Below are 55,877 nucleotides of genomic sequence, written 5' to 3'. Positions count from 1 at the left end.
CCCGTCATCAGGTCGACCTTGTCGCTCTGGATCATCTTCTCGGCGATCTGCACGGCAAGTTCCGGCTTCTGCGCGTCGTCTTCCACGACGAGCTCGATCTCGCTGTTGCCGGACTGCTTGATCGCCAGCTGGAAGGCGTCGCGCATGTCGACACCGAGGCCTGCGCCGCCGCCCGACAGCGTTGTGATGACGCCGATCTTCACCGGTTCCGCCTGGGCGATGCCCGCCGTCACGAGCACGAGAGCGGCCACGCCGCCCGCCAGAAACTTCCGCATGCTGTTCTCCCTCTGTCCTTCGGCCCGTTTTCGGGGCGTTTTTCGAGAAGAGAACCTTTCAGAGTTCCGCGATCAGCGCAACCGTGTGTTTTCGTTTCGCAATCGGAGAATTTTAGGAAGATCGGCGGCGGCCCGCAGGTTCGGGCCGTCCGCACGATCAGCGCCGCGGAGGAGGACGGCGGCTATCCTCCAGCCGGCAAGCCGGCCCATCCACCCGGTCAGCAGAGCGCCGACCGGTTCATCAGCATGATGTCGCTCGATGTCAGCGTCATGCGCGACGGTTCGTCGATCTGTTCCAGCACCGCGCGCAGCGCCTTGTCCAGGCAGAACTCGGCGATCTCGGCATCCAGCGACTTGGCGGATTCCAGTGCGAACGCGACGAGCCGCGCCAGCGCCATCAGTTCCGCTCCTCGGTCTTCTGTTTCAACGCTTTCGATTTTCATGTCCTGTGCCCCCCTGAGCAACGCTCACTTTCAGCCCCTGCGGCGAAGTATAGGCGTGACTCCGGGGCTATGCGCGTGACTCCAGCGTGACACACGCGGAATGGGAAACTGCACGTTTTCTCAGGCTATGGGTTGATCGGCAACGGAACGCCACAGGGATGTCGCCCGAAACGTCCAGTTTCCTCGTTTTACGGGGGTTTTTGCATCAAAATCGGTAAGGAGGTGCAGCAGGGCGAGGGCATCCGCGCGCTTCTGGTCCACGGCGGCTGCGTGGAGAAGTTGCAGAAGTCCCTTCCGGTTTGCCGCCGCGCCGGCTGATTTTATGACCGAGGACCAGGTCCGCTCCTTGTAGAAGAGCCTCCTTGCAGCGGTCCGAAGTGTTAATATGTCATACTTTTCAAGGGTTTCTTCCGCCTCCAGCCGATCGAGCGTCGCCTCGACATTGACGAGTGGAAGCGAGAGGGCGGGATAGCCGAGTTCGGCGGGACCGTGGAGCATGGCGACATCGGCGTCGTCGATGCGTCGGCCGCTGGCATAGTCCTCATAGATGCGGCCGATACCGACCATGCCGAACGTATCGCACTCGGCAGCGCGCAGCGCACCCATGCTGGCGGCGCCGAGGACGGTGACGCCTTGGTCCAGCGCATGGAGGATTTCCTTGTGCCAGACGGGTGCCACATGCTCGAAATTGCCGTCGACGACGCCGATGGCGGTGGCGCCCGCGCGCACGGCGGCCAAGACGTCGCCGTGGGCCGCCGGTGGGCGGACCTCGACGGCGTCGCCAGAAAGAGCGGCGGCATCGGGCAGGCTCGGGCCGGCAAAGAGGATCTTCATGTGGTTCCGAACAGCATGCGGGAGAGGGCGCGGGGGCCGACGGCATGCCGGCGTGCGCCTTCCGGGTTTTCAAGCGCCGGCACGACCATCTTGACGACGCGAACCGGCAGCGAGGCATCCCCGAGCGGCACGGCGACGATGGGCGTGATGCCGGATGCGCCGAGCCGTTCCACGCAATGGGAGAGCAGCGCGGCAGCGTCGCCCACGGGTGCGGGATAGGTTTTCGCCGCGCCCGGCCAAGCCTCGAAGAGGGCGAGGGTTTCCGGCGCCAGCGGCCGGGTGAAGGTCTCGGCGAAGAGATCGTCGCGCGCGCCGCTGATATAGGTGAGGCGCGATTGCGCGACTTCGGTGAGCGCGCGGATCACGGCGCGCGCGGCCACAGGATGGGTGCCGTAGCCGATGGTCGCATCGTGGAAGAGCGGCCGCTTCCTTGCGGCAAGGCCGGCATCGCCGAGCACGGCGGCGTAGGTGGGGATGGCAAGGTCGCTGGTGATGTCGAAGAGGCGCAGATCGAGCCCGGCCGTACGGAAACGGCCGGCCAGCGCCTCTATGAGCGGATCGGCGAAGCCGGCGGGATCGACGGCGGTCGCCTGGCGCTTCTCGCGTGGCAGCAGGCGCCACAGTCGGTCGGCGTCGCGCTCGATGCGTTCCAGGAGGCCGTGCAGGATCGCCTCGCTCTCCGAATTGCCGGAGGCAAGGCCGTCGGAGGATTGCCAGAAGCGTGGTGCCGCATCGGTCCTGTCGAGGCAGACGGCTTCGCGCGGAACCCAGATGGTCTCTCCCGTCACGATGTTGCGCCCGGCGAGCCAGTCGAAGGGCTCGTCTTCGGCAAGGAAGGCCTGTCCGCTCGCAACGAAGATGTCGAGCGGCAGGCAGGCTTCGCCGGCCGCCGCGAAATCGTGCCGTGCGGCCCGCCGCGCCGGCACAAGGGGCTCACCGGCAATCGAGCGCTCCAGCGCCTCCATGGCAGCGGAGACCTTCGCGTCGATATCGGTGATGCCCTTGCCCTGGTTGATGACGATCGAACGGGCATTGGGGCTGACGGCGTTCCAGACCGGGATGCCGACGTTGTCGAGCCCGGTCAGGCGGGACAGCCGCGTGATGCCGAACCGGGGCAGCAAGGCCTCGATCCGGCTCCACGTCTCATCGGGACTGCAGATGCGGTCCGAATAGGCGGTCACGCTGTGAGCCGGGCCGAGGCTCACTTGTCCATGAAGCCGCCGGAGGGGTCCATGAAACCGCCGGACGCATCCATGAAGCCGCCGGACACGGCATCTGCCGAAGTTGCGAGCGCGGCGAGGTTGACACCCTTGATCACCGATGCGCCGGCCTTGCGCAGATCATCGGCGGCCTTCAGCGCCCCCGTCGTGGGGGCGGCGATCTGCGTCACCGTGCCGGCATCGAGATCGGCGACCCAGAGGCCGTCGTCCCCCTGAATGCCCAGAACAACCAGTCTTGCCATGTCCACTTCCTCTCTCTTTGTGCCGGTCGCTAGAAGCCGGCTTTCTTCAATCCGTCGTAATAGTGCCTGCGCTGCCACTCTTCCTTGAAGGGCACGATCGCCATCCAGGAGTCGAGATCGAAATTCGGGTGGACGTCATAGGTGCGGCGGATGAATTGCCGCGCCTTCTTCATGTCGCCGAGCATGCTCCAGCTTGCCGCGGCGAGGCGGTCGGCCGGAGTGCGGTCCTTCATGCGGGCGATATAGTCGAGTGCCTGCTGGTAGAGGCCGAGCGAATAGCTGGCGCCGGCGGCGGTCCAGAAGTATTCGTCGGGCGGCAGCGGATTGAGGTCGATCGCCTGCTCGATCTTCTTGAGACCGACATCCGGCCGGGAGGCCTGCACCAGCGTATCGGCATAACTCGCGATGACATTGGCGTAGTGCGGGCTGAGTGCCTCGGCGCGGTTGAGATACGCGACGCTCTCGTCGAACTGGCGTGCATAGAGCTTGACGACGCCGAGCTCGCGGTAGCCGGAGGGCAGGCGGTCGTCGGCGCGGATGGTCTCTTCGGCGTGGCGCTCGGCCTGGCGCAGCAGGTCCTCGTCGCCGCGCGCCGTCACCAGCCATTCGAGGAAGTAGCTGCGGGCAAGGCCCCCGATCGCCGGGGCGAAGGCGCCATTGGCCTGCAGGGCCTCGCGAAAGCTCTTGCGGGCGCGGCGGATGTCTCGCAGGTCGAGGTTCTTCAGCTGGACCTGGCCGACAAGGAAACTGCGATAGGCGGCCGCGTCACGCTCGTAGTCGCCGCGCACCAGTTCGTTGCGCTCGATCTCGGTGGCGATCGCCCCGGCGATCTGGTGCGAAATCATCTGTCGCGAGCGGGCAAGGCCCTCGGCGGAGAGCGGGAAGCGCTCGGCCCAGATCACCTCGTCGCTGCCGAAGAAGATGAGCTGGGCGAAGAGCGTGTGATGGTCGCCCTCGTCGCGCAGCCGCGTTTCCAGGATGTAGCTGATCTTGTGGCGCTCGTAGGTGTCGGCCCTATCGGCCTGGAGCGAGATTTGCGCCGCGGTGTGCGGGGCGATGATCGAAATGGAGCGCAACGCACAGAGCCCGATCGTCACGTCCTCGATCAGCGCTTCGCTGAAGCGGGCGGCTGTACGGGCGGCGAGCGTGGTGACCGGCGGCAGCAACACGACACGCGGCGGGTTCTGCCGGGGGAGCGCTATGTCCGCCTCCTGCGGCGTCAGCACGCGGGCGGGCGGCTGGAGGGTCATGAGACTGGCGGGCACCGCCGTCCGGCCCGTCAGCACGGCACGCACCTCCTCGTCGTCCGGATTGCTTTCGAGCAGGCGCAGCGCGGCGGCGGCGCGGGCCTGGCGCGTACCGGCGCCGTCCGGCGCGTCCCCGTCGAGCAGGGCACTGCGCAGAAGGGCCATGTGCGCGGCCCGCTGCAGTACGATCCAGCTTGAAAGCGCCTGGTTGCCGGGCCTGACATATTTGAGGAAATCGTCGGTCAGGAGGCCGGCGAGCACGGAAAGCCCCGTACCGTCGCGCACCTTGTCGATATCGCTTTCGATGGCTTCCGGCCCGAGCGCGATCGTGGTGTCCGTGAAGGTGAGATAGGTCCGGTCCAGTTCCCGCTGGCGTTTCTGGGTCCGTGAAACGGTCTGCCGCAGGTTGGCGAAGGCGGCGGCGCTGTTGGCATCATCCCAGAAGAGATTTGCGGCATCCGCCCGCGGCATGCTGCTCACGCCGCGCGCCAGGAGATAACAAAGGATCAGAAGCGCCTTTTCGGGAAAGACGATATCGTTACCGCCCTCATCGAGCAGGCGCAGATGACCGAGCGTCTGCAGCCGCGCCGGCATGTGGGGTCAGATCCGCAGTTCCGGTGCGTTGTCCGCGCGTTCGCCCGCCTCGGTGGTAGCGCTTGCCTTGGAAAGTGCGGTTGCCAGCGCGATGATCGACTTGCGCACGCCCGCATCCTCGATCTTCAGGAAGGCGCGGTTGAGGTCGAGGCCTTCCTTGGAGGAGACGAAGGTGGAGACGTCGCCCGTCTCGTGCATGACGCCGGAGGTCGGCACGGCGCTATCTTCGTCCTGGAAGAAGAAGCTCGGCGGAACGCGGAACACGTCGGAGATCGCCTGGAGGCGGCTGGCGCTGATGCGGTTGGTGCCTTTCTCGTACTTCTGCACCTGCTGGAAGGTGACGCCGAGCCGGTCGGCAAGCGCTTCCTGACTCATGCCCACCATCAGCCTGCGCAGGCGGACGCGGGAACCGACGAAGACGTCGATCGGATTTGGTGTTTTCTTGATCATGAGACTTTCTCCCCTGAAAGACATGCCGGGGCATGGCGAGATACGCATATTCCGTCACTCTGCTTGAATCGCCTGTCCGATGCAACTGCTGCGAACCGGATTTCCTTGCTACCGTAACGTGAGGTAGCGTGCACTTCAGATATCGTAGCTTTGCGGCGCGCTGAGGGAGGCGATGAACTTTTTCGTGCGCTCGCGCTCCGGCGTGGAGAAGATGGCGCGCGGCGGCCCCTCCTCGACGACGACGCCGCCATCGAGGAAGACGACCGTGTCGGCAACGCGCGAGGCGAGGCGCAGGTCGTGCGTCGCCATGACCATCGTCGTGCCCTCGCGCGCAAGCCGGCTCAGCACTTCGACCACCTCTTCCGCAAGCTCGGGGTCGAGCGCGGAGGTCGGCTCGTCGCAGAGCAGGACGCGCGGCGAAGGGGCGAGCGCGCGGGCGATGGCGACGCGCTGCTGCTGGCCGCCCGACAAGGTCGCCGGCCAGGCATCGGCCTTGTGTGCCATGCCGACCTTCTCGAGCAGTTCCATCGCGCGGGCGCGCGCCTTGTCGGCCGGCCATTTCAGGACCGTGACGAGGCCTTCCATCACGTTGGCGATGGCGGTCTGGTGCGGGAAGAGCTGGAAGTTCTGGAAGACCATGCCGGTCTGGCGACGTAGTTTCTGCACGGCGTCCCAGCCCACCTTTCGGCCGGGGGCGAAATCGATCGTCTCGCTGCCGAGCTTGATGGAGCCCGAGGTCGGCGTCTCGAGCAGGTTGATGCATCGCAGCAGCGTGCTCTTGCCGCCGCCCGAAGGGCCCACCAGCGCCGTCACCGTGCCCTCCGGCAGGACGAGGCTGATGTCGCGCAGCACATGGTTGTCGCCGAAGCGTTTTTCGATGTGGCTGAGTTCGATCATGTACGGGCCTCCAGGAAGCCGCCATAGCGGGCGAAGCGCCTTTCCAGCCGAACCTGCAGGGCCGACAGCACGGAACTGAGCGCGAGATAGATCAGCGCCGCCTCGATGTAGAGGATCAGTGGCTCGTAGGTCGTGGCGACGATGCGCTGCGCCGTCTGGAAGAGTTCCGGCACGGTGACGGCGGCGGCGAGCGAGGTGTCCTTCACCAGCGAGATGAAGGTGTTCGACAGCGGCGGCACGGCGACGCGCGTCGCCTGCGGCAGGATGGTGCGGCGCATGGCCTGCGACCAGCTCATGCCGATCGAATAGGCCGCTTCCCACTGGCCGCGCGGCACGGAGGCGATGACGGCGCGGATGATCTCCGACGTATAGGCCCCGACATTCAGCGTGAAGCCGATGAGGGCGGCCGGGAAGGCATCGAGCAGGATACCGACGCTCGGCAGGCCGTAGAAGATGACGAAGAGCTGCACGAGAAGCGGCGTGCCGCGGATCACCCAGACATAGAAGCGGGCGACGGCGACGAGCGGGCGCGGCCCGAACAGCCGCGCGATGGCCGTGACGAGGCCGAGCGTCAGCCCGAGCACGAAGGAGAGCAAGGTGAGCGGAATGGTGAAGACGAGCGCGGCCCACAGCAGGGGGACAAGCGAATCCAGCATCAGTTGAAGCCACGGCGGCACGGGAAAAACCTCCGGAAATGCGGCTGGCCGGGGTGATCCCCGGCCAGGTCGTGGTTTTATCTATAGTCGAGGAGCGGGCCGCCGCGAAGCGGTCCCCGGGCAGGATTTACTTCGAGACGTCCTGGCCGAAATACTTGTCCGAGATCGCCTGGTACGTGCCGTCGGCCTTGATGTCGGCAAGCGCCTTGTTGATCGCGTCCAGCAGCTCCGGCTCGCCCTTGCGGATGATCACGCCGGAATAGTCGGCGTTTTCCTGTTCGGCGGCGATCTTCACATTGGCATCGGGCTTGTGCTTCTTGAAGTCGAGGAAGGACAGGCTGTCGTTGATCGTCGCGTCGGCGCGGCCGGTCAGGACGAGCTGGATCGACTGGTCGAAGCCGTCGGTGCCGACGAGCTCGGCGCCGGCGCCTTCAGCGATCCTGCCGAAATTGGAGGTCAGCGACTGGGCGGATTTCTTGCCCTTGAGGTCGGCGAATCCCTTGATGCTGTCGTCGTCGGCACGCACGATCAGCACGGCCTTGGAGGCGATGTAGGGCTCGGAGAAGTCGTATTTCTGCTTGCGCGCCTCGGTGATGCCGACCTGGTTGATCACGGCGTCGTAGCGGTTTGCATCGAGGCCGGCGATGAGGCCGTCCCACTTGCCTTCCAGGAACTCGGCCTTGACGCCGAGCTTCTTGGCGATGGCCTCGCCGATCTCGACGTCGAAGCCGACCAGCTTGCCGTCGGTGTCGTGGTAGGTGAAGGGCGCATAGGTGCCTTCGGTGCCGATCTTCAGCGCGCCGGCGGCCTGCACGGCCGCGAGGTTTTCCCCCGCATGGGCCGGGGCGAGAATGGCGGCTTGGAGCGCCGCAGCGGCGGCGAGGGTCTTCAACCAGTTCATCTTGGAACTCCGTTTCTGGCTCAAGTGTTCGATGGGGCGATAGATCGCAGAAATCGGTGCAAAACGATGGGCAGAAAACTGCGAATAAAAACGGCAAATGCGAATATTTTTCTCATTTTCCGCTGCCTTCAGGCGGAGAAGGGCGCGTTTCGCTTTAAAAATCCGGCCCGCTGCGCGGGCTGCGGCCTTTGTGCATTTCGTGTTTTTAGGGGCTTGCCAAGCGGGAAAACAGGGACAATTGATGTGGCACCCAAAATAACAACCGGGGAAGGAAAACAAAATGGCAAACAGACTCATTGGCTTTCGTGCGGCTCTTCTTGCGGGCGCAATCCTGCTGGGCGCCGGTCCGGCTCTTGCAGAAGCGGTGCTTCACCGCGGCAATGCCGGCGAACCGCAGACCCTCGACCAGGCGCACACTTCCATCAACATCGAGGAGTTCATCCTCAAGGACCTCTACGAGGGCCTGACGATCTATGACGCGTCCGGCAAGATCGTTCCCGGCGCCGCGGAAAGCTGGACCGTCTCCGACGACGGCACGGTCTATACGTTCAAGCTGCGCGAGAACGCGAAGTGGTCGGACGGTTCCCCGGTGACGGCGGAAGACTTCGTCTTCTCCTTCACCCGCGTGGAAGACCCGAAGACCGCGGCGGGCTATGCCAATATCCTCTATCCGATCAAGAACGCGGAAAAGGTCAACAAGGGTGAGCTCGGCCTCGACCAGCTCGGCCTCAAGGCCGTCGATGCCACGACGCTGGAAGTGACGCTGGAGCGGCCGACGCCCTTCTTCCTCGAGCTGCTTGCGCACCAGACGGCGCTTCCGGTCTCCAAGGCCAGCGTCGAGAAGAACGGCGCCGACTTCGTCAAGCCCGGCACGATGGTGTCGAACGGCGCCTTCAAGCTGGTCAGCCATGTCCCGAACGACAACCTGGTCGTCGAGAAGAACGAGAACTATTGGGATGTCGCGAACGTCAAGCTCGACAAGGTGATCTTCTACCCGATCGACGACCAGGCCGCTTCGGTCCGGCGCTTCGAGGCGAAGGAAATGGACCTCGTCTACAACTTCTCCGCCGACCAGATCGAGCGGCTGAAGGCGAGCTATGGCGAGCAGGTCCATGTCTCGCCGACGCTGGCGACCTACTACTACGCCTTCGACACCCGACAGGAGCCCTACAGCGACGTCAACGTGCGCCGCGCGCTCTCCATGGCTGTCGACCGCGACTTCCTGGCCAAGGAAATCTATTCGGGCTCGCAGCTCCCGGCCTATTCCATGGTGCCCCCCGGCATGGAAGGCTATGAGCCGGCGACCGCCGATTTCGGCGCGCTTTCGCAGCTCGACCGCGAGGATGAGGCGCTCAAGCTGATGAAGGAGGCCGGCTACGGCGAGGGCGGCAAGCCGTTGAAGATCGAGATCCGCTACAACACCAACCCGAACCACGAGCGCGTGGCGACGGCCGTTGCCGACATGTGGAAGAACACCTTCGGCGCGGACGTCTCGATGGTGAACCTCGACGTCTCCTCGCACTACGCCTACCTGCAGGAAGGTGGCGCGTTCAACGTGGCGCGTGCCGGCTGGGTCGCCGACTACGCGGATGCGGAGAACTTCCTGGCGCTCAGCGTCAGCACCAACAAGACCTTCAACTATGGCAAGTTCAACAATGTCGAGTATGACGCGCTCATGAAGCAGTCGTACGAGGAGCGGGACCCGGCAATGCGCGCCAAGGTGCTGCACGAGGCGGAAGCCCTTCTCATGAAGGAACAGCCGATCGCCCCGCTCCTGACACAGGCCGATCTGTGGCTCGTCTCCAGCAAGGTTCAGGGTTGGCAGGACAATGCCGCCAACCAGCACCTGAGCCGCTTCCTCAGCGTTTCGGAATGATCCGGCGTCAGTGCGCGGCCTCCTGAGGCCGCGCGCTTTCGTATCTGGGGAGACCTGGCCATGCTTGCCTTCGTTCTGCGGCGCCTCGCAAGCGCCGTGCCGACGCTATTCATCGTCGTCACCATTTCGTTCTTTCTCATGCGCTTTGCGCCCGGCGGTCCGTTCAACCTCGAACGTCCCCTGCCGCCCGCCACGATGGAAAACCTGATGCGGGCCTACCAGCTCGATCAGCCGCTCTGGCGACAATACCTCACCTATATGGGCAACGCCGTCACCGGCGATTTCGGACCGAGCTACATCTACAAGGATAATTCCGTCGCCGAGCTGATCGGCAAGGGACTGCCCTATTCGGTCGAGCTCGGCTTCTACGCATTGTTGCTCGCGCTCGTCGGCGGCGTCATCGTCGGCACGATCGCGGCGCTGCGCCAGAACAGCGCGCTCGATTTCGCCGTCATGTCGGTGGCAACGATCGGCGTCACGGTGCCGAACTTCGTCGTCGGGCCGGTGCTGACGCTGATCTTCGCCATCATGCTCGCCTGGCTGCCGGCCGGCGGCTGGGGCGACGGGTCGCTGCGCTTCCTCATCCTGCCGATGATCGCGCTCGCCCTGCCGCAGCTCGCGGTCTTCGCGCGGCTCACCCGCGGCTCGATGATCGAGGCCCTGCGCACCGACCATATCCGCACCGCGCGGGCCTATGGCCTGCCGGCGAAATCGGTGGTCGTGGTGCATGCCATGCGCGGCGCCATGCTGCCGATCGTCTCCTATCTCGCGCCCTGCGCGGCCGCTCTCCTGACCGGCTCGGCGGTTGTCGAGACCATCTTCACCATTCCCGGCGTCGGGCGCTACTTCGTGCTCGGGGCGATCAACCGCGACTATACGCTCGTCATGGGCACGGTCGTCCTGATCGCCATCTTCGTCATCGTCTTCAATCTGCTGGTCGACATTCTCTATGGCCTGCTCGATCCGAGGGTTCGCCATGACTGACGCCGTCGTTTCCCCCGTGCCCGAGAGCGAGGTGAAGGGGCGCAGCCTCTTCCAGCTCGCCGTCATGCGCTTCCGTCGCAATCGCCCGGCCATGGCCGGCTCCGTGATGCTGGTGCTGATCGCCTGCTTCTCGTTCTTCGGTCCCTTCTTCATCAGCCACAGCTACGATCAGGTCTTCTCTTCCTATGTCACCATCCCGCCGAGCCTCGAGCCGCGGCCGGGCGAGGACACGCTGGAGGAAGCGATGAAGGGTGTCGCGGCACGCGCCCGCGTCGAGCTTCAGTCCTTCTCCGTCGAGGGCGAGACCTTCACCGCGGTCGTCACCGCCGAGAATCCGATCGATCCGCGCACGACGCGCTACTTCGACCGCGCCAACGAGTTCGACAAGACGGAAGTTCTCTCGACCGAGGACGAGGGCCGCAAGCTGACGCTTTCTGGCGTCGTCGACCGGGAATATTTCCTGTTCGGCACCGATACCAACGGGCGCGACCTCATGGCGCGCGTCATGCTCGGCGGGCAGATATCCATCGCCGTCGGTCTCCTCGCCAGCCTCGTCTCGCTCGGCATCGGCGTCGTCTACGGCGCGATTTCGGGTTACATGGGCGGGCGCGTCGACAATGTGATGATGCGTTTCGTCGAGATCCTCTATTCGCTGCCCTTCGTCTTCCTCGTCGTGGTGCTCGTCGTCTTCTTCGGGCGCAGCTTCGTGCTGATCTTCATCGTCATCGGCGCGGTGGAATGGCTCGACATGGCCCGCATCGTGCGCGGCCAGACGCTTTCCTTGAAACGCCGGGAGTTCATCGGCGCGGCGGAGGCTCTGGGGCTGACCGACTGGCAGATCATCCGCCGGCACGTCATCCCCAACACGATCGGCCCGGTCGTCATCTTCGTCACGGTGATCGTGCCCAAGGTGATCCTGCTCGAAAGCTTCCTTTCCTTCCTCGGCCTCGGCGTGCAGGCGCCGCTAACGAGCTGGGGCTCGCTGATCGCCGAAGGCGCGAACAACATCCAGTCGGCGCCCTGGCTGCTCGTCTTCCCCGCCATCTTCTTCGTCGTTACGCTCTTCTCGCTGAACTTCGTCGGTGATGGCCTGCGTGACGCATTCGACCCGAAGGATCGCTGACATGGCAGAGACACAGAAGACCATGGAGCCGATCCTCGCCGTGCGCGACCTGAAGGTCTCCTTCACGACGCCGGACGGCGATGTCGATGCTGTCAAGGGCATCAGCCTCGATGTCCGCCCCGGCGAGACCCTGGCGGTGGTCGGCGAATCCGGCTCCGGCAAGAGCCAGACCATGATGGGCATCATGGGCCTGCTGGCCGCGAACGGACGGGTTTCGGGCTCCGCGAAATATCGCGGGCAGGAGATGGTCGGCCTTCCGCCGAAGGCGCTCAACGAGATCCGCGGCGCGAAGATCACCATGATCTTCCAGGAGCCGATGACCTCGCTCGATCCGCTCTATCCCGTCGGCAAGCAGATCGCCGAGGTGATCGTGCACCACCGCGGCGGTACGCGGAAGGAGGCCCGGCCGCGTGTGCTGGAACTCCTGAAACTCGTCGGCATTCCGGAGCCTGAGCGCCGTATCGACAGCTATCCGCACGAGATGTCCGGCGGCCAGCGCCAGCGCGTGATGATCGCCATGGCGCTCGCCAACGAGCCGGACATCCTGATCGCCGACGAACCGACGACGGCGCTCGACGTGACGATCCAGGCGCAGATCCTCAAGCTCTTGCGCGACCTGCAGAAACGCTTCGACATGGCGATCGTGCTCATCACGCACGATCTCGGCATCGTCCGGCATTTCGCCGAGCGGGTCGTCGTCATGCGGCGCGGCGAGATCGTCGAGCAGGGCGGCACGGCCGGCATCTTCGAGAACCCCCAAGCTGACTACACCCGCATGCTGATCGAGGCCGAGCCGCATGGCCGCAAGGCCGCGCCGCCGGATGACGCGCCGATCATCCTGGAGGGCCGCAATGTCGTCGTCGACTACAAGATCGACGGCGGCTTCCTGAAGCAGCGCGCCAGCACGTTCCGCGCCGTCGACAATGTCAGCATCAGCCTGCGCGAAGGCCAGACGATCGGCGTGGTGGGCGAATCCGGCTCGGGCAAGTCGACGCTCGGGCGGGCGCTGCTCAGGCTGATCGCCAGCAAGGGCGCCTACCGTTTCGGCAGGACGGATATTTCCGGCCTCGACCGCACCGGCATGCGGCCGCTCCGTCGCAGCATGCAGCTCGTCTTCCAGGATCCCTACGGATCGCTCTCGCCGCGCCAGACGGTCGGCGAGATCATCACCGAGGGTCTCTACGTGCACGAGCCGCAACTATCGCGGGCCGATCGCGACAAGCGGGCGATCGCGGCGCTGAAGGAGGTCGGGCTCGATCCGGCGGCGCGCAACCGCTATCCGCACGAGTTTTCCGGTGGCCAGCGGCAGCGCATCGCGATTGCGCGGGCGATGATCCTCAAACCCCAGGCCGTCATTCTCGACGAGCCGACCTCGGCACTCGACCGTTCCGTGCAGGGCCAGGTGATCGAGCTCCTGCGCGATCTCCAGTCCCGCTACGGCCTGTCCTATGTCTTCATCAGCCATGATCTTTCGGTGGTGCGCGCCATGAGCGACTATGTGGTGGTGATGAAGGACGGCAAGATTGTCGAGGAGGGACCCACGGACGCCATTTTCAGCGCGCCGCGGGAGGATTATACCAAGACCCTCATCGGCGCGGCCTATAATATCGGGCCGTAATCCGGAGCGCAGACAAGAGGAGACCGGATGGCCGAAGGCCGTTTGCCGCATATCGTGCTCTTTTCGGGCGGCACCGCGTGCCGCACGACCAATCTGGCGCTGCTCTCCGGGCCGGCGCGGCTGACGCGCATCGTGCCGGCCTGGGACAGCGGGGGCAGCTCCAAGACCATCCGCGAAAGCCTCGGCGTGCTCGCCGTCGGCGATATCCGCCAGGCGCTGATGACCATGGCCCATGGCGAAGGCCAGGTGGGCGATGTCGTCAAGGTCTGCAATGCGCGCATGACCAGCGGGACGGAGGATGACGCCCGCACGGAATTCGCCCTCTATGCCGAAGGCCGCCATCCGCTCTTGGAGCGCATGGAGCCGGGTCTGCGCGGTGCGATCCTCAACTACCTGCGCACCTTTCGCGCGGCGATCGGCGCGGATTTCGATTTCCGCAACGGCAGCATCGGCAATTTCATCCTGACGGGTGCGCATCTCGCCCACAACAGCGACATCAACACCGCCATCTTCGTTTTCCGCAAGCTCTGCGACATTACCGGCCATGTCTGGCCGTCCACGGCGGCCGACGGCGTCGAACTTTCCGCCGTGCTGAACGACGGAACCCGGATCGAAGGGCAGCACAGGATGACGGCGCTCGATGATACGGCCAGCGGCATCGGCATCCGCGACATCGCCCTTTCCGGCCGGAACGGCGCGCCCGTGCCGGCCAATGAGGCGGTGCTCGAAAGTCTGGAAAGCGCCGATGCCATCGTCTTCGGCCCGGGCAGCTTCTTCACCAGCGTCCTGCCGCATCTTCTCGTAGAGGGAATCGTGCCGGCCATTGCGCGCAATGTGCATGCCCGCCGCATCTTCATCGGCAACATGCTGCAATGCCGGGAGACCCGCGGGCTGGACGTAGCACGCATGCTGGAGATCGCCGCGGCGCTCTGGCGGCGGCAGGAGGGGGCGGATGCGCGACCCTTCACCCATGTCCTGGCGAACCACCAGCTGCTGCCCTTCGAAAAGACCGTCGGCCCTTTCGCTTATCTCGGCAACGGCGCGCTGGAAGATGTGGGTGCGCGGCTCGGCATCGAGCGGGTGATCGGCGACTTCGAGGACCCCTGGCAGCGCGGCCAGCATGATGGCCGGGCCGTCGCGGATGCGCTCAACTCGCTCTTGCCGTCGTGAGCCCGGTCTTTACCGCCGGCATCCAGCCCCGCGCCTTGGCGAAGGCGAGGAAATCGTCCGCTGCCATCGGCCGGGCGAAGGCATAGCCCTGCAGGACATGGCAGCCGAGGCTGCGCAGCAGCTCGGCATGCGCCAGCGTCTCGACGCCTTCCGCGACCGTTTCGATGCCGCGCACCTTGCCGATGTCGATGATCGAGCGGACGAGGCTCTGCTGCGCGGTGGATTCGAGCAGGGGCAGCACCAGCCGGCGATCGATCTTCAGCCGCTTGGGCGATAGTTCCAGGAGGCTGACGATGGACGCATGGCCGGTGCCGAAATCGTCGATCTCGATATCGATGCCGAGGGTCTTGATATCGTCGATCGCCTGTTTCAACCCATCGTCGGCCGTGTCGAAGGAAATCGATTCCAGGAGTTCGAAGGTCAGCGAGCCGGGACGGATGTTTATGGCGCGCAGCTTTCCGAGGAGATCGTCGTCGCGCAGGCGCTGGCAGGAGACATTGACGGAGACGCGGGCAATGCCGAGCCCCTGTCCCTCCCAGCGCATGGACTGGAACAGCGCCTGGTCGAGGATGGCCTCGTCGATCTGGGCGACGACGTTGAGGCTTTCGGCAACCGGCAGGAAGACGTCCGGCGTAATGATGCCACGCGTCGGGTGCTGCCAGCGCGCCAACGCCTCGACGCCAACGATCTCCAGCGTCTCGGCATCGAACTGAGGCTGGAAGAAGGGGTGGAATTCGCCGCGTTCGAGGCCGCGCAGGATGTCGTCGCCGAGCCGCTTGACCTCCACGGTGCGCAGGCGCAGCTCGTCGTTGAAGGCTTCCACGCGGTTGCGGCCGCGGCGCTTGGCCTCGTAGAGCGCGATGTCGGCATTGACGAGCAGCTGTTCGGCGGATTCTTCCGCATCGTTGCGCGTCGCGATGCCGATGCTCGCGCCGATGCGACAGTCGTGGCCCTCGATCGCCATCGGCTCGCTTATCGCCTCGATGAGGCGGGCCGAAAGGGCGCTGAAATCGGCCTTTGCCGGGTCGCGGCGTGACAGCAGCACGAATTCGTCGCCGCCGATGCGGGCGATGAAGTCCTCCGCCGGAATATGGGCGCGCAGCACGCCCGCGGCCTGTTTCAGCACCTCGTCGCCCGCGGCATGGCCGAGCGTGTCGTTGATGTCCTTGAAACGGTCGAGGTCGATATGCAGCAGGGTGAGGGGGCGCGCATCCTCGCCCATGCCGGCTAGCGCGAGCTGCTGATCGAGGAAGCGCCGGTTGGGAAGGCGGGTGAGGGCGTCGTGCAGCGAATTGTGCTCCAGCACGAGATGGGCATCCTCCAGCGCCCTGTTCTGCGCCTCGGCCGTCAGCTTGGCCTCGAGCAGTTCGGCCTGCAGGCGATTGTCCTCCGTCACGTCCCAATTGGCGCCGACGATGCGCTTTGCGCCGGAGGACGCGCGGTAGGTCATGCCGTGGGCGCGGATGTGGCGGATATCACCGTCGGCGGTCAGCACACGAAACCCGGTGAGATAGGGCTTTTCGGTTTCGATGGCGTTGGTGAAGACGCGCTCGGCCTCCTTCAGGTCGTCGGGGTGGAGCGCGGCGCGCCAGTCCTCGTAGCGGCAGATCGGCTGGCCTGGCGGCACGTTGTAGAGCGCGCGCATACGGGCATCCCAGGTGAGGGTCGACGTTTCGGGATCATATTCCCAAACGCCCACGCGCGAGGCGTCGAGTGCGAGCTGCAGGCGCTGCGAGACGGTTTCGAGCTGGTCCTCCCGGTCCTGCAGCGCAAGAATATGCCGGTGGCGATCCTTCATGAGGTAGCCGACCCAGAACATGGGTGCGATGATGATGACGGCGAGGAGCGCAAGCCCGGCGCGAAAGAAGGCGAGATCGGCAGAGGGCTGGCGCCAGCCTTCCAGCGGTGCGGCCGACATGGTCCAGACCTCATGGCCGATATCGATGGTCATCACCACCGGATCGGCATCGACGGCCGCGGCCGTCGTGAAGAAGGTCCTCGCTTCGCCGCCGACATGCGGCCGGCTGGAAAGCGAGACGGCAATCTTGAGCTCTTCACCGAAGCCGCTGCTCTCCAGGAGCTTGTCGAGGTCGATCACGGCGGAGGCGATGCCGATGAAGGCATTGTTCCGCCCGGCGTGGATCGGGTAGCGCGCAATCACGCCGCGGCCGCCCTGCACGAGATCGACCGGACCGGTGACGATCAGCCGGTCGAGTGCCTTGACCTGCATGGCGGCGGCGCGCTGGGACTCGTTCTTGCGGTAGTCGAGGCCGATGCTGCGCTCGTTTCCCTTGACCGGATAGATGAGCGAGACGATGAAATCCGGCGCAATGGCGAGATTGCGCAACCGCGTGTCCTTGCGGAAAATGCGGCCCGCAAGATCGGCAAAGCGGCTCGGCGGCATGTCGGGTTCGGTCGAAAGCGCCGCGACGAGGCCCTGCACGAGGTTGATGTCGCCATGGATGTTGCCTTCGAGGCGCGAGCGCAGCAGGCCGAGCTGCTCCGTCGTGAAGGAACGCAGGTATTCCTCCTCCAGCCGCTGTTTCTGGGCATCGGCGAGAAAAATGGCGATGAGCACGGCAAGCGCGACCACGATGGCGGGGATATAATATCCCAGCCCCTGAAGGGAGAGCTGCGCATTCCGGTCGTTCATCGCGTTCCGTGTGTCTCCGCGCATCCTGGTTGCACCGGGCGAGGTTCTGCCCGGCATCCGGCGATCGGCGAACCATGGCAGATGCAACTTAATATTTGCTGACGAGGCCGCGCCTTTCTCTGTGGGGCCGGGTAGGGCTTTCCGTCATGGCCGATTCTGGGCTAGTCCTCGGCACGGCTGGAGCGGAACAGGTCAGGGGGCGGGGTTGCCGGCGGACAAGGACAGGACGGAAAGCGTGTTCGGCGCGCTGCTGCGGGCCATCGTCGAAGACAGCCCGCTGAAGGCCGCCGGTTTCATCGTCACCATCTACGGCGACGTCGTGGAGCCGCGGGGCGGCGTCGTGTGGACCGGCAACCTGATCGAGACCTGCGCCGCCGTCGGCATCAGCGAGACGCTGGTGCGCACCGCCGTCTCGCGCCTCGTCGCCGCCGGGCAATTGTCCGGCGAGCGGGAGGGGCGGCGCAGCTTCTATCGCCTCGCCGCGCCCGCCCGGAGCGAATTTGCGGCCGCCGCCCGCTTGCTGTTCGGCCCGCCGGAGGCCGCGGACTGGCATTTCGTGCAGCTGACGGGGACGGCACCGGACGAGGCGATGCAGGTTCTCGAGCGGGCGGGTCATGCCCGGCTCGGCCCGCGCCTTGCCGTCGGCGCGCGGTCTTTGCCGCATCTCAAGCAGCCGGCCGTCGTCTTCCGCGGCGAGGTGGTGAGCGGCGAGCGGGACCTCGGCGCCTTTGCGTCCGACCATTGGAACCTCGCGCTGCATGCCGAAGCCTATCATGGCTTCCTCAGGCGCTTCGGGCGCCTTGCCGACCTGCTTGCGGGCGGGATGCGGCTCGGTGCGGCGGAAAGCCTCGTCGCCCGGCTGGTGCTCGTGCACCAGTTCCGCCTCGTCGTGCTGCGTGATCCGCGCCTGCCGCAGGCGGCCCTGCCGGCGGAATGGCCGGGGGAGGCGGCCCGGATGCTCTTTGCCGACCTCTATCTCCGCCTCTCGCCCGAGGCGGACCTGCATGTCGCCCGCCATTTCGTCACGGCGGCCGGCGCCTTGCCTGAAGCGAGCGAGGCGACGCTCCGCCGTCTTTCGCTGCTGCGCGAGTCGATCCGGCGCGACTTTTCATAGGGAAATGCGTGGTTTGTGCTATGATACCAGCTGCTGGAACGAAACATCACATAATTTGGAGAAATCAGCATTGATTTGTGACGTATCGAGTGCTAAATAGATAACCGATCGGTCGGTCAATGTTTCTGGAGGAACGGATCGACCCTTGGATATCAGGGAGGAAACCGCGTGTCCGAAGCCTTTATCTGCGATGCCGTCCGTACGCCGATCGGCCGTTATGGCGGTTTGTTGTCGTCGGTTCGTGCCGATGATTTGGCGGCGGTGCCGCTCTCCGGGCTGATGGCGCGCAATCCCGATATCGACTGGTCGAAGGTGGACGATCTCATCTACGGCTGCGCCAACCAGGCCGGCGAGGACAACCGCAATGTCGGCCGCATGGCCGTGCTGCTGTCCGGCCTTCCCGTTTCCATTCCCGCCACCACCGTCAACCGCCTCTGTGGTTCCGGCATGGACGCCGTCGGCATGGCGGCGCGCGCCATCCGCGCCGGTGACTGCGATTTCGTCATCGCCGGCGGCGTCGAGAGCATGAGCCGCGCGCCCTTCGTCATGCCCAAGGCCGAAAGCGCCTTCTCCCGGTCGAATGCGGTCTATGACACGACGATCGGCTGGCGCTTCGTCAATCCAAAGATGAAGAAGGCCTTCGGCGTCGATTCCATGCCGCAGACGGCCGACAACGTTGCCGCCGATTTCGCCGTCAGCCGCGCGGATCAGGACGCTTTCGCGGCGCGCAGCCAGGCCCGCTGGGCCGCCGCGCACGAGGCCGGCATCTTTGCCGATGAGATCGTGCCCGTTTCCGTGCCGCAGAAGAAGGGTGATCCGCTGGTCGTCGACACCGACGAGCATCCGCGTCCCGGCACGACGGCCGAGCAGCTTGCCAAGCTGAAGGGCGTCAACGGCCCGGACCTTTCCGTCACCGCCGGCAATGCCTCGGGCGTCAACGACGGTGCGGCTGCTTTGCTCATCGCCAATGAAGCCACCATCAAGGCGCAAGGATTGTCTCCGAAAGCGCGCGTCGTCGCCATGGCGGCGGCGGGCCTTGAGCCGCGCATCATGGGTTTCGGCCCGGCGCCGGCCACGCGCCGCGTGCTGGAGCGCGCCGGTCTTTCGCTCGGCCAGATGGATGTCATCGAGCTCAACGAGGCCTTCGCCTCGCAGGCGCTCGCGGTTCTGCGCGATCTCGGCCTGCCGGACGACGCCCCGCATGTGAACCCGAACGGCGGCGCCATCGCGCTCGGTCATCCGCTCGGCATGAGCGGCGCGCGGCTCGTCACCACCGCGACCTACCAGCTCCACCGCCAGGGCGGACGTTATGCACTCTGTACCATGTGCATCGGCGTCGGCCAGGGCATCGCCATCATTCTCGAACGCGTCTGACGCGTAAAGCAGGAGGAAAGACCATGTATGCCCAGATGGTGAAGACCGATGCCGCCCGCGTCCGCTCCCTCGATGAGATGGACCCCGTGGAGCGCGCCTTCCAGGAGCGTATCGACGCCGGCCAGAAGATCGAGCCGAAGGAATGGATGCCGGAAGGCTATCGCAAGACGCTGGTGCGCCAGATCAGCCAGCACGCCCATTCGGAAATCGTCGGCCAGCTTCCCGAAGGCAACTGGATCACCCGCGCCCCGACCCTGGAGCGCAAGGCGATCCTGCTTGCCAAGGTGCAGGACGAGGCCGGCCACGGCCTCTACCTCTACTGTGCCGCCGAAACGCTCGGCATCAGCCGCGACGAGATGTATGCGCAGCTCCATTCCGGCAAGGCGAAATATTCCTCGATCTTCAACTATCCGACGCTGACCTGGGCGGACATCGGCGCGATCGGCTGGCTGGTCGATGGCGCGGCGATCATGAACCAGGTGCCGCTGCAACGCTGTTCCTACGGCCCCTATGCGCGGGCCATGGTGCGCATCTGCAAGGAAGAGAGCTTTCACCAGCGCCAGGGTTACGACGTGCTGATGAAGATGGTGAAGGGCACGCCGGCCCAGAAGGCCATGGTGCAGGACGCGCTGAACCGCTGGTGGTGGCCGTCGCTGATGATGTTCGGTCCCTCGGACGACGCTTCCGTGCATTCGGCCCAGTCGATGGCCTGGAAGATCAAGCAGAACTCCAACGACGAGCTGCGCCAGAAATTCGTCGACCAGACGGTGCCGCAGGCGAAGTATCTCGGCCTCACCGTGCCGGATCCGAACCTCAAGTGGAACGAGGAGAAGGGCGGCTACGATTTCGGCGAGCCGGACTGGGAAGAATTCTTCAACGTGATCGCCGGCAACGGCCCCTGCAATGCGGAACGCCTCAACGCGCGCAAAAAAGCATGGGATGACGGCGCCTGGTTCCGCGACGGCCTGACGGCGCATGCCGAAAAGGTCGCCGACCGTCGCGCTAGCGCCAAGATCGCCGCCGAGTAAGGGAGAGAGCACGATGTCCAGCGAATGGCCGCTTTGGGAAGTTTTCATTCGGGGCCAGCACGGCCTCAACCATCGCCATGTCGGCAGCCTGCACGCGCCCGACGCCGAAATGGCGATCAACAATGCTCGCGACGTCTATACGCGCCGCAACGAGGGCGTCAGCATCTGGGTGGTGAAATCCTCCGAGATCACCGCCAGCGCACCCTCGGAAAAGGGCCCGCTGTTCGATCCGTCGAACTCCAAGGTCTACCGGCACCCGACGTTCTTCGATATTCCGGATGAAGTGGGGCATATGTGATGGCGACCGCGGCACTCGACCCGGCGGCCCGTCAGGCCGCGCTTCTCGAATTCCTGCTGCGCATCGGCGACAACACGCTGATCCTCGGCCATCGCGTTTCCGAATGGTGCGGGCACTCGCCCGCGCTGGAAGAGGATATCGCGCTCGCCAACACCGCGCTCGACCTGATCGGCCAGACCCAGCTCTGGCTCGGCCTTGCCGGCGAGGTGGAAGGCAAGGGCCGTTCCGCCGATGATCTTGCCTATCTGCGCGACGGCTACGAATTCCGCAACATCCTCTTAGTCGAGCGCCCGAACGGCGATTTCGGCAAGACGCTGATGCGGCAGTTCCTGTTCGACGCCTGGCACTATCTGCTCTTGAAGGCACTGAAGGGGTCTTCCGACACGCGCATTGCCGAGATCGCGGAAAAGGCCTTCAAGGAAGTCTCCTATCATCTCGACCGCAGCCGCGACCTCGTCATCCGCCTCGGTGACGGCACGGCCGAAAGCCATCGCCGCATGCAGGAAGCGCTGGGCGAACTCTGGCCCTTCACCGGCGAGATGTTCATGAGCGATGCGCTCGACGCCGAACTGGTCGAGGTCGGCATCGTCCCGGCGCCCGAAAGCCTCAAGGCGGGCTGGGACGAGATCATCGCGGAGACGCTGGCCGAAGGCACGCTGAAGAAACCAGCCGATGGCTACATGCACAAGGGCGGCCGGCGCGGCGTGCACACCGAGCATCTCGGCTTCATCCTGTCAGAGATGCAGTTCCTGCAGCGCGCCTATCCGGGCGCGACCTGGTAGGAGGCGGCGATGGACCCGGCGCTTCGTCCCTCGGTCGATGAGGTCTGGCACTGGCTGTCCGAAGTGCCGGACCCGGAAATCCCGGTCATTTCGCTGACTGACCTCGGCATCATCCGCGATGTCGAGTGGCGGGACGATACGCTGGTGGTGACGGTCACGCCGACCTATTCCGGCTGTCCCGCCACCACGGTGATTAACCTCGATATCGAGGCTGCGCTCGCCGGAAAGGGTCTCGACAAGGTAAAGCTGGAGCGCCGGCTCTCGCCCGCCTGGACGACGGACTGGATCAGTGCCGCGGGCCGGGAAAAGCTGCGCGACTACGGCATCGCCCCACCGATCGACGGCACGGCCGCCGATGGCGTGCTGATGAAACGCATCGACCGGCTTTCCGGCCGTTCGAACCTGACGATCGCCTGTCCGCGCTGCGGCTCGGCGAACACGGAAAAGATCAGCCAGTTCGGCTCGACGCCCTGCAAGGCGAGCTATCGCTGCACCGACTGTCTGGAACCGTTCGACTATTTCAAGTGCATCTGACCCATAGGGAGAGGGCCCACATGGCACGTTTTCATCCCCTGACCGTGACCGACATTCGCCGCGAGACGCGCGATGCGGTCGTGGTGACGCTTGCGCCCTCCGACAAGGACCGCGCCGTTTTCGACTTCACGCAGGGCCAGTACCTGACCTTCCGCCGCAAGTTCGAGGACGAGGAGCTGCGCCGTTCCTATTCGATCTGCGCCGGCAAGGACGAGGGCGTCCTGAAGGTCGGCATCAAGCGCGTCGATGGCGGTTGCTTCTCCACCTGGGTCAACGAGAACCTGAAGCCCGGTGACACGCTGGAGGCGATGCCCCCGATGGGCGCGTTTTTCACGACGTTGGAGCCGGAAGTGGCAAAGCATTATCTCGGTTTTGCCGGCGGCAGCGGCATCACGCCGGTGCTCTCGATCATCAAGACGGTCTTGTCGCGCGAGCCGCGCGCCCGCTTCACGCTGGTCTACGCCAACCGGCAGATCAGCTCGATCATGTTCCGCGAGGAGCTTGAGGACCTGAAGAACCTCTATCTCGGCCGGTTCTCCGTTCTGCATGTCCTCGAAAGCGAGGCACAGGACATCGACCTCTTCACCGGCCGCATCGACGGCGAGAAGTGCGCGGCGCTGTTCAAGAGCTGGATCGACATCAAGTCGATTGCCACCGCCTTCATCTGCGGTCCGGAGCCGATGATGCTGGCGATTGCCGCAGCGCTCCGCGAACACGGCCTTCGCGACGACCAGATCAAGTTCGAGCTGTTCGCCTCCTCGCAGCCCGGCCGCGCCCGGCGCAAGGTGGAGGCCGTCGCCGGTGCGGACCAGGGCGCGATGTGCGAGGCGACCGTCACGCTCGACGGCGCGACGCGCAGCTTCAAGTTCCCGAAGCAGGGCCAGAGCCTGCTCGACGCCGCGCTCGAAAACGCCATGGACGCACCCTATGCCTGCAAGGCCGGCGTCTGTTCCACCTGCCGCGCGAAAATCCTGGAGGGCGAGGCCGAGATGGAGGTCAACCACGCGCTCGAGGATTACGAGGTGCGCCAGGGCTATGTGCTGACCTGCCAGTGCTATCCGCTCACCGACCGCATCGTCGTCAGCTACGACCAGTAAGGGGAATTTTCATGTCCGATACGATGCCGATCGAGGATTATCTGGCGCAAGGCGGCGTGCTCTCCTCGCCCGCCAATGTGCCGCCGCGCTATCGCGGCGAGCTCCTGCGCCTGATGGCGAGTTTCGTCGACAGCGAGCTGGCCGGCTCCGCCGGCTTCGCCGATACGATCAACGATGCGCCGGGCATCCAGGAGCGCATCTCCGCCGCCCGTATCGTTCTGGAAAAGGCCGATCATGCCGGCAAGGTCCTGCGGGTCATGGAGACCTTCGGCGCGGATGGCGGGCGCTACGCCGTGCACCATCCCTGGGCCGAGCGGCTTTCCCGCGAGGCCGATATCGGCGCGGCGCGGCAGGGCGGCGACATGCGCCTTTCCGTCTTCCACTACCCGCTGCAAGGCTGGGTGGATGCCGTCGTCATGAACGTGCTGATGGGCCGGGCGAGCGTCGTGCAACTCAAGGAATTGTCGCGCGTCTCCTACCAGCCGCTCGCCGAGGTTCTCCGCGCCATCCTGCCGCGCGAGACACGCCATGCCGAATTCGGCCTCGCCGGCCTCGCCCGCATCGCCGCCGACGAAGAGGGGCGCGCGAAAGCGAAGGCTTCCGTCGCCTACTGGTATCCGCGTGTCGCCGCCAGCTTCGGCCATTCCGGCTCGGCCCGTTTCGAGACGCTGTCGCGTTTCGGCCTCAGGCATACGCCCAACGAGACCCTGCTTGCCGATTGGCGGGCGGAGGTCGATGCGCAGCTTTCCGCGCTTGGATTGAACTAGGCGGTCTTCCGTCCGGGATTGCGTAAAAATACAGGAAGGACAATAAGATGAACGTCATGGCAAACCGGCCGCGCCGGCTTGAAAGCTATGTCGGCGGCGCGTGGGTCGCCGGCGCGAAGGAGGGCGTGCCCCTGCTCGACGCCTCGACGGGCGAACCGGTCGCCTTCATCGATTCCTCCGGCATCGATTTCAAGGCGATCCTCGCCCATGGCCGCGAAAAGGGCGGCCCGGCCCTGCGCCGCATGTCCTTCCACGAACGCGCCGCCATGCTGAAGGCGCTTGGCCAGGCGCTGATGGAACGGAAGGAAGAGTTCTACGCGCTTTCCACCGCCACCGGCGCGACCCGCGCCGATAGCTGGGTCGATATCGAGGGCGGCATCGGCACGTTGCTCTCCTATGCTTCCAAGGGCCGGCGCGAATTGCCGAACACCCGCGTCCTGCTGGATGGCGACGTGGAACCGCTCTCCAAGGACAATACCTTTGCCGCGCAGCATATCCTGAGCCCGTTGCAGGGCGTTGCGGTGCATATCAACGCCTTCAACTTCCCCTGCTGGGGCATGCTGGAAAAGCTCGCGCCAACATTGCTGGCCGGTGTTCCGGCCATCGTGAAGCCGGCGAGCCAGACGGCCTATCTCACCGAGCTGATGGTCCGCCGCATCATCGAGACCGGTATTCTGCCGGAGGGTGCGTTGCAGCTCGTCTGCGGCTCTGTCGGCGACCTGCTCGATCACGTCGAAGGGCAGGACGCCGTGACCTTCACCGGTTCGGCCGCCACCGGCCGGCGCCTCAAGACGCACAAGGCGATCATCGAAAACTCGGTGCGCTTCACCATGGAGGCCGACAGCCTCAACGCCGCCGTGCTCGGCCTCGACGCAGCGCCCGGCACGGAGGAGTTCGACCTCTTCGTCAAGGAAGTCGCCCGCGAGATGACGGTGAAGGCCGGCCAGAAATGTACGGCGATCCGCCGCGTCATCGCGCCGCGCGCCTATAGCGAGGCGCTGATCGAAAGCCTCGGCGCGCGCCTCGGCAAGACGGCGATCGGCAACCCCGCCGACGAAGCCGTGCGCATGGGGCCGCTCGCCAGCCTCGACCAGCGCGAGGAGGTTCGCGCGCGCATCCGCGATCTCTCCGCCGATGCCGAAATCGTCGCCGGTAATCCGGACAATCCGAGCGTCCAGTCCGGCGATGCCGTGGCCGGCGCCTTCCTCAATCCGGTGCTGCTCTATTGCGACAGGCCGGGCTCGGCCCGCGCCGTGCACGATGTCGAGGCCTTCGGCCCGGTCAGTACCGTTATGCCCTATGACACGGCGGAAGAGGCGGTCGATCTCGCCCGGCGCGGCAAGGGCAGCCTCGTCGCCTCGGTCTTCACCAACGATCCGGCCTTCGCCGAAGAGGTCGTGCTCGGCCTTGCGCCCTTCCATGGGCGCGTGATGATCGGTAACCGGGTCAGCGCCAAATCCTCCACCGGCCACGGTTCGCCGTTGCCGGGCCTCGTGCATGGCGGCCCCGGCCGCGCGGGCGGCGGCGAGGAGCTGGGCGGCATGCGCGGCGTCAAACATTACATGCAGCGCACCGCCATCCAGGGCGCGCCGACCATGCTCGCTGCCGTCACCGGCCGCTGGCTGCCGGGCGCGGAGGCGCGGGCGGGCGGCGAGCATCCGTTCCGCAAGTCGCTGGCGGAACTCAAGATCGGCGACCAGCTCATCACGGCAACGCGCACGGTGACGCTCGACGATATCGAGCATTTCGCCAATTTCACCGGTGACACCTTCTACGCCCATATGGACGAGGAGGCGGCCAAGGCGAACCCGTTCTTCGACGGGCGCGTGGCGCATGGCTATCTCATCGTCTCCTTCGCCGCCGGCCTCTTCGTCGATCCGGCGCCGGGTCCGGTTCTTGCCAATTACGGCGTCGACAACCTGCGCTTCCTGACACCGGTCAATCCGGGTGATACGCTGCAGGTGCAGCTCACCTGCAAGGAGATCAATCCGCGCGCCAATGCCGAGCACGGCGAGGTACGCTGGGATTGCCAGGTGACGAACCAGCTGGGTGCCACAGTCGCGCAGTACGACGTCCTGACGATGGTGGCCAAAACGAGGGAGTGACCGCAGCATGCCGATCGCGCAGGACCCGTGCCGCCTGGAAATGACCGTTCTGATGACGCCGGACATGGCGAATTTTTCCGGGAAGGTTCATGGGGGCGCACTGCTCAACCTGCTCGATCGCGTGGCCTTCTCCTGCGCCTCGCGCTATTCGCAGCAATATGCGGTGACGCTCTCGGTCGACCAGGTGATGTTCAAGGAGCCGATCCATGTCGGCGAACTCGTCACCTTCCGCGCCTCGATCAACCATACGGGCCGCACCTCCATGGAGGTCGGCATCCGCGTCGAGGCGGAGAACATCCGCTCCGGCCACCGGCGGCATACCAATTCCTGCTACTTCACGATGGTCGCCGTAGATGATGCCGGCCGGCCGGTGCGCGTGCCGGAACTGGAGCCGAGGGATGCGGTCGACATCCGGCGCTACAAGGCGGCCGAGCTCCGCCGGACGCTGCGGCGGGAGTTTGCCGAGCGGCTGGAATCGGTCGCAGCGACGGGCAAGGACGTGGAGAGGGATGGGGGATAGCGCGGATGGCGTTGCTCTTGTGGCGCGCCGCTGCCTCCCTACCACGTCATCCTCAAGCTTGACCCGAGGGTGACGAAAGAGAGGTAGGAGGTTTTGGTGAGGTGCGATGCGTAAGCCTCAGGTTACAGCCTTGACGCCTTCGAGGATCAGCGTCGTCGCGATGTCCGCATATTCGTCGCGCGTCACCGGCCCGTTCGGGCGGAACCACATATAGACCCAGTTCATCATGCCGAAGAGCGACATGGTGACGGGCATCAGCAGCGGGCGGTCCTTGTTGAGGTCCGGGTTGATGTCGCGGATGACGCCGGAGAAGCGCTTGACGATCTGCCGCTCGATCGCCTGCAATTCGGAAAGCTGTTCCTGCGAGAGCGCGCTGGTGCCATTGAGCTGCACCTTGTGCTCGTTGTCCCGGCCCTCGTAGTTCGCCAGGACGGCTTTGACCAGGAGGCGCAGCCGCTCCTGCGGGGCAAGGTCAGGGCGGTCGGCGGCCTCTATCGCGCTTTCGAGTTCGGTGAGGTGGGTGCGCACGATATCGAAGATCAGCGCGTCCTTGCTCGGATAGTAGTGATAGAGCAGCGCCTTGGAGACATTGCTGTGCGAGGCGATCATCGACATGGAGGCCTTCTCCATGCCCATCTCGGCAAAGACCGCGGCGGCACTCGAGAGAATGCCGCGCTGTTTTTCCTCGAAATCAACTGCGCGCGTGCGTGCCATTTTATCCTGCTTTGCTTTGCCCGGCTGCTTCCGGGAGGGTGGCCGCCCTCCCTATACACAGTCAACCCGGTGCCGGAATAGGGCCTCTTCATCCGTCTTCTAACGGGGAAGATATCCTATCTCTTTGTTTCTACACAACTCCGGACGCAAAACCGTTTCCCGCACTCCTGCTGGAACTGTCCTGTCCGGCACTTCATTCCTTCGGGCGGTTGTCGACCACCCGTTTCGCCTTGCCTTCCGAGCGGGCGACGCCGCCCGGCTCGTGCACGGTGATCTTCGTGGAGACGCCGACCACGCTCTTGATATGGTGGGCGAGCTCCTTTGCCGATCCCGCGCGGGCCCCCTCGTCGGCCGCCTCCAGCGTGCATTCGACATGCACGGTCATGTTGTCCATGCGGCCCGAGCGGGTCAGCTCGATCTGGAAATGCGGCGCGAGGCCGCGACATTTCAGGATCTGTTCCTCGATCTGCGTCGGGAAGACGTTGACGCCGCGCAGGATCATCATGTCGTCGGAGCGGCCGGTGATCTTCTCCATGCGGCGCATGGAGCGGGCGGTGCCGGGCAGGAGCCGCGTCAGGTCGCGCGTGCGGTAGCGGATGATCGGCAGGCCTTCCTTGGTGAGCGTCGTGAAGACCAGTTCGCCGATCTCGCCGTCCGGCAGCACCGCACCGGTGACCGGATCGATGATCTCCGGGTAGAAATGATCCTCCCAGATGTGCAGGCCGTCCTTGGTCTCGACGCATTCATTGGCGACGCCCGGGCCCATGACCTCAGACAGGCCGTAGATGTCGACGGCGTGCATGTCGAAGGACTGCTCGATCTCCTCGCGCATGGCGTTGGTCCATGGCTCGGCGCCGAAGATGCCCACAGCGAGCGAGCTTTCGCGTGGGTCGACGCCCTGGCGGCGGAACTCGTCGAGGATGGAGAGCATGTAGGAGGGCGTGACCATGATGATGCGCGGCTTGAAATCCTGCATCAGGGTCACCTGGCGCTCCGTCATGCCGCCGGAGATCGGCACGACGGTGCAGCCGAGCTTTTCGGCGCCATAATGGGCGCCGAGGCCGCCGGTGAAGAGGCCGTAGCCATAGGCGACATGCACGATGTCGCCGGCCCGGCCGCCCGCGGCGCGGATCGAGCGGGCGACGACGGTCGCCCAGGTGTCGATGTCCTTCTGGGTATAGCCGACCACGGTGGGCTTGCCGGTCGTGCCCGACGAGGCGTGGATGCGCGTGAGCTTTTCACGCGGCACGGCGAACATGCCGAAGGGATAGGTGTCACGCAGGTCCTTCTTGGTGGTGAAGGGGAATTTTGCGAGATCGGCGAGCGTCTTGAGGTCGGAGGGGTGCACGCCGGCCTCGTCGAAGCGCTGGCGGTAGAAGGGCGAGTTCTCGTAGGCGTGGGTCAGCGACCATTTCATGCGATCGAGCTGCAGCGCGGAAATCTCGTCGCGGGAGGCCGTCTCGATCGCTTCGAGATCTCCGGGGCGGGGGGACAGGTCTTCCATGAAAATCTCCTCCGAGAATGCGGGATGATGTGCCCTCTGCCTCACTCCGGCAGATGGGTGCCCTTGACTGTTCGCGAGTGGCCGCGGAACTCCGCGACATGCTCGCCCTCCTGGTTGGTGATGCGGATGTCGTAGATGCCGCCGCGTCCTCGGCGCGACACCTCCTGCGCCGTCGCGGTCAGCCGGTCGCCCCGGAAGGCCGGTGCGATGAAGGTCACCGAACAGTGCTGGGCGACGGTGCGCTGGTTGTAGGTGTTGCAGGCGAAGGCGAAGGCCGAATCCGCCAGCGTGAAGATGTAGCCGCCGTGGCAGGTGCCGTGGCCGTTGGTCATGATCTCGGCGATGGTCATGGCGATGACCGCCTCGCCGGGGGCGACGGAGACGAGCTCCATGCCGAGATGGCGGGTGGCGTTGTCGTCGTCCCACATCGCCTTGGCGCAGGCTTCGGCGAGCGCTTGGGGAGAGAGCCCGGCGGCGCTCATCTGCCCGAAAATTCCGGCTTGCGCTTTTCAAGGAAGGCGGAAACGCCCTCGGCGTAATCGGCGCTGCGGCCGGCCTCGCGCTGCAGGTCGCGTTCGAGGTCGAGCTGCTGGTCGAGCGAATGGGTGGCGGCGGCCTGGATGGCGCGTTTCGTCATGCCGAGACCCCTGGTCGGGCCGGCGGCGAGGCGCATGGCGAGCGCTGTCGCCTCTTCCATCAGCGTATCGTCGTCGACGGCGCGCCAGATGAGGCCCCAGTCGGCGGCGGTTTCCGCGCCGAGCGGCTCTGCGGTGAGCGCCAGCGCCTTGGCGCGGGCTTCGCCGATCAGGCGCGGCAGGCTCCAGGTGCCGCCGGAATCCGGCACGAGGCCGATCCTGGCGAAGGCCTGGATGAAGCGGGCGGAGCGGGCGGCGAGCGTGATGTCGCAGGCAAAGGCGATGTTGGCGCCCGCGCCGGCGGCGACGCCGTTGACGGCACAGATGACGGGTTTTTCCAGGCTGCGGATGAGGCGCAGCAGAGGGTTGTAATAGGTCTCGATCGTGTGGCCGAGGTCCGGCACGCCCTTCTTCGGGTCGCGGTCGCCGAGATCCTGGCCGGCGCAGAAACCGCGGCCGGCGCCGGTCAGCAGCACGGCGCGCACCGCCTCGTCCGCATGGGCGCGCTCGAAGCCGGCGCGCAGCGCAAGGTGCATCTCGTCGTTGAAGGCGTTGAGTTTGTCCGGGCGGTTCAGCGTGAGGCTCAGAACGCCATCGGCAAGCGCCGACAGAATGGTGTCGGAAGTGGTCATGGTTCCTCCCTGTCGCCCTTCCCAGCGGCGACCGTAAAAAAACTCTTGCATAAACCGACCGGTCAGTCAATTATAAAAGCACTGACTGGGAGGAGCCAGAGATGACCGGACTTTTCGAGCGCCATCGCCCGACGCTGACTGCCGCGATCGAAGCGGCCGCCAAGCGTGATTTCTGGACCGTCTATCCCGAAGTGCCGAGCGGCAGGATATACGGCGAGACGGCAAAGGACGATGGCCTTGCCGCCTACAGGGCACGGCTCGATGCCGAATTCGATCTTGCCGATCATCCGGCCGAGGGGCGCGTCGGTGCGGAAGTCTCGCCTTACGGACCTGCCCTCGGCATCACCTATCCCGCCGCCTCCGCGGACATGCTGGTCATGGCCTCGCGCGCGGCCGCCCCGCAGTGGGCCGCCGCCTCGCCGGAGACGCGCGCCGGCATCTGTCTCGAAATCCTTGCCCGCCTCAATGCCCGCAGCTTCGAGATGGCGAACGCCGTCATGCACACGACGGGCCAGGCCTTCGCCATGGCCTTCCAGGCCGGCGGCCCGCATGCGCAGGATCGCGGCCTCGAGGCCGTCGCCTATGCCTATGCCGAGATGACCCGCATACCGGCGCAGGCGACCTGGACCAAGCCGCAGGGCAAGGGCGCGCCGATCGTCATGGAAAAGCACTGGCGCATCGTGCCGCGCGGCGTTTCCCTCGTCATCGGCTGCAACACCTTCCCGACCTGGAACAGCTATCCCGGCCTCTTCGCCAGCCTCGCGACCGGCAACACCGTCATCGTCAAGCCGCATCCGGCGGCGATCCTGCCGCTTGCCATCACCGTCGAAATCGCGCGCCAGGTGCTGGTGGAGCAAGGGTTTGCGGCCGATATCGTGCTGCTCGCCGCCGATGCGCCCGGCGCCGAGATCACGAGGGGGCTCGTGCAGCACCCCGCCGTCGCTATCGTCGACTATACCGGCTCCAACACCTTCGGCGCCTGGGTGCGTGAAAACGCCGGCAGCGCCGATGTCTACACCGAGGAGGCCGGCGTCAACTCGATCGTCATCGGCGCGACGGACGATTTTGCGGGCATGTGCGGCAACATCGCCTTCTCGCTCTCGCTCTATTCCGGACAGATGTGCACGGCGCCGCAGGATGTTTTCGTGCCGCGTGGCGGCATTGAGACGAATGAGGGCCACAAGTCCTTCGACGCGGTCGCGGCCGGCATCGCCGCTGCCGTCGATAGCCTGCTTGCCGATCCGGTGCGTGCGGCCGGCATCTGCGGGGCCATCGCCAATCCGGCGACGCTCGCCCGCATTGCCACATCGCGGCCGCTCGGGCGCATCGTGCGCGACTCCGCGCCCGTCGAAGGCCTCGACGGTGCCCGCACCGCCACGCCGCTGATCCTCGCCGTCGATGCGGCGGATACGGACGCCTATGCGGAGGAGCGCTTCGGCCCCATCGCCTTCGTCGTCGCGGTCGATGACGCAGCGGACGGCGTCGACCGTGCCGCGGCGCTCGCCGAGCGCAAGGGTGCCATCACGGCTGCCCTCTACGCGACGGACGAGGCGCAGATCCTTGCGGCCGCCGATCGTTTCGCCGTGGCTGGCGTCAATCTTTCTGTCAACCTGACCGGCGGCATCTACGTGAACCAGAGCGCCGCCTTCAGCGATTTCCACGTCACCGGTGCCAATCCGGCGGGCAATGCCAGCCTGACGGATGCGGCCTTCGTCGCGAACCGGTTCCGCGTGGTGATGTGGCGCCGCCCCGCGGCGGCGTGAGGAGTCTACGCGTCAATCTTTTGTCTTTGTTGGGAGGAGAAACCGACATGAAATTTTCGCTCACCACCACCGCGCTCGCCGGCACGCTGGCGCTCGTCCTCGGCTTTGCCGCGCCGGCCCTTGCCGATATCAAGATCGGCGCGACCCTTTCGGAAACCGGCCCCGCCTCCTTCCTCGGCGATCCGGAAGCCAAGACGCTGAAGATGCTGGTCGAGGAGATCAATGCGGCCGGCGGCGTCAATGGCGAGAAGATCGACCTCATCGTCTATGACGATGGCGGCGACCCGAACAAGGCGCGCACCTTCGCCACCCGCCTGGTGGAGGACGACGAAGTCGTCGCCGTGATCGGCGGCACGACGACGGGCACCTCCATGGCCATCATCCCGGTCTTCGAGGATGCGGAAATCCCGTTCATCTCGCTTGCCGGCGCCATCGAGATTATCGATCCCGTCCGCCCCTTCACCTTCAAGACCCCGCACACGGACCGTATGGCCTGCGCGAAGATCTTCGAGGACATGAAGAAGGCCGGCATCAGCAAGATCGGCCTGATCTCCGGTTCCGACGGTTTCGGCGCCTCCATGCGCAAGCAGTGCCTGGAGATCATCGGCGACTATGGCATCGAGGTCCTGGCCGACGAGACCTATGGCCCGACCGATGCCGACATGACGCCGCAGCTGACCAACATCAAGGGCAAGGACGGCGTGCAGGCCGTGCTGAACCCCGGTTTCGGCCAGGGTCCGGCGATCGTCACGCGCAACTATGCCCAGCTCGCCGTCGGCCTGCCGCTCTACCAGTCGCATGGTGTCGCCTCGGATGGCTTCATCGAGCTTGCCGGCGCGGAGGCCGCCGAAGGCGTGCGCCTGCCGGGCACGGCACTGCTCGTCGCGGGCCTCCTGCCGGAAAGCGATCCGCAGCGCGCCGTCGTCGTCGCCTACAAGGACGCTTACGAGAAGGCGACCGGCAAGCCGGTCTCGACCTTCGGCGGCTACGCCCATGACGCGCTGCGCATCCTCGTCGACGCGATCACGCGGGCGGGCAGCACCGAGCCGTCGGCGATCCGCGACGCGATCGAAGGCACGTCCGGCCTGGTCGGCACGACCGGCACGGTGACCATGACGGCGGAGGACCATCTCGGCCTCGACCTGTCGGCCTTCCGCATGCTTCAGATCGAAAAGGGCGGCTGGAAGATCGTCGAGTAATCGAGCCCGCCGGCCCGCGCCATGAGGCGGCGGGTCGGCGGAAACCGTCGCGCGCGAAGCGGAGGCATTCATGCCCGAACTCCTGCAATTCCTACTCTCCGGGATCACGGTCGGCGCGGTCTATGCGCTGGTCGCGCTCGGCTTCACGATCATTTACAACGCTTCCGACGTCGTGAACTTCGCCCAGGGCGAGTTCGTCATGCTCGGCGGCATGATCACCTTCTTCGCGCATGCCGCGGGCCTGCCGCTGCCGCTTGCCGCGCTCATCGCCATCATCGCGACGGCAGGTATCGGCGTCGCGCTCAACAAACTGGCGATCGAGCCGGCGCGGGGCGCGCCCGTCGTCTCGCTGATCATCATCACCATCGGTGCCTCGATCTTCATCCGCGGCGCGACGCAGCTTGTCTTCGATAAGCAGATCCACCGCTTCCCGGCCTTTTCAGGTGACCAGCCGATCCTCATCGGCGGCGCGACCATCCTGCCGCAGAGCCTCTGGGTGATTGCCGGCGCGCTCGCGATCTTCTTCTGTCTCTGGCTGTTCTTCACGCGCACGCTGATCGGCCGCGCGGTGCTGGCGACGGCGAACAACCGCATCGCGGCCCAGCTCGTCGGCATCAACACCAACTACGTGATGACGCTCTCCTTCGCCATGTCCGCCGCCATCGGCGCGCTCGCCGGCGTGCTCGTGACGCCGATCACGCTGACGAGCTACGATGTCGGGCTGGCGCTGGCGCTGAAGGGTTTCGCCGCCGCCATGCTCGGCGGCATGGGCAATCCCAAGGGCGCGCTCGTCGGCGGCCTGCTGCTCGGCATCCTGGAGGCGATGACGGCCGGCTATATCAGCTCGCAATACAAGGACGCGGCCGCCTTCGTCGTCATCCTCGCTGTGCTCTTCGCCATGCCGCAGGGCCTTTTCGGCCGCAAGTCGACGGATCGGGTGTGATCATGCGGCTCTCCAGCAAGGCAACCACGCTCCTCATCCTCGCCGCGGTCATCGCGATCGCGCCGGTCTTCTTCCCGTCCTCCTACTATTTTCGCGTCGGCTCGCTGATCTTCGTCAACGGGCTTGCGGTGACGGGTCTCGTCATCCTCATCGGCTATGCCGGCCAGATTAGTCTCGGCCATGCGGGCTTTGCCGGCATCGGTGCCTATGCCTGTGCGCTGGCGCCGGTCCATCTCGGCCTGCATCCCGCGCTCGCGGCGGTGCTGGGCGCGGCGCTTTCCGCGGCCATCGCCTTCCTCGTCGGCCGGCCGATCCTGCGGCTCAAGGGCTACTACCTCGCCGTTGCCAGCCTCGGCTTCGGCATTCTCGTCTCGATGGTGCTCTCCAACGAGGCGCAGCTCACCGGCGGGCCGGACGGCATGGCGGTGCCGGAACTTGGTCTTCGCGCCGTCCTGAAGGCCATCGGCATCGATCTTTCCAACACCGAATTCTGGTACGCCTTCTCCGGTCTCGTGCTGGTCGTCGGCGCCTGGCTGGCGCTCAACCTCTACCACAGCCCGACCGGCCGGGCGCTCCGAGCGCTGCACGGGTCGGAGGTCGCCGCCCGTACGGTCGGCGTCGATGTGGCCTATTACAAGCTCGTCGCCTTCGTCCTGTCGGCGGTCTATGCCTCGGTGTCGGGTTCGCTGCTGGCGCTGCAGAACAAGTTCATCACGCCGGATGTCGCGGGCTTCATGCATTCGATCGAGATGGTCACCATGGCGGTGCTCGGCGGGGCGGGGTCGGTGCTCGGCGCCATCCTCGGCGCGGCGATCCTCACCACGCTGCCGCAGGTGCTGACGGTCTTCCAGGAATACGAACAGCTCATGCTCGGTCTCGTCATGATGCTGGTCATGATCTTCATGCGCGAGGGCCTCCTGCCCTCGATTGCGCGCCGCATCCGGGGGAGGGCAGAATGAGCCTGCTTCAGATCGAAGGCTTGGGGATCGATTTCGGCGGTGTCCGTGCCGTCAACGATGTCGGCTTTTCCTTGAAACCCGGCGAGATCGTCTCCGTCATCGGCCCGAACGGCGCCGGCAAGACGACGCTGTTCAACATGATCTCGGGCGTCTACGCCCCTGCGCGCGGGCGTGTCGCACTCGATGGAGAGGACGTCACGCGCATGCCGCCGCATCAACTCGCCCGGCGCGGCCTGTCGCGGACCTTTCAGAACCTGCAGATCTTCCAGTCGATGAGCGTGCTGGAAAACGCCGTCGCCGGTCATCACCTGCATGAGCGCGGCTCGGTGTTCGCCGATCTCTTTTCGCTGCCCGCCGCGCGCCGCCGCAGCAGGGCGTCGGAGGAGAGCGCGCGTGCGCTGCTCGACCGCGTCGGCCTCGGCCGGGCCGCCGAGCAGGAGGCGGGCTCGCTCTCCTATGGTGCATTGAAGCGGCTGGAGATCGCCCGCGCACTGGCGCTGAAACCGCGCGTGCTGCTGCTCGACGAGCCGGCCGCCGGCTGCAATGCCGTCGAGACGGAGGAGATCGACCACCTGATCGCCAAGGTTGCGGCCGAGGGCGTGTCGATCCTGCTTGTGGAGCACGACATGAAGATGGTCATGCGCATTTCCAACCATATCGTGGTGCTCGACCATGGCGAGAAGATCGCCGAGGGCGAGCCGGCTTCGATCGCGCGCGATCCGCGCGTCATCGAGGCCTATCTGGGTGCCCAGGCGGCGGAGGCGCAAAATGTTGACGGTTGAAGGACTGCGTTCGCGCTACGGCCGCATCGAGGTGCTGCACGGCATCGACCTCGACGTGGCCTCCGGCGAGATCGTCACGGTGGTCGGCGCGAACGGCGCCGGCAAGACCACGCTGCTCAAATGCCTCTCGGGCATCCAGCCGGTCTCGGCCGGGTCCATCGTCTTTCGCGGCGAGGCGCTGACGACGGTGCCGGCGCATGCCCGCGTGCGGCGTGGGCTCGCCCAGTCGCCCGAGGGGCGACAGATCTTCACCAACCTGACGGTGGAGGAGAACCTGCGCCTCGGCGCCTATCTCTTTTCCGACGACAAGGTGGAACGGGACCGGGACGACGCCTTTGCCATGTTCCCGATCCTCAAGGAGAAGCGCAACCTTGCGGCCGGCGGCCTTTCCGGCGGCCAGCAGCAGATGCTGGCGATCGCCCGCGCGCTGATGGGCCGCCCTTCCTGCCTGCTGCTCGACGAGCCGAGCATGGGCCTTGCCCCCATCCTCGTGGCGCAGATCTTCGACGTGGTGAAGAGCCTGAAGGCGCTCGGCGTCACCGTGCTGCTCGTCGAGCAGAACGCGTTCGGCGCGCTCTCGGTCGCCGATCGCGGCTATGTCATGGAGACGGGCCGCATCACCATGTCCGGGCCTGCTGCAGAACTCATCGCCGACGAACGCATCCGCGCCGCTTATCTGGGAATATGAGACCATGACCGTCACCATCGCCCGCGAAAACGCCATCGCCGTCGTCACCGTCGACAATCCGCCCGTCAACGCGCTCTCGCAGGCGCTGCGCCAGGCTCTCGTCGAGGCTGTCGCCACGCTCGATGCGGACGCGGCGGTGAAGGCCGTCGTCCTGATCTGCGCCGGCCGCACCTTCATCGCCGGGGCGGATGTCAGCGAATTCGGCAAGCCGCCGCAGCCGCCACATCTGCCGGACGTGGTGGCGGCCATCGAGGGTGCAAGCAAGCCCTGGGTTGCGGCGATCCACGGCAGCGCGCTCGGCGGCGGGCTCGAAGTGGCGCTCGGCTGCGCCTGGCGCGTGGCGGTTCCCAGCGCCAGCCTCGGCCTGCCGGAAGTCAAGCTTGGCATCATCCCCGGCGCGGGCGGCACGGTTCGCCTGCCGCGGCTGATCGGCGCGGCCGCTGCCGTCGACCTCGTGACGAGCGGCAGCCCGGTCGGTGCGAAGAAGGCGGAAGGGCTCGGCCTGATCGATGCCGTTGTCGATGGTGACCTGCGGGCCGGCGCAATTGCCTTTGCGAACGCCATTGCCGGCAAGGCCAGGCCGCAGCCGATCTCCGGCCGTACCGTCGCCCCCGTAGAGGCGGGTTTCTGGGAGAGTGCCGAAAAGGTCGTGGCGGGCAAGGCGAAGCGGGAAGCCGCACCGCTCCGGGCGCTTGCCTCGGTGCGGAAGGCGAGCGAGACGGATTTCGCCAGCGCCATGGCCTTCGAGCGGGAAACCTTCCTCGAACTGCGCGGCTCGGAGCAGGCAGCGGCGCTGCGCCATGTCTTCTTTGCCGAGCGCGCCGCGCCGCGCCCGCCGGAGCTTGCCGGCGTCACGCCGCGCGCCATCCGCTCGGCCGCCGTCATCGGCGGTGGCACGATGGGCGCGGGCATTGCCGCGGCGCTGCGCGATGCCGGCCTGCCGGTCGTCCTCATCGAGCGCGACGCGGCGGCCGTCGAGCGCGGGCTTGCCAATGTGCGGGGCATCTATGAAGGCTCGGTGAAGCGCGGCCGCATCCCGCAGGCCGTGGCGGACGAGCGCGTGGCCGGCGTCACCGGTGGCGATGATTACGGCCTGCTGGCCGATACGGACCTCGTCATCGAGGCGGTCTTCGAGGATCTTGCCGTCAAGCGCGCCGTCTTCGAAAGGCTCTCGGCGGTCTGCCGGCCGGATGCGGTTCTGGCCACCAACACGTCCTATCTCGATCCCGACGCGATCAGCGAAGGCGTCAGCCATCCGGAACGCTTCCTCGGCCTGCATTTCTTCAGCCCGGCGCAGATCATGAAGCTCCTGGAGATCGTGCCGACGGAGGCGACCGCGCCGGAGGTGCTGGCGACCGGTTTCGCGCTCGCCCGCCTGCTCGGCAAGATCCCGGTGCGCGCCGGCATCTGTGACGGCTTCATCGGCAACCGCATCCTGAAGGTGACGCGGGCGCAGGCCGAGCGGCTTTTGCTGTCGGGTGCGACGCCCGCGGCGGTCGATGCCGCCATGCGGGCCTTCGGCCTGCCGATGGGACCTTTCGAGGCACAGGATCTCGGCGGTCTCGACATCGCCGCCTTTCAGCGCAAGGCGGCGCGCGAGCGGGGCGAGACGCCTTTCGCGCCCGTTGCCGACCGGCTCTGCGCCCTTGAGCGCTACGGCCAGAAGACCGGCGGCGGCTGGTACGACTATCAGCCGGGCGACCGTGCGCCGAAACCCTCCGAAACCGTGGCCGCGATCATCGCCGAGGCGGCGGAGGGCCGGGTGCAGCGGACATGGGACGAGGCAGGCATCGTCGACGCCATTCTCCTGCCCATGGTCAACGAGGCGACGCGCATCCTCGAAGAGCGCGTGGCGCTCCGCGCCGCCGATATCGATCTCGTGAAGATCCATGGCTACGGCTTCCCGCGCTGGCGCGGTGGGCCGATGCACCATGCCGAGGCGCGGGGGCTTTCCGCGGTGGTGGCGGTGCTGGATCGTCTTGCGGCGGATGGCCTTGCCGAACCGCCCGGCGATAGCCTGCGGCGGGCGGCGGAGGCCGGCGGCTTTTCGGTGCTTGCCGGGTAAGGCAACTCGGGCAGGACTGCCTTGCGGAAGGGTGAAAAGATTGCGTGTTTCGCAGATGGGAAAGGCTTCCGGCGATAGGCAAGCGACGCGGACTGTGGTGAGATAGTTTTGGGAGAACAGGCTTTCTGCTAGAGCCGGGGAGGGCACGATGCAGTCGCTGATGACGCCGGGACACAAGCCGGTGCCGGTAGAAATTCTCGAGGCGGAGATCAGGAGGGTCTGCGGCTCCTTCGACCTGGAGCCGACGGGGCGGGCAGGCGTCGTCAATGGCGATGTCACGACGCGGCGCGTCGGTCCCTTCGATACGGCCATCGTCGCGCTCGATGCCTCGGAGGTTGCGCGCAACACCCGCTCCATCCGGCAGGACCCCGGCGAATATTTCTTCCTGTTGGTGCAGGATGCCGGCCACTGTCGCGTCGAGCAGGGCGACCAGGTCGCGGAGCTTTCGCCCGGCGACATGTTCCTCGTCGATTCCGTCAGGCCCTCGACCTTCCTCTATCGCGGCGAGCGCTCGAACCAGGTGTCGCTGCACATCCCACGCGACGAGATGCTCCACCGCTTCGGCACGCCGTGCACCGGCGGGCTTTCGATCTCGCGCGACGATCCTCTCTGGCTGGCCATGCGCGCGGTCATCGCGAAAATGCTGCTGGAGGAGGGCGCGCAGGCGCAGCTCGGCGAAGCCTTCCTCTGCCTTCTCGGCGCCTACCTGCATTCGACCCGCGTCACCGGCGCCGCCGCGCCCGCCGAGACGCTGCTGTCGCGGGCGCTCGCGATGATCGATCGCCACCGCGCGGATCCGGGCTTCGGGCCGCGCGAGCTGGCCGTCCGCCTCAACGTTTCGGAGCGCATGCTGCAGCGGCATTTCCGGCCGCTTGGCGAGACGCCCGGTCATCGGTTGCTCAACCGCCGGCTGGAGCTTGCCCATGCGCGGCTTTCCGCCCGCAAGGGGGAGCAGGCGGCGGAAGGCGTCACGGCTGTCGCCTTCGATTGCGGCTTCAACGACCTTTCCTATTTCTATCGCGAGTTCCGCAAGAAATACGGCATGACGCCGGGCGCGGTCGCCCGCTGCCATTGACGCTTTTATCCAAAAGGCGGGACGGTGCCGTCCAAGTCCGGCGCGCCATGTCCCTCTAATCTCTGCCACCATATGTCCCCGCCGGAGGAGGCGGGACGTTCATGGAGGAGGCGGACATGATGGAATTCAAGGCTACCATCGGTGGCAAACCAGCGCCCGTCGGCGCGGACTTCGCCGTTCTCAACCCGGCGACGGGCAAGGAGGTCGGCCGCGCGCCGAACATGGGCGGGGCGGAGCTGAATGCGGCGGTCTCGGTCGCCAAGGCGGCGTTCGCCTCGTGGTCGACGCAGGAGGATGCTGCCCTGCAGGCTGCCTGCGCGGCGGTGACGGCCAAGATCGAGGAACATGCCGGCGAGCTTGCCGAGATCATCACGCTCGAACAGGGCAAGCCGCTGAACGGCCTCGGCTCGCGCTGGGAGGTCGGCGGCGCCGTCGCCTGGGCGGGTTACACGACCGGGCTCTCGCTGCCGGCGCGGGTGCTGCAGGACAACGAGCAGGGCCGGGTGGAGCTCACCCGCAAGCCGCTCGGCGTCGTCGGCTCCATCACGCCGTGGAATTTCCCGGTCATGATCGCCGTCTGGCATATCCTGCCGGCGTTGCGCACGGGCAACACGGTCGTCGTCAAGCCCTCGCCCCATACGCCGCTTTCCACCCTGCGGCTGGTCGAGATCATGAACGAGGTGCTGCCGCCGGGCGTCGTCAACGTGGTGACCGGCGACAACAGGGCCTTCAATCTCGGTGCCGCCATGTCGGCGCATCCGGATATAAGCAAGATCGTCTTTACCGGCTCCTGCGCCACCGGCCAGAGGGTCATGCGGTCCGCTGCCGACACGATGAAGCGCCTGACGCTGGAACTCGGCGGCAACGACGCCGGCATCGTCCTGCCCGATGCCGATCCGGCGGCGATCGCCGAAGGCCTCTTCTGGGGCGCCTTCATCAACAATGGCCAGACCTGCGCGGCGATGAAGCGGCTCTATGTGCACGACACCATCCACGATGCGGTCTGCGAGGCGCTGGTCGCCTATGCGCGGGGCATCAAGGTGGGCGACGGAATGGAGGAGGCGAGCATCCTCGGCCCCATCCAGAACCGCATGCAGTTCGACAAGGTTTCGCGCCTCGTCGCGGATGCGAAGGAGCGGGGCAAGGTGCTGCTCGGGGGAGAACCGGGCGAGGGGCTGTTCTTCCCGCCGACCATCATCGCCGGCCTTCGCAACGGCGATGCGCTGGTCGACGAGGAGCAGTTCGGGCCGGCTTTGCCGATCATCCGCTACTCCGACGTCGAAGAGGCGATCCGGCTGGCCAATGACAGCCCGAATGGTCTCGGCGGCTCGGTCTGGTCGTCCGATGTCGCGGTAGCGAAGGCGGTGGCCGGGCGTCTCGCCTGCGGCTCCGTCTGGATCAACAAGCACGGCGCCATCCAGCCGAACGTGCCCTTCGGCGGCGTGAAGGCCTCGGGCATCGGCGTCGAGTTCGCCGAAGAGGGGCTCGCCGAATACACCGACATCCAGGTGGTCTTTGCCTGACACAAGCAAACGAAAAGAGGGAACGATCATGAGACTGACGAAACATCTGGCCACGACGGCACTTGCGCTCGGCCTTGCTGCCGGCGCGGCCGCCGCCCATCCGCTCGACGGGCTGACGGCCGAGGAATACCAGAAGATCAACCAGATTCTGCGCGAGCAGAAGGTGGCGGACGACGACACGCTCTATCCGCTGATCGAGCTAAAGGAGCCGGCCAAGGCCGAGGTGCTTGCCTGGAAGGAAGGCGACAGCCTCGACCGCAAGGCGACGGTCTACTTCACCAGCGCCGACGGCTTCAACGAGGCGGTCGTCAACATCTCCAAGGGCACGGTCGAGAGCAATGGCAAGACGGCCGGCCAGCCGATGGTGCTGTTCACCGAGTTCATGAACGCGCTGGAAGGCGCGCTCGGCCATCCGGACATGATCGCGGGGCTTGAAAAGCGGGGCCTGAAGCCCGAGCAGGCCTTCTGCCTGCCGCTGACGGGCGGTAACTTCTTCACCGAGGAATACCGGAACTCCCGCCTGATGAAGGTGCCGTGCTACCAGGTGCCCGAAGGTTCGAACTTCTATGCCAAGCCGATCGAGGGCCTCTTCGCCATCTACGATATCGGCAAGAAGGAGGTGCAGCGCGTCATCGACACCGGTGTCGTGGAACAGGCGCCGAAGGATAGCTGGGGCTATACGGAAGAGGAGGTCGCCGCGCGCCTGCCGCTCCGCCCGGAAATGAAGCCCGTCACGCTCGTTCAGGACGGCGGGCCGAACTACAGGATCGACGGCAGCCATGTCGAATGGGACATCTGGCGCTTCAACTTCCGCGTCGACAAGCGCCCGGGCCTCGTCGTCTCCAATCTCGACGTCAACGATAACGGCATCTGGCGCTCGGTCATCTACCAGGCGCATCTTTCCGAGGTCTTCGTGCCCTATATGGACCCGACGGAGGGCTGGTACTGGCGCACCTACATGGACAGCGGGGAATACGGCTTCGGCCTCTTCCTGAGCCCGCTGCGCGCCGGCATCGACTGCCCCTCGCACGCCACCTTCCTGCCGGCGACGATCGCCGACGACAAGGGTTCGCCGCTCGTCATCCCGGATGCGATCTGCGTCTTCGAGCGCAATATCGGCGATCCGGCCTGGCGCCATTTCGAGGTCTTCGCCCAGACGCCGGAAACCCCGGTGCCGGCGGAAGGCCGCCCGGCGACGGAACTCGTGGTGCGCACGGCCTCCGAGGTCGGCAACTATGACTATCTCATCGACTATCGCCTGCAGCAGAACGGCCAGATCAACATCTATGTCGGCGCGACCGGCCTCGATGCGGTAAAGGGCGTCGCCTCGGCCTCGATGAAGGATGCGACGGCGAAGGCGGACACGGCCTACGGTACGCTGATCGCGCCGAACCTCGTGGCCGCCAACCACGACCACTATTTCAACTTCCGCATCGATTTCGACGTCGACCAGCCGGTGAACCATTTCTCGACCATGGACATCGTGCCGGCCAAGCTCGATGCGTCGAGCCCGCGCAAGTCGATGTGGACGGTCGAGCACAACATGCCGAAGACCGAAATGGAGGCGCGCTACAAGCTCTCGGCCATGCAGCCGCGCTACTTCCACATCTCCAACCCGTCGCGCGAAGGCTATCTCGGCCATGAGCCCGGCTGGATGATCCATCACGGCAGCGTCGCCTACGGTCCCTACGACTATGCCAACGACCCGCCGATGAAGCGCAACGCCTATATCGAATATTCGGTCTGGAACACGGTCTACGATCCGGAACAGCGCTATGCCGGCGGCAAGTTCGCCATGCAGAGCGACGGCTCGGATACGCTCGCCGAATGGGTCAAGAAGGACCAGAACCTGATGGGCAAGGACATCGTCACCTGGTTCTCCGCCGGCTTCCACCACATTCCGCGCATGGAGGACTGGCCGGTCATGTCGACCGAGTGGAAGACCGTGCACATCATGCCGCACAACTTCTTCGCCCATAACCCGGCGTTGACGCTGCGCAAGAAGTAAGGACCGGTGCCGGCAGGCGATGCCCCTCATCCGCCTGCCGGCACCTTCTCCCCGCAAGCGGGGCGAAGGGGGTGTTGCGCCGGTTTCCCAAGATAGCGGCGTTATTGAGGGAGGAAAACTTTGCTTCTTGCCCCTTCGCCCCGCTTGCGGGGAGAAGGTCGCGGCAGCGGGATGAGGGGGCGCCCTCGGCTCCAACGCAAGGTGTTTGGCCCACCTACCCAAGCCGCCTCACTCCACCGGCTGCATGTCGCCGAAAACCGTCGGGATCAGCTCCGAGACGGTCGGATGGATGTGCACGGCATGCGTGATGGTCGTGTAGGGCCGGCCCGCATACATCACGTCCAGGATGCCCTGCACCGCCTCGTCGCCGCCGGTGCCGAGAATGGAGGCGCCGAGGATTTCCTTCGTCTGCGCATCGGCGATCACCTTCATGAAGCCGAGCGTTTCGCCCTTTTCCTTGGCGCGGCCGACGCGGCTCATCGGTCTTGTGCCGACCAGCAGCTTGCGGCCGGTCTTGCGCGCTTCCGTCTCGCTCATGCCGGCGCGGCCGAGCGGCGGGTCGATGTAGAGCGCATAGGTCTGGATGCGGTCGCTCACCTTGCGCGGTTCGTTGTCGAGGAGGTTCGCGGCGACGATCTCGAAATCGTTGTAGGCCGTGTGGGTGAAGGCGCCGCGGCCGTTGCAGTCGCCCATGGCGAAGATGCCGGGCACGCTGGTTTCCAGTCGCTCGTCGACGGTGATGTAGCCGCGCCTGTCCGTCGCCACCCCTGCCTTGTCGAGGCCGAGGTCGTCGGTGTTCGGCCGCCTGCCGGTGGCGAGGAGGATATGGGAGCCCGGGATCTCGGGCGCGCCCGCCGTGCAGTCGACGCCCACCCCGACGCCGTCTCCGGTCTTGAAGAAGCGGATGCACTCCGCCCCCGTGCGGATGGCGATGCCCTCGCGTTCGAGGATGTCGCGCACGGCGGCGCTGACATCCTCGTCCTCGCGGGCGATCAGCCGCGGCCCTTTCTCGACGACCGTCACCTCGGAACCGAAGCGGCGGAACATCTGGGCGAATTCCAGCCCGATATAGCTGCCGCCGACAATGATGAGGTGCTTCGGCACCTCGGTCAGCTCCATCATCGAGACATTGTCGAGATGCGGCACGTCTCCGATCCCTGAAAAATCCGGCACGACGGCCCGGCCGCCGACATTGAGGAAGATCTGTCTGGCGGACAGCAATTCCTCGCCGACGCGGATCTCGGTCGGGCTTTCGAAGCGCGCATGGCCGCGGATGAAGGTGAGGCCCTTCATGCCAGCCAGCCAGTCCTCGTTGCTCCTGCGTGCATCGAAGCGCACCTTGTCCTTGCGGGCCATCACCCTGGCGAAGTCGATGGAGACGTCGCCCGTCACCACGCCGTAGTCGGCGCCGCGGCGGGCAAGATGGGCGGCATAGGCGCTGGCGACCATGGCCTTGGTCGGCATGCAGCCCGTGTTGACGCAGGTGCCCCCCACATGCTTGCGCTCGATGAGCGCGACCGTCTTTCCCGCGGCGGTCAGCCGGCCGGCAAGCGACGGGCCGGCCTGGCCCGCGCCGATGATGATGGCGTCGAACCGCTTCATGGCACGACCGACGAAACGACGAAGAGGCCGAGCAGCACGGCGACGGCGTCTTCCAGCAGCGCAATGGGAAGATCCTTGCCACCGATGGCCGCGACGAGGCGTTTGCGGGTTTCATAGCCGCCGAGCGTGCCGATGACCGCGCCGATGACGCCGGCGACGAGCCCGCCGATCATCGACCCTCCAATGGTGCCGAGCACTACGCCGCAGAACCCGCCGCTGACGATGCGCGCGCCGAACTGCTGCGGCACCTTGCGGCTCGGCGTGCCCGGCAGCTGGTCGGTGACGAACTCGACGAGGGCGAGGGCGCCGAAGACATAGGGCGTGAAGCGATAGGCCAGGAAGGCGGCCCATGTGCCGGAGACGGGGAGCCAGCCGGCCGCCGCCCCGATGCTGACGGCCGCCGGTGCCGTCATCGCGCGCAGCCCCGCCACGACGCCGATCAGCACTGCGAGAATGTAAATGCTCATTGTCCCTCACAGATCTGCGCCGGACATCGGCCCGGGATGGTTTCCCGGCAAGGATGAGATGCGGTATCGGAAAATGAGGCGGGCCAAGGCGAGAGTGTCGGATGCGACCGGCAATTGCAACGCGTTTCTGTTGCAAAAGGCTGTCGCTTCGCGCAATCTTGAAAGCGCTTTGAGCGTTGCAACAAACGGCATGTCCTGTCGGTGCGGCGCAGTCTATTTTTTGCGATTGACTGCCATATATGAAATGCTTTGCCGGGACTGGCTTTCCCAAACGTGGTGAAAATGCCGCCATGGCTTCCCGCACAGAACGAAAGGGTTATCTCATGCGTCCAGTCGTCAAATTCCTCGGAGCAGCTCTGGCCCTCGGGCTTGCGGCCGGTGCTGCCCAGGCCCAGGTCGTCGTCTCCTCGAAGATCGATACCGAGGGCGGCGTGCTCGGCAACATCATCCTCTCGGTGCTGAATGCCAACGGCATCGAGACGACGGACCGCGTGCAGCTCGGCGCGACGCCGGTCGTGCGCCAGGCGATCATCGCCGGCGAGATCGACATCTATCCGGAATATACCGGCAATGCCGCCTTCTTCTTCGAAAAGGCCGAGGACCCCGCCTGGAAGGACGCGGCCAAGGCCTATGAACTGGCCAAGACGCTCGATTTCGACGCCAACAAGCTCGTCTGGTTGACGCCGTCCCCTGCCAACAACACCTGGGCGATCGCGCTGCGCAAGGACGTCGCCGAGCCGAACAAGCTGGTGACCCTGAGCGATTTCGGCAAATATGTCGCTGATGGCGGCCAGGTGGTGCTTGCCGCTTCCTCCGAATTCGTGAACTCGGCCGCGGCGTTGCCGGCCTTCCAGACGACCTACAGCTTCACCTTGAAGCCGGAACAGCTCATCACGCTTTCCGGCGGCGATACGGCCGCGACGATCGCGGCGGCCGCCAACCAGACGAACGGTGCGAATGCCGCCATGGTCTATGGCACGGATGGCGGCATCGCGCCGTCGGGCCTCGTGGTTCTGGAAGATGACAAGGGCGTGCAGCCGGTCTATCAGCCGGCGCCGATCATCCGCGAGGCGGTGCTGAAGGCCAATCCGCAGATCGAGGAGATCCTGAAGCCCGTCTTTGAGAAGCTCGATCTCGTGACGCTGCAGGATCTCAACGGTCGCGTCCAGGTCGGCGGCGAGCCGGCCAAGGCCGTTGCCGAGGACTTCCTGAAGAAGAACGGCTTCATCAAGTAAGGCGCGGTTGTCCTCCGCCCCTGCGGGCGGAGGACCTCTCCTCGAAAGGCGTTCATGACGTTCCGGATCGACAAGCTCGGCGTGGTGATCGCCGCATTGCTGGCCTATGGCGCCTTTCTGGCGCCTTTCGCCAATTTTCGGGCCAACCGCATCGTGCCCGGCGAGGCGCGGGGCATCCTGGAGGCGCTTCCCGCCGGGCTCGGCGCGACGCTGCTCGGCTTTGCCGTCATCGCCATCGTTGTCGTCGTATTGAAGACGCCGACGGTCTTCCGGCTGCTGCTGGGGCTTGCCGCCTTGCTGGCGCTCGCCATCCTCGTCGGCCTTTCCGCCCGCCACCTCACGCCGTCGGAAAACACCTATGCTCGCGTCTCGCCAGCCTCCGGCTTCTGGCTGCTGAGCTTTGCCTTCGCGCTGCTGACGGCCGATGCGCTGGCGCGGCTCCGGCTTTCGCCGCTCGCCCGGGTCGCGCTGCTTGCCGCTGTCGCCGCGGCTGCCGCGGGGCTTCTGATGTCCGGCGCCTGGGACGGGCTGTCGATCCTCAAGGAATATGGCAGCCGGGCCGACAGCTTCTGGCTGGAAGCGGGCCGCCATGTCGTCCTGGCGCTCGGCTCGCTTGTCGCCGCCACGCTCGTCGGCCTGCCGCTCGGCATCCTCTGCCACCGGGTGGAGGCGCTGCGCGCCGGCGTGCTCAACGTGCTGAACATCATCCAGACGATCCCCTCGATCGCGCTCTTCGGCCTACTGATCGCCCCGCTCGGCTGGATCGCCGTCCATGTGCCGGGGGCCGCGGCGCTTGGCATTCGCGGCATCGGCGCGGCGCCGGCCTTCATCGCGCTCTTCCTTTATTCGCTGCTGCCGGTCGTCGCCAACACGGTGGTCGGTCTTGCCGGCGTGCCGCGCGATGCGAATGATGCCGCCCGCGGCATCGGCATGACGGATGGCCAGCGCCTCTTTCGCGTCGAGCTGCCGCTTGCCTTCCCCGTCATCCTTACCGGCATCCGCATCGTGCTGGTGCAGAATATCGGCCTTGCGACCATCGCGGCGCTGATCGGCGGGGGTGGTTTCGGCGTCTTCGTCTTCCAGGGCATCGGCCAGACAGCGATGGACCTCGTGCTGCTCGGTGCGGTGCCGACCGTGGCCCTCGCCTTCGCCGCGGCGATCGTGCTCGATGCCGCAACCGAACTTTCCAACCGCAAACCCGGCAGGGCCGCATGATCGAGATCGACAGCATTACCAAGCGCTATGGCGAGACGGCGGTCGTGGACAGCGTCTCGATGACGATCGCGCCGCACACGATCACCGTCATCGTCGGCACATCCGGTTCCGGCAAGACGACGCTGATGCGCATGATCAACCGTCTGGTCGAACCGACCTCCGGAACGATCCTGATCGACGGCGCCGACAATCGCTCCATCCCCGGCTACGAGCTGCGCCGCCGCATCGGCTATGCCATCCAGGGCCACGGCCTTTTCCCGCACCGCACCGTCGCGGAGAACATCGCCACCGTGCCGACCCTGCTCGGCTGGGAGAAATCCCGCATCGCCGCAAAGGTGAAGGAGCTGCTGTCGCTGTTCCAGCTCGATCCCGCCGCCTTTGGTCCGCGTTATCCGCATGAACTGTCGGGCGGCCAGCAGCAGCGCGTCGGCGTTGCCCGGGCGCTCGCCGCCGAGCCGAACATCCTCCTGATGGACGAACCTTTCGGCGCGCTCGACCCGGTCATCCGGGCCAAGGCGCAGGATGACCTGCTGGCGATCCAGAAGCATTTCGGCACGACCATCGTGCTCGTCACCCATGACATGGAGGAGGCCTTCCACCTCGCCGACCGCATCGCCGTCATGGACAAGGGCAGGATCGTGCAATATGCGGCGCCGGAGGAGATGCTGGTGAATCCGGCGACGGATTTCGTCGAGACGCTGATCGGCGCCAGCGAGCGGCCCTTCCGGCTGTTGTCGATCGGCGCCGTCGCGGATGCGGCGGAGGCCGGCGAGGCGGAGGGCGAGCCGATCGCCGCGGCGTCCAGCCAGCGCGATGCGCTGTCCGCCCTGCTCTGGTCCGGCCGGCAGGCCCTGCCGGTCGTCGGCGCGGATGGCGCCCGGCTCGGCCGCGTCACGCTTGCTGGCCTTGCCCGCCGCGCCGCGAGGCCGCAATGACACGGCTCCTGCCCAATCTCCTGCGGCTGGCGGCACTCCTCGTCCTCATAGCCTTTCTCGTCCAGCCAGCGCTCTTCGAACCCTTGCTGAAACCGCTGGTGCAGGCCAATGCGCCGGCCGTCTACAACCAGGGCAGCCTGCTGTCGCTGACGCTCTCGCACCTTGCCACGGTCTTCGCCGCGACGCTCGCCGCGACCGTCGTCGCCGTCGGGCTCGCCATCCTCGTCACAAGGCCGATCGGCGCGGAATTCCTGCCGCTGTCGCGCAGCCTCGTGAATATCGGCCAGACCTTTCCCCCGGTCGCGGTGCTGGCGCTCGCCGTGCCCGCCGTGGGCTTCGGCGAGAAGCCGACGCTGATCGCGCTCTTCCTCTACGGCCTGCTGCCGATCTTCGAGAATGCCATGACGGGCCTTTCCACCCTGCCGCCCGCCGTCACGGAGGCGGCGCGCGGCACGGGCATGACCGCCTGGCAGCGGCTTACCCGGGTGGAGCTGCCGCTGGCGTTGCCGGTCATCCTCGCCGGCATCCGCCTCTCCGTCGTCATCAGCCTCGCCACCGCCACCATCGGTTCCACGGTGGCGGCCAAGACGCTCGGCGAGGTGATCATCGCCGGGCTGCAATCGAACAACCTCGCCTTCGTGCTGCAGGGCGGCCTCGTCGTTGCCGTGCTGGCGGTGCTGATCTATGACGGCTTTTCCGCCCTCGAACGGGTGCTGTCGCGCCGGGCGGGACGGGTCTAGCGATCTTCGGTTTCGAGGTCGTAGACGAGGATGCCCTGGATGCCGCCTTCGGCGGCGGTGACGAGCCGGGCGCCCGTCTGCTTGTGCTCCGGGTCCTCCAGATAGGCGTCCCGCGCGAAACTGTCGGCGAAATCGACGATGAAGCCGTCGCTGAACCCCTTGTCCATGCCTGCTTCCGGGCTGACATTCACGCCGATATGGACGGCGAGCATGCCCGGCAGGCGATCCTTCAGGGCGTCGATCTCGTTGAAGAGTTCAGCCTTGTAGGCGGCGGAGATGGTCGGCTTGAAGTGGATGAAGACGCAATGACGGATCATGGTTCTACCTACCGGATGTTGGCGCGGGCGCGCGGGCGCGCGTCGTTGCGTTCATGCAGGAAGACCTGGGCGGGCAGCGCCGGCAGGCCTCGGATGATGTCGGCGCCCTTCTCGCCCACCATGATGGTCGGCGCATTGGTGTTGCAGGACGGAACGCGCGGCATGACGGAACTGTCGCAGACGCGCAATCCGTCAAGCCCGTGCACCTTCAAATCGAGCCCGACGACGGCGTCGGCTCCCGTCCCCATCCTGCAGGTGCCGACCGGGTGGTGGTCGGTCTTGGCGTTGGCGCAGCCGTAGTCGATGAGGTCCTCGTCGGTGACGACCTTCGGCCCCGGCAGGCGCTCGGCCATTACATAGGGCTTCAGCGCGGCCTGCTGCATGATCTCGCGGGCGATCTTCAGCCCTTCGATCGACATTGTGCGGTCGTGCGGGTCCTCCCAGTAGTTCGGGTCGATCAGCGGCGCGGCGGCGGGATCGGCGGAGGAAAGGCGCACCGTGCCCTTCGAGCGGGGGTGCAGATAGGCCGAATTCAGCGTCACGCCGGCGTTCTTCAATCTTTCCACGCCCGCCTCGATGCCGGAGCCTAGGCCGAGATGGAACTGGATGTCCGGTGAGCGCGCATCGGGATCGGCATACCAGAAGCCGCCCGTCTCGAAGAGCGAGGAGGCGACGGGACCGGAGCGGAAGAGCACATATTGCAGGCCGGCCCAGAGCGTGCGGTGCAGTTTCGCCACGCCGTCATAGGTGTGATCGCCCGTGCATTCGGAAATCACGAAGAGGTCGAGATGGTCCTGCAGGTTGGAGCCGACACCCGGCAGGTCGTGCCTGACCGGGACGCCGACCGATTTCAGGTGGTCGGCCGGGCCGATGCCGGATTGCTGGAGCAGTTTCGGCGAGCCGATGGCCCCCGACGAGACCAGCACCTCGCGATCCGCGCGGATCGTCTCGACGCCACTGCCCGTGGCCACCTCGACGCCGACGGCGCGCGTTCCTTCCAGCACGATGCGGGCGACACGGGCGCCGGTGCGGATGGTGAGGTTCTTCCGGTCCCGGATCGGCGAGAGATAGGAGAGCGAGGCGGAGGAGCGGCGGCGGTTCCGTTGCGTCAACTGGTAGAAGCCGACGCCGGCCTGCTGGCGGCCGTTGAAGTCGTGGTTGTAGGGGATGCCGAGCTCCTGGCCGGCGCGGATATAGGCGTCGCAGATCGGCAGGGCCGAGACCGGCATGGAAACGCCGAGCGGGCCGCCATAGGCATGGTAGTCGTCGGCGAAGCGCTGGTTGTCTTCGGCGCGCTTGAAATAGGGCAGGATCTCCCGGTAGCTCCAGCCCTCGCAGCCGTCCTCGCTGGCCCAGAGGTCGTAGTCGGCGGCGTTGCCGCGGGTATAGAGCTGTGCGTTGATCGAGGAGCCGCCACCGATGACCTTCGCCTGCGTATAGCGCAGCACGCGGCCCTTCATGTGCTTCTGCGGCACGGTCTCCCAGCCCCAGCTGGCGACGCCCTTGGTCATCTTGGCAAATCCCGCCGGCATGTGGAACAGCGGGTTCCAGTCGCCGCCGCCGGCTTCCAGCAGCAGTACGCGCACGTCAGGATCTTCCGAGAGCCGGTTCGCCAGCACGCAGCCGGCCGGTCCCGCGCCGGTGATGATGTAGTCGTAGGTCATGCCTTGGTCCTCAGGATGTTTCGGTGCCGTGGCCGGTTGAGATTGCCCCTCATCCGCCTGCCGGCACCTTCTCCCCGCAAGCGGGGAGAAGGAAGTTTGCCGTGCCCTCTCGTCTCCCTCGCCCGCTTGCGGGAGAGAGCGGGGTGAGGGGCAACCCCGCGCCGTGACGTTCACAGCCGGCCGATCGACAGCCCGCCGTCGAGATTGATCACCGAGCCGGTGGCGAAGGCGAATTTTCCGGTCGCCAGCGCGGCCGCGGCGGTGCCGATGTCGTCCGGCTCTCCCCAGCGCTTCATCGGCACGAGGCCGTCGCCAATCAGGGTGTCGTATTTCGCCGAGACGCCGGCCGTCATGTCGGAGCGGATGATTCCGGGGCGGATCTCGAAGACGGAGATGCCCGTCTCCGCCAGCCTGAGCGCCAGCCCCTGGCTGAAGGCGGCAAGCCCCGCCTTGGTCATGCAATAGTCGAGCCGCTCGGGCGAGGTGAGGCCGGCCGAGACGGATGTGATGTTGATGATCGAGCGCGGTCTTGCCGCCTCGTTCGAGTGCAGCATCGCCTTCAGCACGGCCTGGGTGAAGAAGACCGTGCCGCGCAGGTTGGTGGCGACGATCGCGTCGAAATTCTCCGGTGCGAGATCGAGGAAATCGCCACGCACGACGGAGGCGATCCCGGCATTGTTGACGAGGCAGCCGATGGCGCCGAGCTGGTCTTCGACAGCCGCGACCGTTGCTGCATGGCCCGAGAGATCGGCGAGGTCCGCCTTGAGGTAGATCGCGCGCGCGCCGAGCGTGGCGAGGTCGGCGAGCATGGTGTCGGTCGCCGCATCGCTCCCGCCGATGCCGGTGATGGCGATGTCGAAACCTTCCGCCGCAAGCGCCCTGGCGATGCCGAAGCCGATGCCGCGGCGGCCGCCGGTGACGATGGCGACGGAGCGTGCGGAGGTCGTCATGCGGCGAGATCCCTCGAGTGGATGTGGTCGGCGACGCGCAGTGCCTGGGCGGCGACCGTCAGCGCCGGGTTCACCGCGGCCGATGTCGGCAGGTAGGAGGCGTCGACCACGAAGAGGTTCGGATGGTCATAGGCACGGCACCAGATGTCGAGCGGCGCGCTCGCCGGGTCGTTGCCGATGCGCACGGTGCCGCATTGGTGCGAGGGCGTGCGCTTGTCGAAGGCTCTGGCGAGCACGACGGGAAAGCCCGCCTTCTTCAGCGCAGCCTTGAGCCTGGCGACGAGATCGAGATGGGCCTGCCAGTTGGTCCGCGTCCATTTCAGGACGATCCGGTCGCGATCGACCATGATACGGCTTTCGGGATGCGGCAGGTCCTCGCTCATGGCGTAGAAATCGATGGCGCGGGACGCGACCTGTTCCAGCAGCCATTCCGGAACGGAGGGCATGTTGGCCTTCAGGATCTTTCCCGAGACGCGGCCGAGAAGCTGCACATTGCCGAGTGGCGGGCCGCCGTTTCCGTCAGAGAGGTAATAGTCGTTGAAGCCGAAACTCTTCTGGTAGACGGAGGTGTTCCTGTAGAAGGGCGAGAGGCCGATCACGGCGCTCGAATTGTGGTTCATGAAATTGCGGCCGACCTGGTCGGAGCTGTTGGCGAGCCCCTTGGGGAAGGCTTCCGAGGCGGAGCGCAGCAGCAGCACGGCGGATTGGACCGCGCCGGCCGAGAGGATGACGAGTTTCGGCGAAACGCTCTCCGCCACGTCGCCGCGCTGGTAGTGCACCGTCGCGATGGTGCGGCCGTGCGGGGCGGTGGCGAGCCGCGTGACCCGGCAATTCGTGCGCAGTTCGACATTCGGATGCTTCAGGGCTTCGGCAAGCGCCACGCTTTCCGCGTCCATCTTGCCGTCGTTGGCGTTCGGATGCGCATCCCACGGCGTCTTCGCCTTGGCGAGCCAGCGGTCGATGTCGACGCCGAGCGGCAGCGAGTAGGGATGCAGGCCGTTCGCCTTCATCTTTGCGCGCACCTCGGCGATGGCAGGCTCGTCCGGCACGGGCGGGAAGGGGTAGGGTGCGGAATGGTGCGGTTCGGTCGGGTCTTCGCCGAGCGTGCCGCGGACGTTGTAGAGCTTTTCGGCGGCGCAGTACCACGGCTCCAGCGCTTCATAGGGGAAGGGCCAGGCGGGGGAGACGCCGTCGCGGTGGCGCATCTCCTCGAAGTCCTCCCGGCGGTAGCGCACCAGCACGGCACCGTAGAATTTCGAGTTGCCGCCGACATTGTAGTAGTTGCCGGGGTTGAAGGCGGTGCCGTCCGCCTCGTACCACATCTCCTTCGGGCGGAAATGGCCGCGCTGGAAGATGGCGCGCTGGTCGCGGTTTTCCGGGCGGTCGGGCAGATGATCGCCCGCTTCGAGGATAACGATTTTCGCGCCCGTCGGGGCGAGCGCGGCGGCCATGGTGGAACCGCCGATGCCCGATCCGATGATGACGATGTCCGGCTGCGTGGTCATGATTTTGCTCAGGATATGCGAAGCTGGCTGGCGGGATCGAAGAACACCGCCTTGTCGAGGTTGAAGGCAAGGCGTGCCGTCTGGCCGGCGGCGATGCGCACGTCGGCGCGCAGGCGGGCGACGATCTCCTTGCCGCCGAGATGGGTAACGGCGAAGGTATCCGCGCCGGCCGGCTCCACCACCTCGATCAGGCAGTCGCCCTCGGCCACCGTGCGGGCATTGCGGTCCGCGCCGTCGGGGTCGGTCAGCGCCTCGGGGCGTATGCCGAAGATCACGTCCTTGCCGCTATAGGCGGAAAGGCTGCCGGGTGCGTTGGGGACGGACAGCACCAGCGGCTCGGCCTGATGGCGGGCGAGCGAGACGGCAAGGCCGGATCCCTTCTGCTCCACCTTGCCCTTGAGCAGGTTCATGGCGGGCGAGCCCATGAAGTCGGCGACGAAGGTGTTGGCGGGATTGTTGTAGATGTCCGCCGGCGAGCCGAATTGTTGCAGCACGCCGTCCTTCAGCACGGCGATCTTGGTGGCGAGCGTCATCGCCTCGATCTGGTCGTGCGTGACATAGACGATCGTCGTCTTCATGCGCTGATGCAGGCGCTTGATCTCCGTGCGCATGTCGACGCGCAACTTGGCGTCGAGGTTCGACAGCGGCTCGTCGAAGAGGAAGAGCTTCGGGTCGCGCACCAGCGCGCGGCCCATGGCGACGCGCTGGCGTTGGCCGCCGGAGAGCTGGCCGGGCTTGCGGTCGAGAAGATGGCCGATCTGCAGCATGTCGGCGACCTGCTTGATCGCCTTGTCGCGCTCCTCCTTCGGCACGCCGCGGATCTCCATGCCGAAGGCGATGTTGCCGGCCACCGTCATGTTCGGATAGAGCGCGTAGGACTGGAACACCATGGCGATGTCGCGCTTGGAAGGGTGCAGGCCCGCGACCGAGCGGCCGTCGATGGCGATGTCGCCGGAGGTGATCGGCTCCAGCCCGGCGATCGTGTTGAGCAGCGTGGACTTGCCGCAGCCGGACGGGCCGACCAGCACGAGGAAGCCGCCCTGCTCGATCTCCAGGTTGATGTCCTTCAGGATTTCGAGCGCGCCGTAGGATTTGCGCAGGTTGCTGATCTTCAGGAACGACATGGGACTATCCTTTCACGGCGCCGGACATCAGGCCGCGCACGAAGTACCGTCCGGAGACGATGTAGACGATGAGGGTGGGCAGCGCCGCGAGGATCGCGCCGGCGAAGTGCACGTTGTATTCCTTCACGCCGGTGGACGAGGAGACGAGGTTGTTGAGCGCCACGGTCATCGGCGTTGTCGCCGCGCCGGAGAAGGAGGCGCCGAACAGGAAGTCGTTCCAGATATTGGTGAACTGCCAGATGACCGAGACGACGATGATCGGGCCGGAGGACGGCAGCAGGATGCGGTAGAAGATCTGGAAGAAGCTTGCGCCGTCGATCTGCGCCGCGCGCACCAGCTCGGTCGGGAAGTTTTCGTAGTAGTTGCGGAAATAGAGCGTCGTGAAGCCGATGCCGTAGACGACGTGCACGAGGATGAGACCCCAGAGCGAGCCGGCAAGCCCGAGCATGCCGAGGATGCGTGCCATCGGGATGAGCACGATCTGGAACGGGATGAAGCAGGAGAGGAGAAGCAGGCCGAAGAAGACGTTCGAGCCCCGGAACTGCCACTTCGTCAGCACGTAGCCGTTCAGCGCGCCGATGATGGTGGAGATGGCGACCGCCGGCACGACCATCAGGATCGAGTTGATGAAGAACGGGCGCAACCCCGTCGGCTGCACGCCGATCTGCGCCGTCGACCAGGCCTGCAGCCAGGGCTCGATCGTCCAGACCTGCGGCAGGTTCAGCATGCCGCCCTGGCGGATCTCCTCCAGCGGCTTCAGCGAGTTCACCAGCATCACGTAGAGCGGCAGCAGGTAGTAGACCGCGAAGAGGATGAGCGCGGTGTAGATCA

General features: G+C 66.0%; 52 protein-coding genes (2 of these 52 only partly in view). 29 read left to right on the top strand and 23 right to left on the bottom strand.

From position 1 onward, the window contains the following. From AABF56_RS15790 to AABF56_RS15745, 10 genes are all read right to left on the bottom strand, one after another. A protein-coding gene (locus AABF56_RS15790; protein ID WP_272806656.1) for an ABC transporter substrate-binding protein crosses the window boundary here: on the bottom strand, positions 1-275 show its start. The gene continues 862 nt to the left of window position 1, outside the view; only the first 275 of its 1,137 coding nucleotides appear in the window; it begins with the start codon at positions 273-275; its stop codon lies off the left edge, out of view. Positions 276-493: 218 nt separating this feature from the next. Then, positions 494-718 carry a hypothetical protein gene (locus AABF56_RS15785; RefSeq protein WP_244768132.1) on the bottom strand — a complete coding sequence of 75 codons (225 nt, stop codon included), beginning with the start codon at positions 716-718 and terminating at the stop codon, positions 494-496. A 120-nt stretch (positions 719-838) separates the two neighbouring features. Next, positions 839-1,552, bottom strand: coding sequence for a TfuA-like protein (locus AABF56_RS15780; RefSeq protein WP_272806655.1), 714 nt, complete (start codon positions 1,550-1,552; stop codon positions 839-841). Continuing rightward, positions 1,549-2,733, bottom strand: coding sequence for a YcaO-like family protein (locus AABF56_RS15775; RefSeq protein WP_272806654.1), 1,185 nt, complete (start codon positions 2,731-2,733; stop codon positions 1,549-1,551). The genes AABF56_RS15780 and AABF56_RS15775 overlap by 4 nt, the downstream gene beginning before the upstream one ends. A 20-nt stretch (positions 2,734-2,753) precedes the next feature. Further along, the gene (locus AABF56_RS15770) at positions 2,754-3,014 is read right to left on the bottom strand and encodes a hypothetical protein (RefSeq protein WP_244768135.1); all 261 of its coding nucleotides are present in this window, start codon (positions 3,012-3,014) and stop codon (positions 2,754-2,756) included. A 29-nt stretch (positions 3,015-3,043) separates the two neighbouring features. Continuing rightward, the gene (locus AABF56_RS15765; protein ID WP_272806653.1) at positions 3,044-4,855 is read right to left on the bottom strand and encodes a hypothetical protein; all 1,812 of its coding nucleotides are present in this window, start codon (positions 4,853-4,855) and stop codon (positions 3,044-3,046) included. 6 nt (positions 4,856-4,861) lie between these two features. Continuing rightward, positions 4,862-5,305: a helix-turn-helix domain-containing protein gene (locus AABF56_RS15760; RefSeq protein ID WP_244768137.1), complete on the bottom strand. Its 444-nt coding sequence runs from the start codon at positions 5,303-5,305 to the stop codon at positions 4,862-4,864. 135 nt (positions 5,306-5,440) lie between these two features. Further along, positions 5,441-6,202: an amino acid ABC transporter ATP-binding protein gene (locus AABF56_RS15755; protein ID WP_272806652.1), complete on the bottom strand. Its 762-nt coding sequence runs from the start codon at positions 6,200-6,202 to the stop codon at positions 5,441-5,443. Next, positions 6,199-6,879, bottom strand: a complete 681-nt coding sequence (locus AABF56_RS15750; RefSeq protein ID WP_272806651.1) for an amino acid ABC transporter permease — start codon at positions 6,877-6,879, stop codon at positions 6,199-6,201. Before AABF56_RS15750 ends, AABF56_RS15755 begins: the two co-directional genes overlap by 4 nt. A 106-nt stretch (positions 6,880-6,985) precedes the next feature. Beyond that, on the bottom strand, positions 6,986-7,759 hold the full coding sequence (locus AABF56_RS15745; protein WP_272806650.1) for an amino acid ABC transporter substrate-binding protein: 774 nt from the start codon (positions 7,757-7,759) through the stop codon (positions 6,986-6,988). Between the two features lie 280 nt (positions 7,760-8,039). Here AABF56_RS15745 and AABF56_RS15740 point away from each other — a divergent pair, with 280 nt between their 5' ends. From AABF56_RS15740 to AABF56_RS15720, 5 genes are read left to right on the top strand one after another with little or no spacing between them, the layout of a single operon-like run. Next, positions 8,040-9,635, top strand: coding sequence for a peptide ABC transporter substrate-binding protein (locus tag AABF56_RS15740; protein ID WP_272806649.1), 1,596 nt, complete (start codon positions 8,040-8,042; stop codon positions 9,633-9,635). A 60-nt stretch (positions 9,636-9,695) separates the two neighbouring features. Next, positions 9,696-10,619: an oligopeptide ABC transporter permease OppB gene (gene oppB, locus AABF56_RS15735; protein WP_244768142.1), complete on the top strand. Its 924-nt coding sequence runs from the start codon at positions 9,696-9,698 to the stop codon at positions 10,617-10,619. Continuing rightward, positions 10,612-11,742 carry an ABC transporter permease gene (locus AABF56_RS15730; RefSeq protein ID WP_244768143.1) on the top strand — a complete coding sequence of 377 codons (1,131 nt, stop codon included), beginning with the start codon at positions 10,612-10,614 and terminating at the stop codon, positions 11,740-11,742. The genes oppB and AABF56_RS15730 overlap by 8 nt, the downstream gene beginning before the upstream one ends. A 1-nt stretch (position 11,743) precedes the next feature. After that, the gene (locus tag AABF56_RS15725; RefSeq protein WP_244768144.1) at positions 11,744-13,360 is read left to right on the top strand and encodes an ABC transporter ATP-binding protein; all 1,617 of its coding nucleotides are present in this window, start codon (positions 11,744-11,746) and stop codon (positions 13,358-13,360) included. 27 nt (positions 13,361-13,387) lie between these two features. Continuing rightward, positions 13,388-14,530, top strand: coding sequence for a gluconeogenesis factor YvcK family protein (locus tag AABF56_RS15720; RefSeq protein WP_272806648.1), 1,143 nt, complete (start codon positions 13,388-13,390; stop codon positions 14,528-14,530). On the opposite strand, the gene AABF56_RS15715 is transcribed toward AABF56_RS15720, so the two are convergent. Then, complete coding sequence (locus AABF56_RS15715; protein ID WP_272806647.1) at positions 14,508-17,183, bottom strand: bifunctional diguanylate cyclase/phosphodiesterase; 2,676 nt, start codon at positions 17,181-17,183, stop codon at positions 14,508-14,510. The genes AABF56_RS15720 and AABF56_RS15715 overlap by 23 nt on opposite strands. 205 nt (positions 17,184-17,388) lie before the next feature. On the opposite strand from AABF56_RS15715, the gene paaX reads away from it, so the two are divergent. The 10 genes from paaX to AABF56_RS15665 all read left to right on the top strand — a co-directional run bounded on the left by paaX (position 17,389) and on the right by AABF56_RS15665 (position 26,802). Further along, the gene (paaX, locus tag AABF56_RS15710; protein WP_272806646.1) at positions 17,389-18,297 is read left to right on the top strand and encodes a phenylacetic acid degradation operon negative regulatory protein PaaX; all 909 of its coding nucleotides are present in this window, start codon (positions 17,389-17,391) and stop codon (positions 18,295-18,297) included. A 168-nt stretch (positions 18,298-18,465) separates the two neighbouring features. Next, complete coding sequence (gene pcaF, locus AABF56_RS15705; RefSeq protein ID WP_272806645.1) at positions 18,466-19,671, top strand: 3-oxoadipyl-CoA thiolase; 1,206 nt, start codon at positions 18,466-18,468, stop codon at positions 19,669-19,671. A 23-nt stretch (positions 19,672-19,694) separates the two neighbouring features. Next, positions 19,695-20,699, top strand: coding sequence for a 1,2-phenylacetyl-CoA epoxidase subunit PaaA (paaA, locus tag AABF56_RS15700; RefSeq protein ID WP_272806644.1), 1,005 nt, complete (start codon positions 19,695-19,697; stop codon positions 20,697-20,699). Positions 20,700-20,712: 13 nt separating this feature from the next. Then, positions 20,713-20,997 (top strand): 1,2-phenylacetyl-CoA epoxidase subunit PaaB, encoded by a 285-nt coding sequence (paaB, locus tag AABF56_RS15695; protein WP_023516149.1) that lies wholly within the window; start codon positions 20,713-20,715, stop codon positions 20,995-20,997. Then, entirely contained in the window at positions 20,997-21,779 is a 783-nt protein-coding gene (gene paaC, locus AABF56_RS15690; RefSeq protein ID WP_272806643.1) for a 1,2-phenylacetyl-CoA epoxidase subunit PaaC, read from the top strand. Before paaB ends, paaC begins: the two co-directional genes overlap by 1 nt. Positions 21,780-21,788: 9 nt before the next feature. Continuing rightward, positions 21,789-22,313: a 1,2-phenylacetyl-CoA epoxidase subunit PaaD gene (gene paaD / locus AABF56_RS15685; protein ID WP_272806642.1), complete on the top strand. Its 525-nt coding sequence runs from the start codon at positions 21,789-21,791 to the stop codon at positions 22,311-22,313. A gap of 20 nt (positions 22,314-22,333) precedes the next feature. Then, positions 22,334-23,410, top strand: coding sequence for a 1,2-phenylacetyl-CoA epoxidase subunit PaaE (gene paaE / locus AABF56_RS15680; protein WP_272806641.1), 1,077 nt, complete (start codon positions 22,334-22,336; stop codon positions 23,408-23,410). Between the two features lie 11 nt (positions 23,411-23,421). After that, the gene (locus tag AABF56_RS15675) at positions 23,422-24,177 is read left to right on the top strand and encodes a Phenylacetic acid catabolic protein (RefSeq protein ID WP_272806640.1); all 756 of its coding nucleotides are present in this window, start codon (positions 23,422-23,424) and stop codon (positions 24,175-24,177) included. A gap of 47 nt (positions 24,178-24,224) precedes the next feature. Continuing rightward, the gene (gene paaZ, locus AABF56_RS15670) at positions 24,225-26,282 is read left to right on the top strand and encodes a phenylacetic acid degradation bifunctional protein PaaZ (protein ID WP_272806639.1); all 2,058 of its coding nucleotides are present in this window, start codon (positions 24,225-24,227) and stop codon (positions 26,280-26,282) included. A 7-nt stretch (positions 26,283-26,289) separates the two neighbouring features. Next, entirely contained in the window at positions 26,290-26,802 is a 513-nt protein-coding gene (locus tag AABF56_RS15665) for an acyl-CoA thioesterase (protein WP_244768155.1), read from the top strand. A 117-nt stretch (positions 26,803-26,919) separates the two neighbouring features. On the opposite strand, the gene AABF56_RS15660 is transcribed toward AABF56_RS15665, so the two are convergent. The 4 genes from AABF56_RS15660 to paaG form a co-directional block, all read right to left on the bottom strand. Further along, complete coding sequence (locus tag AABF56_RS15660; RefSeq protein WP_064331296.1) at positions 26,920-27,516, bottom strand: TetR/AcrR family transcriptional regulator; 597 nt, start codon at positions 27,514-27,516, stop codon at positions 26,920-26,922. Between the two features lie 193 nt (positions 27,517-27,709). Next, positions 27,710-29,020: a phenylacetate--CoA ligase PaaK gene (gene paaK, locus AABF56_RS15655; protein ID WP_272806638.1), complete on the bottom strand. Its 1,311-nt coding sequence runs from the start codon at positions 29,018-29,020 to the stop codon at positions 27,710-27,712. Between the two features lie 41 nt (positions 29,021-29,061). Next, positions 29,062-29,502, bottom strand: coding sequence for a hydroxyphenylacetyl-CoA thioesterase PaaI (gene paaI, locus AABF56_RS15650; protein ID WP_272806637.1), 441 nt, complete (start codon positions 29,500-29,502; stop codon positions 29,062-29,064). Beyond that, entirely contained in the window at positions 29,499-30,287 is a 789-nt protein-coding gene (gene paaG / locus AABF56_RS15645) for a 2-(1,2-epoxy-1,2-dihydrophenyl)acetyl-CoA isomerase PaaG (RefSeq protein ID WP_272806636.1), read from the bottom strand. Before paaG ends, paaI begins: the two co-directional genes overlap by 4 nt. Positions 30,288-30,388: 101 nt before the next feature. Between paaG and paaN the strand changes: the two genes are divergently transcribed. From paaN to AABF56_RS15595, 10 genes are all read left to right on the top strand, one after another. Beyond that, positions 30,389-32,050 (top strand): phenylacetic acid degradation protein PaaN, encoded by a 1,662-nt coding sequence (gene paaN / locus AABF56_RS15640; RefSeq protein WP_272806635.1) that lies wholly within the window; start codon positions 30,389-30,391, stop codon positions 32,048-32,050. Positions 32,051-32,097: 47 nt separating this feature from the next. Continuing rightward, complete coding sequence (locus AABF56_RS15635) at positions 32,098-33,249, top strand: ABC transporter substrate-binding protein (protein WP_272806634.1); 1,152 nt, start codon at positions 32,098-32,100, stop codon at positions 33,247-33,249. A gap of 70 nt (positions 33,250-33,319) precedes the next feature. Continuing rightward, entirely contained in the window at positions 33,320-34,192 is an 873-nt protein-coding gene (locus tag AABF56_RS15630; protein WP_244768161.1) for a branched-chain amino acid ABC transporter permease, read from the top strand. Positions 34,193-34,194: 2 nt separating this feature from the next. Then, positions 34,195-35,151 carry a branched-chain amino acid ABC transporter permease gene (locus tag AABF56_RS15625; RefSeq protein WP_272806633.1) on the top strand — a complete coding sequence of 319 codons (957 nt, stop codon included), beginning with the start codon at positions 34,195-34,197 and terminating at the stop codon, positions 35,149-35,151. Then, the gene (locus AABF56_RS15620) at positions 35,148-35,933 is read left to right on the top strand and encodes an ABC transporter ATP-binding protein (RefSeq protein ID WP_272806632.1); all 786 of its coding nucleotides are present in this window, start codon (positions 35,148-35,150) and stop codon (positions 35,931-35,933) included. The genes AABF56_RS15625 and AABF56_RS15620 overlap by 4 nt, the downstream gene beginning before the upstream one ends. After that, the gene (locus tag AABF56_RS15615) at positions 35,920-36,621 is read left to right on the top strand and encodes an ABC transporter ATP-binding protein (protein ID WP_133033620.1); all 702 of its coding nucleotides are present in this window, start codon (positions 35,920-35,922) and stop codon (positions 36,619-36,621) included. The genes AABF56_RS15620 and AABF56_RS15615 overlap by 14 nt, the downstream gene beginning before the upstream one ends. A gap of 4 nt (positions 36,622-36,625) precedes the next feature. Next, entirely contained in the window at positions 36,626-38,686 is a 2,061-nt protein-coding gene (locus AABF56_RS15610) for a 3-hydroxyacyl-CoA dehydrogenase NAD-binding domain-containing protein (protein ID WP_272806631.1), read from the top strand. A gap of 148 nt (positions 38,687-38,834) precedes the next feature. Then, positions 38,835-39,761: a helix-turn-helix domain-containing protein gene (locus AABF56_RS15605; protein WP_272806630.1), complete on the top strand. Its 927-nt coding sequence runs from the start codon at positions 38,835-38,837 to the stop codon at positions 39,759-39,761. Positions 39,762-39,877: 116 nt separating this feature from the next. Next, positions 39,878-41,284, top strand: a complete 1,407-nt coding sequence (locus AABF56_RS15600) for an aldehyde dehydrogenase family protein (RefSeq protein WP_272806629.1) — start codon at positions 39,878-39,880, stop codon at positions 41,282-41,284. A gap of 28 nt (positions 41,285-41,312) precedes the next feature. Further along, positions 41,313-43,292: a copper amine oxidase gene (locus AABF56_RS15595; protein WP_272806628.1), complete on the top strand. Its 1,980-nt coding sequence runs from the start codon at positions 41,313-41,315 to the stop codon at positions 43,290-43,292. Positions 43,293-43,520: 228 nt separating this feature from the next. Here the strand turns inward: AABF56_RS15595 and AABF56_RS15590 are convergent, their stop codons facing one another. Together AABF56_RS15590 and AABF56_RS15585 are read right to left on the bottom strand one after the other, a co-directional pair. After that, a complete protein-coding gene (locus tag AABF56_RS15590) occupies positions 43,521-44,894 on the bottom strand; it encodes an FAD-containing oxidoreductase (protein WP_272806627.1) in 1,374 nt (457 codons plus the stop codon). Next, positions 44,891-45,361 (bottom strand): DUF4126 domain-containing protein, encoded by a 471-nt coding sequence (locus AABF56_RS15585; protein WP_272806626.1) that lies wholly within the window; start codon positions 45,359-45,361, stop codon positions 44,891-44,893. Before AABF56_RS15585 ends, AABF56_RS15590 begins: the two co-directional genes overlap by 4 nt. 323 nt (positions 45,362-45,684) lie before the next feature. On the opposite strand from AABF56_RS15585, the gene osmF reads away from it, so the two are divergent. Genes osmF through AABF56_RS15565 form a run of 4 tightly spaced genes read left to right on the top strand, consistent with a single transcriptional unit; the run spans position 45,685 to position 49,486 of the window. Beyond that, positions 45,685-46,596: a glycine betaine ABC transporter substrate-binding protein OsmF gene (gene osmF / locus AABF56_RS15580; RefSeq protein WP_272806625.1), complete on the top strand. Its 912-nt coding sequence runs from the start codon at positions 45,685-45,687 to the stop codon at positions 46,594-46,596. Between the two features lie 54 nt (positions 46,597-46,650). Then, a complete protein-coding gene (locus tag AABF56_RS15575; RefSeq protein ID WP_272806624.1) occupies positions 46,651-47,811 on the top strand; it encodes an ABC transporter permease in 1,161 nt (386 codons plus the stop codon). Beyond that, on the top strand, positions 47,808-48,746 hold the full coding sequence (locus AABF56_RS15570; RefSeq protein WP_272806623.1) for an ABC transporter ATP-binding protein: 939 nt from the start codon (positions 47,808-47,810) through the stop codon (positions 48,744-48,746). The genes AABF56_RS15575 and AABF56_RS15570 overlap by 4 nt, the downstream gene beginning before the upstream one ends. Beyond that, the gene (locus AABF56_RS15565) at positions 48,743-49,486 is read left to right on the top strand and encodes an ABC transporter permease (RefSeq protein WP_272806622.1); all 744 of its coding nucleotides are present in this window, start codon (positions 48,743-48,745) and stop codon (positions 49,484-49,486) included. Before AABF56_RS15570 ends, AABF56_RS15565 begins: the two co-directional genes overlap by 4 nt. On the opposite strand, the gene AABF56_RS15560 is transcribed toward AABF56_RS15565, so the two are convergent. The 6 genes from AABF56_RS15560 to AABF56_RS15535 all read right to left on the bottom strand — a co-directional run. Beyond that, positions 49,483-49,803, bottom strand: a complete 321-nt coding sequence (locus AABF56_RS15560) for a Dabb family protein (protein ID WP_244768174.1) — start codon at positions 49,801-49,803, stop codon at positions 49,483-49,485. The two genes, AABF56_RS15565 and AABF56_RS15560, sit on opposite strands and share 4 nt — an antisense overlap. 8 nt (positions 49,804-49,811) lie before the next feature. Continuing rightward, on the bottom strand, positions 49,812-51,467 hold the full coding sequence (locus tag AABF56_RS15555; protein WP_272806621.1) for a GMC family oxidoreductase: 1,656 nt from the start codon (positions 51,465-51,467) through the stop codon (positions 49,812-49,814). Between the two features lie 170 nt (positions 51,468-51,637). After that, on the bottom strand, positions 51,638-52,417 hold the full coding sequence (locus AABF56_RS15550; RefSeq protein ID WP_272806620.1) for a 3-ketoacyl-ACP reductase: 780 nt from the start codon (positions 52,415-52,417) through the stop codon (positions 51,638-51,640). Then, a complete protein-coding gene (locus tag AABF56_RS15545; RefSeq protein WP_272806619.1) occupies positions 52,414-53,922 on the bottom strand; it encodes a GMC oxidoreductase in 1,509 nt (502 codons plus the stop codon). The genes AABF56_RS15550 and AABF56_RS15545 overlap by 4 nt, the downstream gene beginning before the upstream one ends. 8 nt (positions 53,923-53,930) lie before the next feature. Then, on the bottom strand, positions 53,931-55,046 hold the full coding sequence (locus AABF56_RS15540; protein ID WP_272806618.1) for an ABC transporter ATP-binding protein: 1,116 nt from the start codon (positions 55,044-55,046) through the stop codon (positions 53,931-53,933). Between the two features lie 4 nt (positions 55,047-55,050). Continuing rightward, on the bottom strand, positions 55,051-55,877 hold the 3' portion of the coding sequence (locus AABF56_RS15535; protein WP_272806617.1) for a carbohydrate ABC transporter permease. It continues 55 nt past the right edge of the window; 827 of the gene's 882 nt are visible here — the last part of the coding sequence; its start codon lies off the right edge, out of view; the stop codon is at positions 55,051-55,053.

Source organism: Shinella sp. WSC3-e, assembly GCF_945994535.1.
Lineage (GTDB): Bacteria > Pseudomonadota > Alphaproteobacteria > Rhizobiales > Rhizobiaceae > Shinella > Shinella yambaruensis.
The sequence above is the reverse complement of the archived record's forward strand: the minus strand, read 5'-3'. Positions and strand labels throughout refer to the sequence as shown.

What these genes read in the sequence shown, in the direction of transcription:
- AABF56_RS15785 (WP_244768132.1), bottom strand. Translation starts at nt 718, where the DNA reads ATGAAAATCGAAAGCGTTGAAACAGAAGACCGAGGAGCGGAACTGATG.
- AABF56_RS15780 (WP_272806655.1), bottom strand. Translation starts at nt 1,552, where the DNA reads ATGAAGATCCTCTTTGCCGGCCCGAGCCTGCCCGATGCCGCCGCTCTT.
- AABF56_RS15770 (WP_244768135.1), bottom strand. Translation starts at nt 3,014, where the DNA reads ATGGCAAGACTGGTTGTTCTGGGCATTCAGGGGGACGACGGCCTCTGG.
- AABF56_RS15765 (WP_272806653.1), bottom strand. Translation starts at nt 4,855, where the DNA reads ATGCCGGCGCGGCTGCAGACGCTCGGTCATCTGCGCCTGCTCGATGAG.
- AABF56_RS15760 (WP_244768137.1), bottom strand. Translation starts at nt 5,305, where the DNA reads ATGATCAAGAAAACACCAAATCCGATCGACGTCTTCGTCGGTTCCCGC.
- AABF56_RS15755 (WP_272806652.1), bottom strand. Translation starts at nt 6,202, where the DNA reads ATGATCGAACTCAGCCACATCGAAAAACGCTTCGGCGACAACCATGTG.
- AABF56_RS15745 (WP_272806650.1), bottom strand. Translation starts at nt 7,759, where the DNA reads ATGAACTGGTTGAAGACCCTCGCCGCCGCTGCGGCGCTCCAAGCCGCC.
- AABF56_RS15740 (WP_272806649.1), top strand. Translation starts at nt 8,040, where the DNA reads ATGGCAAACAGACTCATTGGCTTTCGTGCGGCTCTTCTTGCGGGCGCA.
- oppB (WP_244768142.1), top strand. Translation starts at nt 9,696, where the DNA reads ATGCTTGCCTTCGTTCTGCGGCGCCTCGCAAGCGCCGTGCCGACGCTA.
- AABF56_RS15730 (WP_244768143.1), top strand. Translation starts at nt 10,612, where the DNA reads ATGACTGACGCCGTCGTTTCCCCCGTGCCCGAGAGCGAGGTGAAGGGG.
- AABF56_RS15725 (WP_244768144.1), top strand. Translation starts at nt 11,744, where the DNA reads ATGGCAGAGACACAGAAGACCATGGAGCCGATCCTCGCCGTGCGCGAC.
- AABF56_RS15720 (WP_272806648.1), top strand. Translation starts at nt 13,388, where the DNA reads ATGGCCGAAGGCCGTTTGCCGCATATCGTGCTCTTTTCGGGCGGCACC.
- AABF56_RS15715 (WP_272806647.1), bottom strand. Translation starts at nt 17,183, where the DNA reads ATGAACGACCGGAATGCGCAGCTCTCCCTTCAGGGGCTGGGATATTAT.
- paaA (WP_272806644.1), top strand. Translation starts at nt 19,695, where the DNA reads ATGTATGCCCAGATGGTGAAGACCGATGCCGCCCGCGTCCGCTCCCTC.
- paaB (WP_023516149.1), top strand. Translation starts at nt 20,713, where the DNA reads ATGTCCAGCGAATGGCCGCTTTGGGAAGTTTTCATTCGGGGCCAGCAC.
- paaC (WP_272806643.1), top strand. Translation starts at nt 20,997, where the DNA reads ATGGCGACCGCGGCACTCGACCCGGCGGCCCGTCAGGCCGCGCTTCTC.
- paaD (WP_272806642.1), top strand. Translation starts at nt 21,789, where the DNA reads ATGGACCCGGCGCTTCGTCCCTCGGTCGATGAGGTCTGGCACTGGCTG.
- paaE (WP_272806641.1), top strand. Translation starts at nt 22,334, where the DNA reads ATGGCACGTTTTCATCCCCTGACCGTGACCGACATTCGCCGCGAGACG.
- AABF56_RS15675 (WP_272806640.1), top strand. Translation starts at nt 23,422, where the DNA reads ATGTCCGATACGATGCCGATCGAGGATTATCTGGCGCAAGGCGGCGTG.
- paaZ (WP_272806639.1), top strand. Translation starts at nt 24,225, where the DNA reads ATGAACGTCATGGCAAACCGGCCGCGCCGGCTTGAAAGCTATGTCGGC.
- AABF56_RS15665 (WP_244768155.1), top strand. Translation starts at nt 26,290, where the DNA reads ATGCCGATCGCGCAGGACCCGTGCCGCCTGGAAATGACCGTTCTGATG.
- AABF56_RS15660 (WP_064331296.1), bottom strand. Translation starts at nt 27,516, where the DNA reads ATGGCACGCACGCGCGCAGTTGATTTCGAGGAAAAACAGCGCGGCATT.
- paaK (WP_272806638.1), bottom strand. Translation starts at nt 29,020, where the DNA reads ATGGAAGACCTGTCCCCCCGCCCCGGAGATCTCGAAGCGATCGAGACG.
- paaI (WP_272806637.1), bottom strand. Translation starts at nt 29,502, where the DNA reads ATGAGCGCCGCCGGGCTCTCTCCCCAAGCGCTCGCCGAAGCCTGCGCC.
- paaG (WP_272806636.1), bottom strand. Translation starts at nt 30,287, where the DNA reads ATGACCACTTCCGACACCATTCTGTCGGCGCTTGCCGATGGCGTTCTG.
- paaN (WP_272806635.1), top strand. Translation starts at nt 30,389, where the DNA reads ATGACCGGACTTTTCGAGCGCCATCGCCCGACGCTGACTGCCGCGATC.
- AABF56_RS15635 (WP_272806634.1), top strand. Translation starts at nt 32,098, where the DNA reads ATGAAATTTTCGCTCACCACCACCGCGCTCGCCGGCACGCTGGCGCTC.
- AABF56_RS15630 (WP_244768161.1), top strand. Translation starts at nt 33,320, where the DNA reads ATGCCCGAACTCCTGCAATTCCTACTCTCCGGGATCACGGTCGGCGCG.
- AABF56_RS15625 (WP_272806633.1), top strand. Translation starts at nt 34,195, where the DNA reads ATGCGGCTCTCCAGCAAGGCAACCACGCTCCTCATCCTCGCCGCGGTC.
- AABF56_RS15620 (WP_272806632.1), top strand. Translation starts at nt 35,148, where the DNA reads ATGAGCCTGCTTCAGATCGAAGGCTTGGGGATCGATTTCGGCGGTGTC.
- AABF56_RS15615 (WP_133033620.1), top strand. Translation starts at nt 35,920, where the DNA reads ATGTTGACGGTTGAAGGACTGCGTTCGCGCTACGGCCGCATCGAGGTG.
- AABF56_RS15610 (WP_272806631.1), top strand. Translation starts at nt 36,626, where the DNA reads ATGACCGTCACCATCGCCCGCGAAAACGCCATCGCCGTCGTCACCGTC.
- AABF56_RS15605 (WP_272806630.1), top strand. Translation starts at nt 38,835, where the DNA reads ATGCAGTCGCTGATGACGCCGGGACACAAGCCGGTGCCGGTAGAAATT.
- AABF56_RS15600 (WP_272806629.1), top strand. Translation starts at nt 39,878, where the DNA reads ATGATGGAATTCAAGGCTACCATCGGTGGCAAACCAGCGCCCGTCGGC.
- AABF56_RS15595 (WP_272806628.1), top strand. Translation starts at nt 41,313, where the DNA reads ATGAGACTGACGAAACATCTGGCCACGACGGCACTTGCGCTCGGCCTT.
- AABF56_RS15590 (WP_272806627.1), bottom strand. Translation starts at nt 44,894, where the DNA reads ATGAAGCGGTTCGACGCCATCATCATCGGCGCGGGCCAGGCCGGCCCG.
- AABF56_RS15585 (WP_272806626.1), bottom strand. Translation starts at nt 45,361, where the DNA reads ATGAGCATTTACATTCTCGCAGTGCTGATCGGCGTCGTGGCGGGGCTG.
- osmF (WP_272806625.1), top strand. Translation starts at nt 45,685, where the DNA reads ATGCGTCCAGTCGTCAAATTCCTCGGAGCAGCTCTGGCCCTCGGGCTT.
- AABF56_RS15575 (WP_272806624.1), top strand. Translation starts at nt 46,651, where the DNA reads ATGACGTTCCGGATCGACAAGCTCGGCGTGGTGATCGCCGCATTGCTG.
- AABF56_RS15570 (WP_272806623.1), top strand. Translation starts at nt 47,808, where the DNA reads ATGATCGAGATCGACAGCATTACCAAGCGCTATGGCGAGACGGCGGTC.
- AABF56_RS15565 (WP_272806622.1), top strand. Translation starts at nt 48,743, where the DNA reads ATGACACGGCTCCTGCCCAATCTCCTGCGGCTGGCGGCACTCCTCGTC.
- AABF56_RS15560 (WP_244768174.1), bottom strand. Translation starts at nt 49,803, where the DNA reads ATGATCCGTCATTGCGTCTTCATCCACTTCAAGCCGACCATCTCCGCC.
- AABF56_RS15555 (WP_272806621.1), bottom strand. Translation starts at nt 51,467, where the DNA reads ATGACCTACGACTACATCATCACCGGCGCGGGACCGGCCGGCTGCGTG.
- AABF56_RS15550 (WP_272806620.1), bottom strand. Translation starts at nt 52,417, where the DNA reads ATGACGACCTCCGCACGCTCCGTCGCCATCGTCACCGGCGGCCGCCGC.
- AABF56_RS15545 (WP_272806619.1), bottom strand. Translation starts at nt 53,922, where the DNA reads ATGACCACGCAGCCGGACATCGTCATCATCGGATCGGGCATCGGCGGT.
- AABF56_RS15540 (WP_272806618.1), bottom strand. Translation starts at nt 55,046, where the DNA reads ATGTCGTTCCTGAAGATCAGCAACCTGCGCAAATCCTACGGCGCGCTC.